This is a genomic window from Infirmifilum sp. (assembly GCF_049970975.1).
In the GTDB taxonomy this organism is placed as follows: Archaea; Thermoproteota; Thermoprotei; order Thermofilales; family Thermofilaceae; genus Thermofilum; species Thermofilum uzonense.
The window spans coordinates 1-45,464 of record NZ_JBMFLX010000005.1 but is presented as its reverse complement, the minus strand read 5'-3'; the positions used below and the strand labels follow the sequence as shown (position 1 = coordinate 45,464).

Sequence of the window (45,464 nt, the reverse complement as noted above, 5' to 3'; positions counted from 1 at the left end):
AAACTCACTTATAGAGCTTTCTCGAGCATTAAGAGGTATTTCTTCGTTTCTCTTCCAAGTACGTAGCCGCCAATGTCTCCTGTGGAAGATATTACCCTGTGGCAAGGTATAAGTAGCAATACATGATTACTTCTGAGAACGCTAGCAACAACCCTGGGAGTCGTTGAAGCTTTTTCAGCAATAGCCTTGTACGTGGTTAACCTTCCATAGGGAATTCTCATTACTTCTTGCAGCACTCTAATCCTGACCGTGGACCCCGTAACAACTGGTTTGAAACTGAACGATCTTCTTATACCCTGGAAGTATTCGTGGAGCTCCTCTTCGAGGAGTGAGGCATGTATGCCTGCTTCAGCGTTCTTCGGGGGATTAACTACTCCACTCTTGTGAAGAGCATGAACCATGTGGCCTTTTAACAAGAAGCAGAGCTCGCCAATGGGGGTCTGCATGCACTTATACTCGAACATTGCTGTCTCTGGAGAAATACACCTTTATTAACTCTCCTATAACGACGATTTTATACTGAGACTTGAGCTTGGTTATAGCTGCGGTTATTTCTTCACGTGTATATCCTTGATCGAGGAGATCTTTTATGAAGACGCGTCCAACATTATTGTATATATCCCTTCTAGCTAACTCTAGGATTAACCTGGAAAGTATTTCTAGATTAAAGGGGTTAGTCATCGGGGATGCATGCCCAGATTGTAGTGATAGTCGTCTTAAATAACTAACATCATAAGTAGGGTGTGCTATCGATCATTGCTCAAGAGCCACATAAAAAAGGATTTATTGAGGGTAAGTTTGGATTGGATGTGTCTGCTAGGGAGGTCGTGGTCGAGGAGTCTGTTTTTAAGGAGATTCTTCCCGTAAGTGTAATAATACCTTCGTTTCGGGGAAGCGATAGGCTCGTAAAACTTGTTAGGGACTTGCTTAGCAATAATTATCCCAGACTCGAGGTAGTTGTTGCGATAGATGAACCTTCAGAGAGTATAGTTAAAGAAGTGTCTCGGTTAAAGAGTTCAAATGTTAAATTTATTTTAAACTCAGAAAGAGTGGGAAAGGTTAACGCATTAAACAAGGCTATCAAAGTGTCTGCTGGCGAAATTCTCATATTTTTAGACGATGATGTTGAGATCGCCGACCCCTTCTTTGTTGAGAGAGTCGTGGAAGAGATGAGGAACTATGATATCGCTGATATAAGGAAGGTAATTGTTGCAGAGAACCTACTAGGTAAGATGATTTACATCGAGTATACCGCAGTGAATTTTGCTAGTAAGCTTATGGCACGTCTTGCTCAGAGAACAGTTGCTGTTAATGGGGCTGCCTTTGCCATCAAACGCAAAGCGCTTGAGGAGTTAGGTCTTTTTAGACCCATTATCTCGGAAGATTTTGACCTTGCCATTAGGAGCTTTCTTAGGGGGCATAGATACGGATACATCGAGACAACATATGTTTTAAATTACCCTCCGGAATCTCTTAGGAAATGGTTCAAACAGCGGAAGAGGTGGGCTGTGGGCGTAGCGGATTGGCTAGAGAAATACTATAAGGTGGGTTTTGAGGCGTTAGTTAAAATGCCTCACGTGATAATTCCTGGACTCATACTTTCCCTGCCATCGATCGTCTCTAGTGTACTTCCCTTCTTCCTTTATAATTATACCATCCTGAAGGGGTTCTACCTTCTCCTGCTCTACATGTCATCACTTGTTAGCCAAGTAATACCCTTTGCAACCCTGATTTCGGTGAACTTACAGGTCGTGTATCTTATTCCTCTCATGGTAACACTAGGCTTCTTCATGCTGTGGCATTACATAGCATCCAAATACGTCGGCATGAAGTCCTATGTATACCTTTATCCAGTCTACTTTCTTGTTTACCAACCTCTATGGTTTACCATTCTTCTAGCAGGCCTTATAAGGGTCGTTGTCCTGGGCCGAAAAGACCTGCAGGACTGGGTAGTCTAAAAAGGAAACTTCGTCGATTGTTGAATGCCTAATCGGCAAAGCTTAAATACCGTACAATATGTAGCAAAGACCAAGCGGTGTGAGATTGTATGATGATCGTAGTACAGAGAGCCCTGGGTGCATTCATTTCACCGAATCCCTTGGCTTCCCATGACAAATTTGCACATGCGGTTTCCAATGCACTTGCCCTTAACAGTTTAACGGGACCCGCCTTCGAGGTAAAAACTGGGGAGCTTGAACTAGAGTTTGACTCTAAAACGCTCGTCGCTTTCGCGGGGGATTCAGAGGTATATGTCGACGGTAGGAGAGTCGAGCCCTGGGCAGCCTACTTTGCTAAAGAGAGGGTAACTTTGAAAACTACGGGAAGGGCATATATCTCGGTTCGCGGGTTAAGGGGAAGCATTAGAAGAAAACAGGTTTTGAAAAGCGGAGAAGCTTACCCCCTAGAACAGTTGAACGGCATTAATGAAAGCGATCTAAGAGCGCTAAGGGTTCCATCCACGCTTCGCTTTGCTAATGGAGACTGGCTCGAGGCAGTCGCTAGGATTCAAAGACACCTGGGAATGGTTTTGGAGGCGGTTAGGAAGGGCGCTGAACAAGTAAAGGTTCGCGTTGGTGGCGGAGAGTTTGAGGTGTGGGTCTTAGAGCTTTCCTAGAGCCTTCCAGGTGTTTTCATGCCAAGTAGAATAGAGGATCTTCTTAGAAGAAGAAGTGAGACTCAACGCGTGAGCGAGGAGCGAGCGAGGACGTTGCACGAGCAGGGAAAGCTTACAGTTATAGAAAGGCTAAACTTGCTACTCGATCCTGACTCACTCATCCCTATCGGGAGGTATGTTCTCCATAGAGCAACTGGTTTCGGAATGGAGTTAAGGAAAGCTTATGGCGACGGTGTAATTGCTGGGCTGGGATCCGTTAATGGTAGACGTGTGGCAGTGTATGCTCAGGACTTCACCTTTATGGGTGGAAGCGTAGGAGAGATGCATGCCTACAAGATAGCCAGAACAATTGAGACAGCCGTGAAGCTGGGCATCCCGGTAATAGGACTTAACGATTCGGGCGGCGCGCGCATACAGGAGGGTGTTGATTCCCTTAAAGGCTACGGAGATATCTTCTATAGGAACGTTATGGCCAGCGGTGTTGTTCCGCAGATAGTCGCAATACTGGGTCCTTGTGCTGGAGGAGCAGTTTACAGTCCAGCTTTAGCGGATTTCATCATCATGACGAGGAAAAGCTACATGTTCATAACGGGACCGAAAGTTGTGAAAGCCTCGATTGGTGAGGATATCTCGACGGAAGAGCTTGGGGGAGCTGAGGTTCATGCTTCAAAGAGTGGGGTTGCACACTTCGTAGTTGAAGACGACAGAGAGGCTGTAAATCTAATCAAGAAACTCATCAGCTACCTTCCAAGTAATAACGCTGAAGATCCTCCTTTTCTCGAGACTAAAGACTCTCCTTACAGGGAGGATCCTACGCTCGATTCAATTGTTCCAGAGGACCCAGCAAAGCCCTATGATGTTAGAGAGATTATCGGTAGAGTTTTCGATTATGAAAGCTTCCTGGAGGTGCACGCGAACTTTGCTCAAAACGCTGTTGTGGGCTTCGCCCGGCTTGGAGGGCATGGTGTGTGCGTCGTAGCGAACCAGCCTGCAGTTATGGCCGGCAGCCTTGATATAGACTCCTCCGATAAGATCAGCAGATTCGTTACATTTTGCGACTCTTTTAATTTCCCGATCATCACCTTTGTTGATGTTCCTGGGTTTTTGCCCGGAAGCTTTCAGGAACATCACGGCGTGATAAGGCATGGTGCAAAAATCATCTATGCATATGCGGATGCTACGGTACCTAAAATAACAGTTATACTCAGGAAGGCTTACGGAGGAGCATACATTGCTATGGGAAGCAAGCATCTAGGTGCGGACTTCGTTTTAGCTTGGCCAACAGCCGAGATAGCAGTGATGGGCCCTGAGGGCGCCATAGAGATAATATACAAGAAAGAGCTAGAGAGCGCCGAGAACCCCGAGGAGCTCGCAAAAACATTCGTTGAAAAATACCGTAACGAGATCGCTAATCCATATGTGCCCGCCAGCAGAGGATATGTTGACGACGTTATTGTCCCTCGAGAAACGCGTGCCTACCTTTACAAGCTTCTAACATTCCTTATGGATAAAAGGGAAAAACAGCCGAGGCCGCCGCGCAAGCATGGAGTCCCGCCGGTGTAGCGCATGGAGTCCTCTAAGCGTGCTGTGATCTTAGCCGCGGTACTGGCGTTTCTGCGAATTAAAGAAAAATCAAAAGAGAAGACAATAATTATTGAGGAGAGCCGTCCAATCAGCGCGTGGAGACTTTCCAGGAAGTTAGACTTGTTTGAAAACGATGTTACTTGTTTCGGGTGACCACTATGAAGAAAAAATTTCTAGTAATACTTGACGGCGAAGCCTTTGAGGTTGAAGTTGAGGTTGAGGAGGGTAAAGGCTCTTTGGAAACACTCCTCTCAGTGCTCCAGACAGGAGTAGTCAAGAAAGTCGAGTCACCACCCCTAGGTAAGGGCGTTATCTCGTCTCCCATTACTGGAAAAGTTGCGCGAATAACGGTGAGTAAAGGTGATCATGTGGGTCCAGGAGATGTCCTCGCCGTGATTGAGGCCATGAAGACACTCGTAGAAGTAAAGTCAAATAACGAGGGCATGGTTGTAGAGATATATGCCAGGGAAGGAGACGTCGTTAAGCAGGGAGAACCCCTTTTCAAGGTCGAGTAACAAGCTTAGGCCTAATCCTCAATAGATTCTTTGATGCTACGCTAGTTTTTTCAAAGCAACCTGAAACCCAACTAATGAAGATAACTGCTAAGGGTCAGGAGACATTACGAGGTTTACTGGGAAACTTCTAGCTAGGCCCGCGGATACCAGATAACAAGTCCTTGAGAGAACAAGCTTAAAATAACCTTGCAAAGTATTAGAATTATATGGGCCAACTGGAATTTCAAGGTGTTCTTATAGAGCATCTATCCCATGCGGCGTTTAAGATCTCGGGAAGTGGAATTACAATATATGTTGACCCATTCGAGATAGAAAAGGAATTCAGAGATGGTGATATTATCATCTGTACTCATGACCACTATGATCATTGTAGCCCCGAAGACGTGCATAAGGTCTCTAAACGGGAAGGAGTTATAGTCGCGAGCGTTAACTGCAAATCAAAAATAGAGAAGCTTGGCTTTACTCATCACCTGCTGGAACCTGGAAATAAGATCGAGGTTAAAGGTGTCACTATTGAAGCTGTCCCTGCCTATAATATCGGGAAACGCTTTCATCCTAGGGACTACAAAGGTATAGGAGTCATTATAGGCATTGGTGGCATTCGCATATACCATGCAGGAGACACAGATTATATTCCGGAGATGAAGGATCTGAAGGGAAAGGTTGACATCGCATTGCTTCCGGTGAGCGGTACCTATGTCATGACAGCTGAGGAAGCAGTAAAAGCTGCGCTGGACATTGAGCCGAAGATTGCAGTACCAATGCACTATGGCGTAATAGTTGGCTCTACTGCGGACGCAGAGATGTTTAAGAAAAAGCTTGAAGGAAAGGTAAGAGTAGAAATAATTTAGCTATTTTTCTATTTTCAACAGTTTTTATGACTTTAACTTTAAGAAAGCCGTAGACAGGTTTTTGTGCAAAGTGCCATGATTTTTTAAGAGCAAATCATGATGGAGGCCTACCCGGTTTTTCAGGGTTTACGCAGGACTCATTACATTAGAACCTTTGGAGACTATGTAGAGCTTCTTTGGGACAATAAGGTAACTCATTACCTGTGGAGTGGCGAGCTAGGATTCAGAACCTTAGGTAACAGCAATTTCCTTAAAGCGGTTTATGAAGACCCCATGCCACTGCACTTAGAGTTACGAGAAAATTTCCTAGAAAAACGTCTAGTTGAGGCACAAGAGCAACTCGGAAGAGTATTGGAGGGAAAAACAGTTATGGCCGACCTGAGCGGAGGTAAGGACAGCACCGCCCAACTCATTCTTCTAGACAGACTAAGAGAAAAGATAAGGTTCAATTTAATTGCCGTTTACGTTCATATGCCTTATCTAGAGCCCCTGGAAAACATATCCTTCGCGGAGAGAGTAGCCGAGAGGATCGGGGTGCCTTTCTATTACAAGGAAGCGGATCGAGGAATGATCAGGTACTTTCTACAACGTGATAGTCTTCCAAAGAGGGGAGACCGGTGGTGTACCTACTTGAAGTCAAAAGCGCTCCGAGAGGCCCGTAAAGAGCTTAAAGCTGACTTCGAGGCTAAGGGTGATCGAATGCTTGAATCGGGTAAGAGAATGAAAAAATTGAAAAACATGGCCATTAAAACGAGTTTCATAAATGGAAAGACATTGAATCTCATTTATGATTTCTCAGCTGCCGAGACGGCAAAGATAGTGAAGGAGCATCATCTTGTACATCCTCACTATCTACAAGGAATACCCCGCGTCTCGTGCAGGTTTTGCCCGTATAGAGGGCTGTACGAGATCCAAGCATCTAAGAATCAAGAGGTTGAAGACGAAGGATTCCTCGAGGACTCTGCCAGAACCCATTTCAGAAGATACTACTCTATGATTGTTCCATGGGACATTTTTTGGGAGCTATCCTTATGGAGGTTCCAACCAAGTCTCGCACGTTTAAGGCTTCAAGAAATGAGAAACGTTGATTATGGTGAGTTTGTGTCCATCACGGATGTTAGGAGGATGTTAGCTAGTATGTGGGAGGTTCTATGAGTTCGAGGAGAGGATTCTGGACGGAGTTGCTCGCGTTTCACATACTGGAAAGTTTGGGCTTCGAGATACAAGAATATAGACACAGAATAACCCGTTCGGGTGTAGAAGTTGCGGAAATAGACGCTTTAGCAAGGAAAAACAACGATTTGTATGCAGTTGAGGTCAAATCGGGAAGAATATCAACCACCGATATAAGACAGGCCTTTGCTAATGCACAGCTTATAGGCGCTAAGCCCTTGGTAGTTGCTCGGGGCTTCGCGGATAAGAGCGCGGAGGCATACGCGAACGAGTTAAAGGTAGAAGTCATTCTTATCCCGGATTATTTACACTTTATCTCAACCGAGGAGTTAATGGCTGTAATGGAGGAAGCTATACTTAACTCACTCGATAAACTTCTAGACGTCAACTTTAAGGATTTGAGTGAAAAGGAATTAGGGGTTATACGTTCACTTGCCACAAGCAAGAATCCGGAGGAGGCTTGCCGAGCTCTGGGGATGAGCCTAGAAGAATTCTCAACAGTACTTGGCCGTCTAAGGGAGAAAGGAGTACTGGTAAGTGACTCCTCCTTTACACGTCTAAGGGTACAAGCCAGGCTTGTCTTACTCTTGAGGAAAGCTTTCGAGCATTGAAGAGGCGGCTACTTTACCCTGTCGAGGACTATAGCAGGACATACCTTCTTGACCCCCTCCATTTTTCCAATGTCTTCAATGATATTCATCAATTCTTCTGCGGATTTGGCCCAGATCTCCACCATAATCATGTGGTCCCCAGTAGTGATGAAGACTGACGTTGTGTATTCCTTCTTTGAAAGCTCATTAGCTGTCGAGAGAACCTTGTCCGGCTCGGTGTCTACGCCTACAAGAGCAACACCGTTGTAGCCCACCTTCTTTGGCTCGACTACTATCGTGTATTTTTTGATTATTCCGTCTTTTTCAAGCTTCTTTATTCTCTTTTTCACCGCTACATCTGTTATGCCTACTTTCTCGGCTATCTTGGTTAAAGGCAATCTCGCATTCTCGATTAGCAGGCGTAATATTGTGATGTCCTTTTCGTCCATTTTAAACCTCTTACCTCCTACAAGAAATAGAATAAAAGCATTGCTTTATAAAGATGCTTTAGAATTCAACTTGTAAAATTTAAGGTAAACTTTTTAAGAAAATTTTCTATGGTACGGCCTTTTCAATTTCTAAAATCAAACCCATTGTTATGTCTTCAAATACTGAACCTTTAGCCTCCTCTATTGCCTTGCTACGCATTGATTGTGCTATTTCCTCGACACGTGGATAACTGTTACGCATGTATCTAAGAGCTTGAAGATAAGTGGCAACCGCGTCTGCCACATGTGCGATTCTAGACTCGATTGATCTCTTACTCAACCACTCCTCAATCATCTCTTTAACTTCTAAATCCACCTGTAGTTCCCTGAGCGCCTTCCTCTCGAGATCGTTTTTGACTTCTCCTAGAAGGCTTCCTACGTATCTTGGTATATCCCCTATAATACCTTCAAGGAGGTCATGAAAAAGTGCTATGGTGGCAGCTCTGTAAGGGTTTACTTCCACTCCTCTACTTTTCGTCCTAGAGGCTATGAGGAATGCGATAACAGCAGCCTCCCACGAGTGTTGTGAGACTGTTTCAGCGTCTGAGCCGGGAATACCGCGCATCATCCAACCTGTACGCGTTAACCATTTAGCAGCCTCCAGTGTATCCCACAAGCTCACGGGGTAAAAGGACTCATATGGATATTTAAGCATGAGGCTGTATAAAAGAAAAAACATATAGTTTTCTATATCATTCTTTCCGTGTGCCTGTCCTGGTTAGCTTTTGGGGGAAGGGGGGCGTAGGGAAAACAACCCTCTCGTCGGCTTTCGCATTAAGACTGGCACAAAAGGGCTTCAGAGTTTATCTCATTTCGACAGACTTTGTACCCTCGTTATCAGATGTACTGGACGTGGATCTCTCAGATGGCCCAAAGGAGGTTTCCAGGGGACTTATAGTTGAACAGCTAACAGAGGAAAAAATTGTTGAACTATGGAAGGAAAGGTTCGGAGAAGAGGTATACAGGGTTGCCTCCAGCATATTCCCTGTGGATCGCGAAATAATTGATTACGTTGCTAGGGCGCCAGGAATAGTTGAAGAGTTCACCCTGTACTATGTATGGCATAGATTCTCAACGATGAACGTCGATGTTGTAGTCTGGGATACGATGGCAACAGGGGGTGGTATCAGAATGCTCAGAATCGAGAAAGAATTCTATGACCATCTTGGCGAGGCTGCTAAGCTATACCTGAAAGTAAAGGGTGTATTAGACAAGATAAGGAGGGGGGAAAGCGAGCCTCTCGTACTCATTGAGTCCTGGAGGAGGCTTGCCGAAGACGTTTTTAGCTTCCTTCGCAGCAAGGAACATAGGGCTGTCCTCGTCTCAAGACCCTTACGTATAGATTTAAACGTAGCAAGGAAGATATATGCTGAGCTTAAAGACACAGGAATTCCTTTAAAGGCGCTCATAGTAAACATGGTGAGCAATCAAAACAAGGACATCCTTCTAAGCTTTGAGGAAGAGTTCAAAAGTAAATTGGGCTTGATCACAATACCTCAAAGGGATTCCTCACCTCTAGGGCTAGACGCATTGAGCCAACTATTCTCTCCCGAAGTCTGGAATATGCTCCAAGAGTTGGTCCTATTTTCTTGAATAGTTTTTAACCCCTAGAATAGCCGCTACTCCACCCAGATAGTCGAACAGAATCCTAACCTTTACTAGGGATATCCGTTGCGCGTACAAAATTGAAACTGTTAGGCTTAGAGTCACCCTTATATCTATACCCTTCACCTTCTTGTCGTACCCCAATGTCCAGTGAAAAAAATTGGCACTCGATGCCAGTTGAAGAAGTCTTCAAGATGCTAGATACTTCTCCTAGTGGACTTTCACAGGAAGAGGCCCGCAGAAGGCTGGAAGTTTACGGTTATAACAGGCTCGAGGAGGAGAAAAAGGTAAGCCCTTTAAAGCTATTCATTGAGCAATTTAAGAATCCTCTCACGGCTCTATTACTTTTTGCTACAATTCTATCCCTCCTTATAGGGGAGACGCTTGACGCCGTGGTCATAATTGTCCTAGTGCTTGCCGGGGCGCTATTAGGGTTTTACCAGGAATATAGGGCGGAAAGAGCCCTGGAAGCGTTGAAAAAGATGTCTTCCCCCCAGGCAACAGTAATAAGAGATGGCGTGATCAAGGTGGTTAGCTCCGAGGAAGTTGTCCCCGGAGACATCATAGTTTTAAGCGCTGGAGACAAGATAGCAGCGGATGCAAGGCTAATAGAAACTGTGGATCTACGCGTGGATGAGGCAATTCTGACCGGCGAGTCTGCTCCTGTCGACAAGGAAACTGGGATCTTGGAGGTTGATACTCCTCTAGCTGAAAGGACTAACATGGTTTTCGCAGGGACGGCTGTCGTCTACGGGAAGGGGAAGGGCGTTGTTGTAGCAACAGGCACAAACACTGAGCTAGGGAAGATAGCTGAGTCTCTTCAAGAAGTAAAAACTGAGAAAACCCCTCTAGAAAAACAGCTTGACATGCTTGGTAAAGTCCTCCTGATATTAATGGTGATCGTCGCAACCATAGTATCACTCGTGGGGATGTTTTACTGGAAAATGAGACTCATAGACTTAATTCTCTGGGCTGTAAGCCTAGCTGTGGCCGCTGTCCCAGAGGCCTTACCCGTAATCGTGACAGGTTCTCTAGCCATTGGAGTTTACAAGATGGCTAAGAGGAAAGCCATAGTACGCAAGCTCCCGGCAGTCGAAACACTAGGCTCAACAACCTACATTTGCAGCGACAAAACCGGCACAATGACGAAGGGAGAAATGACCGTTGTTAAAGCCTGGATATTCGATCAGGAAATCGAGGTTACCGGTACGGGATACCAGCCTGTTGGCAAACTCTTGAGCAACAAAGAGCCCGTTAACATTTCAGAAAACAAGGCTTTGGAGCTTCTCCTACTTAATGCATTTAACAATAATGATGCACAGCTAGTCCAGGAAGACTCCAAGTGGACCGTAAGGGGGGATACTACGGAAGGCGCTCTGAAGGTTTTTGCTCTTAAGGCTGGCATTAACCAGAGCCTTGAACGTATAGGCGAGATCCCCTTCTCGTCTGAGAGAAAGAGAATGAGCACCCTCCATCCATGGAGAGAGTTCAACGTGATGTTTGTCAAGGGTGCGACTGAAATTATACTTCAGCTCTCATCAAAAATAATGTTGCCAAGTGGTAAGCTCTTTGACATCAATGAGGATATTCGTGAGAGGATAATGAAGGTAAACGATGATTTTGCAAGGCAAGGATTAAGAAACATTGCTTTTGCCGTGAAGTTCTTCCCATCCGAGAAGAATGTGATAAAGGAGGAGGATGAAGGGGATCTCATATTTTTAGGTATTGCCGCCCTTATTGATCCTCCACGCCCCGAAGTCTATCCGGCTCTTGAAACGTGCCGAAGAGCCGGTATCAAAGTAGCTATGATAACCGGTGATCATAAGCTCACAGCCGTCACCGTCGCGAAGCAGCTTGGTTTGCTCGATGAGGGCGATGTGGTGATTACTGGAACTGAACTCGAGAAACTCAACGACAATGATCTTGAGAACATGGTTGAGAAGATAAGGGTGTTTGCCCGAGTTTCCCCCGAGCATAAATTAAGGATAGTTAGAGCACTGAAGAAAAAGAATCACGTCGTAGCCATGACGGGTGACGGTGTGAACGACGCCCCCGCTTTAAAGGCTGCCGATGTAGGAATCGCTATGGGTATCACAGGCAGTGAGGTTGCGAAGGAGGCAGCAGCTATGGTCTTAGCCGATGATAATTTTGCAACAATTGTAGAGGCTATTAAGCTAGGACGCGAGATATTCGAGAACATAAGAAAATATCTAATATACTTATTATCCGCTAACATAGCCGAGTTGCTGACACCATTATTTGCAACTTTCCTAGGTCTCCCCATACCCTTCACAGCGACACAACTGCTCTGGATTAATTTGATTACAGATGGCGCACCCGCAATAGCGTTAAGCCTCGAGCCGGGCGAGCCCGACTTATTAGAGAGAAAGCCCCGTAAGCCCAACTCTCCTATCTTTACGCGAGAAGAAATCATCGGTTTTCTGGTAACCACACCGTTGATTCTAACCATCAGTCTGACATTGTTGTTCAAGAACCTCATAGATCTTGGTATCCCCGAAGTAGAGGCCCGCACAACGCTCTTCACAACCATGATCCTAACAGAGTTATTGCTAGCTTATCTCTTAAGATCCCTGCGTAGACCAATATATGAGCTCTCGCCGCTCCGCAATAAGACTCTAATCTTAGTCTTGATACTGTCCTTCGTTATACAACTCGGGATGCTCAGCATTCCTATTGTACAAGCAGCCTTAAACATCTCGAAGATCTCAATTGATGACTTTGAAAAAGCCCTAATTGTCTTAGCTTTAATATTTGTCACCGTGGAGACTTCCAAGGCAATTATTAGGATTTTGGAAAAAAGACAATATCCGTGAAATTTATCGGCTTCGCCTAAAACAAATCTCGCAATCTATTCTGAGAATTTTGAAGAAAATATATTAGAATAGTTTCTTTCTTGAAGTTTATTGTAAGGAATTTTTATAAGTATCCTATTCAGTAATAATACTAAGTATGAAAATTACTGTATCCCTTATAAAGGCGGATATCGGCGGCATGGCAGGACACATAACTGTACATCCTGGACACGAAGAACTAGCAAAGAAGAAGCTCGCCGAAGCAAAAGAAACCGGGTTAATACGGGATTTCTATGTCTTTCACGTAGGAGACGACCTTCAGCTTTTAATGACTCATACTAGGGGTGAGAATAATCCTGAGATACACAAGCTTGCTTGGGACGTTTTTGTAGAAGCTACTGAGAAAATTAGCAAGCCACTTAAGCTCTACGGGGCTGGACAGGATCTTCTCAGTGATACGTTCTCGGGCAACGTGCGTGGGCTTGGACCCGGCGTCGCTGAGATGGAATTTGAGGAAAGGAGAAGCGAGCCGTTACTAGTGTTTGCGGCTGACAAGACGGAGCCGGGGGCCTGGAACCTCAAGCTGTATAAAATCTTTGCTGATCCCTTCAATACGGCGGGTTTGGTTATCGACCCAACGATGCATGAAGGTTTCATCTTTGAAGTCCTGGATCTTATTGAACACAAAGCCGTCAAGCTGAAAGCCCCAGAGGAACTCTATGATCTCTTGGCACTCATCGGTACACCAGGTAGGTATGTTATTAGGAGGATATGGCGGAAAAGCGATAACGAGGTGGCTGCCACAGCTAGTGTTACTAGATTATCGCTAATTGCTGGAAGATATGTGGGAAAGGATGACCCCGTCCTGGTAGTAAGGGCACAGCATGGGTTCCCAGCTACAGGCGAGGTCCTCGAGGCTTTTGCTTTTCCTCATCTCGTATCAGGGTGGATGAGGGGATCGCATACAGGACCCTTGATGCCTGTGAGTCTTCGCGATGCCAAGTGTACACGCTTCGACGGTCCTCCCAGGTTGGTTGGGTTAGGTTTTCAGCTTCATGATGGTTACCTAGAGGGCCCTGTTGATTTATTCGATGATCCAGCCTTTGAGCACACAAGGAGGTTGGCCACTGAAATTGCAGAGTATATGAGAAGACATGGTCCATTCATGCCACACAGGCTTGGGCCAGAGGAAATGGAATACACAACCCTTCCACAAGTATTGAAAAAACTGCAAGATAGATTCGTGCCAGCGGAGTAGAAGGTCTTGAAGAATACCTATCGCTGCATAAAGTAACTTATAAGCTCCACTTTTCGAGCCCAGCCTCCTCCTCAAAGGACAATGGGTTCACTTTCTGGCTGCCTATTAGCCACAGTTTGTTATCGATTCTCTCTACTGGTGTTAAGACACTGACTCGCTTTTCCCGCGCGTTGAACCCTGTTATTATTCCTATGCCTTCACAGTACCGCTCTTTACTCATGAAACCCACGACGCTGTGTAACAGCTCATATCCCTGAAGGAGCCTAAAATGCCTTACAGAGAATGCGTTTTTTGCAAAGTCAAGGGCCTGTGGTATCGGAGAAGACCCTACAATGGCGCCTAGGTAGTCATCCGCTTTTTCAGCATATAGTACTTCTACGCCCAAAATACTCTGGAGCTTGAAGGTTTCCTCAGAATCTAGAGGCCTCCCGCTAAGGAAATATGAATAAGCGGTCCTTATATTGTTCAAGCTGATACTTTTAACACTGGCACCTGTAAAATAGCGGCTATACATGTATCGTCGGTACTCCTTCCTATCCTGTTTATCCCTGCTAGCTATAAAGGCAGGCTTAGGTACTCTAACAATCTCGACTAGAGCCTCCAGCTCACGTTCTATCTGTACGAGTTGAGAGGGGGCTCCTACAAGAACTACGAGATCGGGTTCCGTTATAAGGGTCTTGAAGAACTTGAGCTCTCGACCTTCTCCTTCAGTCACCCACCCCGTAGAGTCTATTATTAGCCTGTCCACCAACTTTTCAGCTTTTCTAGCGAGAAGAGCGGCTCCAACTATACTCCTGTGAATAACCGATGCTGGAGAGTTGGAGCCGGTAAAGAATGCGTCGTAAAGCGGGATACTAGAGAGAGAGTACACGCTTTTCTCGGTGACACCAAGACCAATTGTTCCTGGAGGACCTATGCTTTTTTGGCCAACATCCGCGTCGATGACTGCGACTTTATTCCCCCTGTTTGCAAGCACGTTCACTAGTAGGGTCACAAGGGACGTTTTCCCGCTATCGACGTCTCCAATTACGAGAACACGCCTTATATTGCTGCTGGCAAGCTTCTCGGCGAGCTCGTACCACTCCCCAGGAGTGGTATCTCCAATATGAAAGGTGAAGCTACCATACTCAACGTTGATAACAGCATTTTGATGCGCGTAGAGGGGAAGGGCTCTGGTGGGTTCCACGTTAAACTCTTGTCCATCGCTAAACTCTGCCCCGAAAACCCTTAGTACTCCTTCGAGCACCTTAAGTTTGGCAGGACCATAGACTATCAGGGTGTAACCCTCAGGTATTTTAATCTCTGGCAAGCCCAACCCCATGTTTTTAACCTCTAAAAATTAAATAATACTGTATGCCGCAAAGGGTCTTCCATATTAACGGAATCACGGTAGAATTATGTGAGGGCGACCTTACTGAGGTCGTGGCTGACGCCATCGTAAACGCCGCTAATAGCTTCTTGAAGCATGGAGGCGGCGTGGCACTCGCAATAGTGAGAAAAGGGGGTGAGGAGATACAACGTGAGAGTGACGAGTACGTGAAAAGACATGGTCCAGTGCCGACAGGTCAGGTTGCAGTCACGGGGGCCGGAAAGCTAAAGGCTAGATTCGTAATACACGCTGTGGGCCCGAGGTTCGGAGAGGAAAATGGGGACGCAAAGCTAGCATCCGCATTTAGAAATGCCTTGCTCAAAGCCGAAGAACTCCGGCTGCAAAGTATAGCTTTCCCTGCAATTTCAACTGGTATTTACGGGTATCCCTATGAGAGGTGTGCCATGATAGCTGTTAAGACACTCAAGGAAATGTATACCTCGCTTAAGAACGTGAAGAGAATAATCTTTTGTCTGTATGGTTCCGAGGCCTATACAACTTTTCAAGAGGTATTCCAAAAGGAGTTAGGGCATTAAACTTCATCTCCTTGAGTCGAAGCCTGCACTCTCCGCGCAATGACCCATGCCGCGAACAATGAGGCAAAGACTGCTATATAGAGTATAAGCCTGATATCCGAGACCATTTTTAGCTCCATCGTAATTATCTCTCTAATAATGAATATTAGGGCCGCCTCAAGTACGACAATCACAGAGATTTTCTTCTCGATGATGCCTCCAACCAGTGTACGCATTAGATCTACCGCTACTATCATTAGCAGGGATTCATCGAGAAAAGTCACGAAGTGCTGTCTATCGAAGACTGCCTCGGTGGCCAGCTTGGCGGCCTCGCCGATAAGCTTTGTCAGCGATAAAATAACGGCTAAGGCTAAGAGAAGCGCAATAAAGACCTCCAGGATAACTATAAGGCCTCCAGCTGCCTTCTCTACGTATCGCTCCACACTTTTTGTCGGTATTGTGATATTTTAAATATAACTGTTTATTTGTCATGCAGAAAGGTGCCTTGGGTGGAGGTTGCTCTACTTGCAGGCGGCTTCGCGAAAAGACTGGGAGGCATGTATAAGCCATTGATACGAATTTGCGATAAACCTGTTCTCGCAGCATTAGCCATGCGTCTCAGCTCAGCCTTCGAGAAAATCATCGTCGTTGTACACACAAAGGAGCAGGAAGAACTTGTTTCCTCGGCGTTGGCAAATATCCCGGGGGAGATTATTATAGCAGTGGATGAAATAAGGGAGACCGCCCCCATTGTGGGCTTGTACACTGCTGCGAGAAACTCCACTACCAGCGCGTTTGCCGTTCTCCCCGCGGATGTTCCGTTCTTAAAAGCAGAAACAATTTTAAATATTCTAAAACATCTCGAGACATTTTATGATGCTGTCGTACCTAAATGGCCTAACGGATACCTGGAACCTCTAATAGCGTCTTACAGGCGTGAAGCTCTAATACGAGCGTTGAACGGGCTTGACAATTATGGGAAGAGCGTCACCTGGCTCCTAGCCAAACTCAGGACAAAATATGTGGATATCAACGCTTTAACTCCACACCCTAATTTGGAGTTCTTTAACCTTAATACTCCTGAGGATCTCGCCAAGGCAGAAGAAATTTGTAGAAGACTAGACTATTACTAGGTCTATTTCCCGCAGCTGCGAGTCATAAGTCCACGCCCTGATGCCTTTTGGGGAAACTATGATCCAGACCTCTCCGGGACACTCAGACATCCTCAAGGTGTCTAGTGGCGAGGGTATGGGACGACCATAGCTATGACTATGCAGAATTCCAATGTATTTCAATCCTCTAATCTTGAAGCTTTGTACAGCTTCATACCATTCCCGAAAATCTATTCGAAAAGTACCAGCTGAATAGATTCCCTTAATCTCTTTAACCTCATTAACTAGCGTCTCTTCATCCTTGATATCTCCTCCTAGAACAGCAAGCCTCTCTTCCTCTATTACCTGGAAACTCTTGAGTATATGGGAGGAAATCACAACCCTACGTATCGGGGACTCTGGACCTATAATGCTGGAGGATGTATGCATCGTTTCACACAGGGAAAGGATCACTAATAATCTCTTTTAAAGCCTGAACCGTGAAATCTATATCGGATTTAAGGGCCATAGAGACGGGGGCATGTATGTATCTAACTGGAACAGAAACAGCAGTTACCTCTGCCCCCCAAAGGAGGAAACTACCGCTGTCCGTGGCACTGTAGGGTGAAAGTTGTAGTTGGAAAGGAATATCCTTCTTTGCTAAAAGCTTCTTGATGTGATTGAGAAGCCTTTGGGAACCTATGATGCTTCTGTCCATGACCCTTATAGCAGGGCCTGCTCCCAGTCTTGTCACCACCTTGTCTGGGGAGGATAACGGCACGTCATTGGCAATCGTTCCCTCAACGGCTATTGCGAAGTTTGGCTCAAGATTTTTTGCCAGGACAGATGCCCCACGCAACCCAACTTCCTCCTGTACTGTAAACGCCACTACTACTGAACCATGGTCTGGCGGTGAGACATCTTCGACAGCTTTAAGCAGGGCATAGCAACCCACTCTATCATCAAGCGCTTTACCAAAGACGTGTTTCTTTGTTTCTTTGAAGTTCCCGGGGAATGTTCCGGGTGTACCGGGTGATATCCCGTAGTCCAAAACCTCTTGACGCGAGGACGCTCCGATATCGATGAACAGATCCTCTATTGTGGGAGCCGTAGGAGCCTGCTGCCCCTGTATATGCGGTGGGTTGGATCCTATCACTCCTGGAATCATGTCTTCTCCAGCCAGGAGGATCACTTCATGGCCTATTATTGAAAGCGGGTTTAGGCCTCCGAGAGCTGTGAATCTGATGAAACCATTATCGTCTATGTAGCGTACCATGACACCTACTTCGTCCATGTGGGCTGCCAGGATTAGGGAGGGTTTGTCTTCACCAAGAATAACATATACGTTCCCGATATTGTCAATCAGGGGTTCTAGCCCTAGTGAGCGTAGACGCTTCACAATCAACGAGCGTACCCTCTCTTCAAAGCCTGAGGGTGAGGGCGCGTTCACAAGCTCTGCGAGAAGTCCTGAGTCAAGCATATGCGATCCGTTTAGAATACTATACCAGGGTTAAGTATTTTGTGGAAACTATGCCTTTAGAAATATATAATTTTTATTCGATATTTTTATTTAAAAATATCGTAAAGTATTTATTGTACATTTGTAAAAATAGTAATGACCAAGATGAAAGGAGGATACATAGGCAAAATTCTTTTTGTAAACTTAACGGATAAAACAATTCGAACAGAACCCATCGACCCCCAGGTGGCTGAGAAATACATAGGAGGTAAGGGATACGCGCTCTATCTTCTCTACTACAGGTACCTGAAGGAATACATGGCAAAAGGCATGTCCCCAAAGGACGTTAATCCCTTAGGGCCAGAAAACGTACTTATCTTCGCCACGGGACCTATCACCGGGGTTGCCGGAGTACCTTCACCTGGAAGATACCACGTCATGGCTCTCAGATCCCCACTAACCGGATCTGTAGGAAGTGCTAATAGTGGAGGCGAGTTCGGACCCTACATGAAGTTCGCAGGTTACGACATGATAGTGGTCGAGGGAGCCTCAGAGAAACCAGTATACTTAGAGGTCGTCAACGGACATGCAGAGATCAAAGATGCCTCAGATATCTGGGGTAGAAATGTCTTTGATACGACACGTGTCTTGAAGAACAGGGTGAAAGCTAAGAATGTCAGCGTTGCTTGCATAGGTCCCGCTGGAGAAAACCTCGTTTTGATGGCTAATATAATGAACGATGATCATAGGGCGGCCGGTAGAACGGGTCTTGGAGCTGTTATGGGGAGCAAGAAATTAAAGGCAATCGTCGTCGCTGGTGAGGAGAAACCCCAGGTTGCTAAGCCGGATGAGTTTAGAGAGCTATCAAGGAATCTGATAGAACGAATGAAAAAGAACCCCGTGACGGGTGAGGGACTACCCACTTATGGTACAGCCGTGCTGGTGAATATCATAAACCAGGCTGGAATGCTCCCGTATAAGAACTGGCAGTTCGGCTACAACCCTGAGGCAGACAAGATAAGCGGTGAAACACTTGCGAAAACCTTTCTCATAAAAAGGCGTCCATGCTGGGGATGCCAGATAGGATGCGGCCGAGTGGTTAAGGTCGAGAGCGGCCCCTACCAGATTCTCTACAGTGAAGGACCTGAATACGAATCCATCTGGGCTCTCGGCAACACTACAGGTGTAATGGACTTGGCTGCTGTCATCAAGGCGAACCACCTCTGCGACGAGCTGGGAATGGATCCTATATCGCTTGGCTCAACGATAGCCTGTGCAATGGAGTTACGTGAGAAGGGCTATATCCCTGAAGAAGACCTGCAAGGCATTGATCTAAGGTTCGGGAATGCTGCAGCCTTAGTGGAATCTATATGGAGAACGGCTTATAAGTCCGGCTTCGGGGCGAAGCTAGCACTCGGAAGCAAGAGGCTAGCCGAGATGTATGGTGCTCCCGAGCTATCAATGAGCGTAAAGGGACTTGAAATGCCTGCCTATGATCCTCGTGGTGCTAAGGGTATAGGTCTGAATTATGCAACTGCCAACAGGGGTGGCTGCCACGTCACGGGATACACGATATCCCCCGAGATACTCGGCTTGCCGCAGAAAATCGACCCATTAACTCCGGAGGGTAAGGCGCAATGGGTAAAGATATTCCAGGATCTTACAGACGTTGTTAACAGCGCCGTCAACTGTTTGTTTGTAACATTCGCTCTGGGGGCTCAAGACTACGCCGACCTCTTCAACACGGTGGCTGGCTTCAACTTTACAACAGATGATGTTATGACTATTGGGGAAAGGATATACAACCTAGAGCGTTACATAATGTCCTATTACGGGTTCTCAGCCAAAGATGATACTCTGCCTAAACGCCTGACTCATGAGCCGATGCCCGAGGGTCCGGTGAAAGGACAAGTCGTTGAGCTAGACAAGATGCTCGCCGAGTACTACAAGCTACGCGGATGGGTTGACGGCGTCCCCACCAAGGAGAAATTAAAACAGCTTGGTATCGAACCTTAAAAGAAAAATTATAACTTTTTTACCCAGTAGTTTATCTTGATGTTTTATGCCACGGGTTAAGATTTTACTTTTCGCCTCTCTACGCGATAAGTACGGCGTAAAAGAGATTGAAGTCGACACAGATGGCAGTCTACGCAACGCGGTGGAAAACGCTTCAAAACAGCTTGGACGTGAATTTATAGACGAGTTCTTCGAAAACAGTAGTTACAGATCAGATAGGCTAATACTTGTTAATGGAAGGCATATTCAATTCCTAGGAGAAGTGCAGTTGAAGGACGGGGACATTATAGCAATATTTCCACCAATAGCGGGCGGGTAAGGATTCAATAGTAACATTGCGGGGGGTCGAGGACAACTGTCTTAAAAAAGTTTGATTATAGATCGAATATTTTAAATGAAACCATGATATACCGTTTTTTATTCCTTGGTATTCTTTTTATGCTGTGTGTATTTTCCCGATTATTATTTATAGTCTCTATATAAATAATGGCTTCAAAAGGAATATATGTGGAAAAAGTCATAGTTATAGCTTTAGGTGGTAACGCTCTCATAAGAAAAGGGCAGCGCGGAACTTTCCAAGAGCAGGTTGAAAACCTTATACGTATTACTCCTGAAATAGCGCGAGCATCGCGTAGCTACAGGATTGTACTTACTCACGGCAACGGTCCCCAGGTGGGAAACCTTTACCTTCAACAGGAACATACCAGAGACGTGCCACCAATGCCTTTACATGCATGTGTCGCCATGACGCAGAGCCTCATCGGTTACATGATACAGACGGCTTTTAGCAAATGCTGCCCCGAGCTCAGAGTCAATGTTGTACCGACCCGAGTGATTGTCGCTTCAGACGACCCCGCTTTTTCGAACCCTACGAAACCTATTGGTCCTTACTATGATGGGGCACAGGTGGAAGACTTGAAAAAGAAGGGATGGAGCCTTGTTATGGTTCCCGGAAGAGGGTGGAGGCGCGTAGTGCCTTCTCCCAAACCCCGGGAGATCGTAGAACTTGAGCAGATACGGACGTCGGTCGAGAGGTTTGAAGTTACGGTGGCCGTGGGCGGTGGTGGGGTACCGGTTGTAAAACAAAATGGCTCCTTGGTGGGAGTGGACGCGGTTATCGATAAGGATCTTGCATCTTCAGTGCTAGCGGTCTCCCTTAATGCGGAGTCCTTCCTGATTCTAACAGATGTTGAAGGCGTCTATCTGGACTATGGTTCGGAGAAGCAGCAGCTCATCCGGGAGATCAGATTGCGGGAGGCACAGGAGCTGCTAGAAAAAGGATACTTTCCTCCGGGAAGCATGGGGCCCAAGGTGGAGGCTGTAATCGAGTTTGTCAGGGCTACGGGGAGAAAAGCGATTATAGGCCACCTTGACAAGTTGGAAGAGATTATACGTGGCGTGTCAGGAACTATATTTAAACCCTAGGAGGCTATTACTTATCACGTATATTGAAAAGCTGCGGGAATCCTTTACTCTGATGCTCATATAGAGGGACTTGAAGCTAAAACTCGGGGCGCGAAAGCATTAATATTAACCCCCGCAGTTTTGTTCCCAGGTGCGTGTTTTGTTCAGGAAAGTTTGCTTGCTGATACTTCTATTAGTACTAGTAATACCTAGGCTTGAAGTTGGGATCAGTGAAGCTGGATTAAAGGAGTCTTCTAAGGTAACTTATACTATCAGGGGACGATTCCTACTCGTGAACAATAACAATGTATCCGTTAACGATTATGTTTACATCTCCCTACCACAGAATACCACGTTTCAGAGAAGCTTTGTAATGAGCATTGAACCCAAGCCCATCAGATTCCAGGTAGATGAGGATGGGAACGTTTTCGCTGTAACCTATATAGTAGCCAAGCCAGGGGAAAAAATATGGATAAACGTGACGTACAGGGTCACAGTCACTGGTTACTCAATAGACCCCTCAGCAAGCAGGGGTGTATGGCCGAACTTTAATATTCTTAAAAGGTATACAAGGTCCACCAGATACTGGGACATCTACAACACGACAATTGTAAAGTTAGCTTACGACGCGGCTTATAGTGACACCCCCCTAAAAACAGTCCAGAGGCTTGCAAGCTGGGTTGTGAGTAGAGTTAACTATCAGGTGAACCTTGGGAGGAGTGGCAGCGACCACGCATTAATTTACACGCCGAGAGGTTACAGGATTCAGGGCGACTGTGTAGAGGTTGCCGACGTCTTTATTACCATGGCTAGATCACTGGGAATTCCCGCTAGGGGCGCCTACGGCTTCCTGCTAACAAGCTACAAGGAGCACATGTGGCTCAACATGAGTACAGTTGCTGAGGAGGGAGACGCTATTCTAAACCATTGGGGTGGTCACATGTGGCCCGAGGTCTACGTGGAACCTTATGGATGGATAGATGTGGATATGCTTGACGGAATGACTACAAACGTGGGGTTGTTCAGTGCAAGACACGTAATCTTCGGCTTCGAGGAAACTAAATACTATGGCGCTACGCTGACGAGTAGCTGTATACCGAGCTATATGAGCTTGGAGTATATCGATTATGTATTCGATGGTGAGCTAGGATGAGGAATACATTTGCGTTTATATTATTGATACTTGTATCGTTGCTAGCCCTGCACGGAAACTATAGCAATGGACAGCCATCCTACTGGATAGCCCTCAACTTCAAAGTGACTTTTAATGGAGATGGCACTGTAGTCGTTGAGGCAAAGCTACACCCATTTACTGTCGAAGGTAAAAGCCTCCTCGGAGACAAGAGTGTTGAGAGCAGGATAAAAAACGAGTCGGCGCAGACTCTAGGATACATACTCTTAATGTTCTCGGATAACCCTCGCCTTCTCAGTTTCAGGGTTCTCGCAGATATGGAGAAGAGATATGGAGAAAGCGTTTTGTGCGACGTGGCTGGCACGGGTAAGATGACAAAATTTGACGGGGCTTATGTTTACTCTGTTTTGGTTTACCTTAACACTAGCAATTATGTCAGCCTTATCAATGACTCTGTTTACCTAGTTAAGGTTAGGGACAGTTTTACAAGTACAGATCCTAGAAGCTGGATAGACGTCATAGAGTTCACTTTTAATGGGAGTGATCTCTTGGGGCTAGACTGGGAGCCAAAGTTTGCTCAGGGACCTACGTCGAGAAGTCTAAAAAGCCTTTTATGGATCAACTATAACGAGCAGGAAGCACCGGACATGTATATTTTCGAGGTTAAAATGCCCGGCCTCAAGCTTGTTGGTGAACCCCCAGAGGTCAAAGCTACAATAAAAGAGGTTGTTCTTGAGGGAACCCAGCTACGCGTCACAGTCCAAAACCTTGAATCTCCCAGCGGTTACGTGTACATTGTGGTTAAAGGTACTAATACTCAGGCAAGAAAGGTCTATCTCTTTAGTCGAGAGGTAAAGGAGGTTGTATTCCCATATGTGACGGATAGAAACGTTACGGTACTCCTTTATTCGGGAGATAAACTACTTGAAAATAGGATCGTTGAGGCTGCAGCTGAGCCCTCTCTTCCAGCGTTACGCAAGTATCCTAATGTGAATGGAGTGTTCATAACGATAATAGCTATTGTTATTTTCACAGTTTTCGCGATATGGCTTGCGAGAAGAGGCATCAAGAAATAAAAAATTTAAAGGAAAAGATTTACGCTGTATGCTTGCTTGTCCCGAGATCCTTTACAAGGATATAGGGAGTTCTAGTTGGGGTATCGACCTCCCACCAGTACATGTCGTACTGGGTGTCCCCGAGAGCAATAATGTTTTGAAGTAACCGCGGGAACGAGTCAGCTATCCTCATCTTCTTGGCTGCTCCCACTATTTCTCCATTTTTGACTATGAATATGGCGTCCCGGGTTATGGTAGAAAAGATTCCTTCAACATAATTCTGTAATCGCGTATACCAGTTGTTCGTAACTATTAGACCGTTCTTCATCTCACTGAGAAGCTCCTCGAACTTGTAATCGCCCCTGTGAACTGTAAGCGACCATAGACGCGGGAATATTAAACCAGCGTTCCCAGTGGTCTGAGACCCGAACTTCGCGGCAGTCTTCGTATTATGTAAGAGTGTCTTCAGAACACCCTTCTCGATTATTGGCTTATCATAGGTGGGTATACCCTCATCGTCAAACGAGGTAGACCCAGGAAGCTCGGCATTCCGTGGAGTATCCTCGATGGTCAGTTTCTCAGCTGCTACTTTGTCTCCAGGCTTGGAGTTCATGAAGATAGAACTTCCCATCAACACACTGTGAGCTAGAGCCATGTCAGCTATGTAGTTGAAGAAATTTCCAGCCACCATGGGCGAAAGGAGGATGTTATATCTTCCTGGTGGGACCTCCTCCTGAACTCGTGACCGGAACGCAAAGTCTGCAGCGGTTTCTGCGACGTGCTCGACTTCCTTTATCTTCAGCTTCCGCGAGCCGAGAGACCATTGACCTGAGCCCTCACCCGCAAATGCCCGGATGTACATTTTCATGAATGTTCCCTCCTCGAAGAGCTCTGCGCCCTTGCTATTCACAAGTGCCCTCCTTTCGTGGGTAGCCTGAAACATGCCTGCAAAGCTGTCGATCTTGTATCTATTTACGGCCTCCACAATAGCTTCTGAGACATTTGAAGGCTCATTTATGGCGTCTATCAAGTGCTTATCTACAAGACCTGGAAGAGGATCAGGCTTCTTGGGCTCGGGTAGAGGTGCATACAGCATGCTTTGCGGCAACTGTGTATGCATAGTGTAAAGATTCGAGAGTATCTTGTATGCGTCGTCGAGGGAGCTTACGGGTGCACTCGTCCCGAGGATTCTCTGATTCTTTGTTACATAAACCCCTATCTCCGTGGAGCCCCAATTCTGGATTACACTCGGCTCACTATTAGCGAATTTAACCATTAGGCTGTCTGTAGACCTTACGTCAACGGCTGCTTCATCAAATCCCATTGACAAAGCTTTCTCAACAACTTTTTTCCCTATCTCTAACAACTGTTCTTTCATCAGGCTATCACCCTTAACAAGACATTCCTAATTCTAACATTCGGTCCTCCAAACCAAACTGGTACGCCCTGCATGGGCTCTCCCTTCCCACATGTGCCGGCGTAGAACTCTAGGTTCTTGTCCGCAGCGTCTACACTGCTGTAAAAGGTTTTTGTCGTCAACTCGAGAACAGGATTCTTAACTAGGTGCCTCAACTCACCGTTCTCGATGAGGTAGGCTTCAAGGCCGCCATACCTTTGGCTCCACCTCTCGTCATCGATGTTCCACTCCATGTAGCTCTTTATGTAAACGCCAAACTTCACCCCCTCCACGAGCTCCTCAAACGTGTGGTCTCCCGGCTTAAAGTAAGTATTGGCCATTCTTATGATGGGTTCGCTCTCATAGTTCATCGCCCTTGCGGCGGCATTACTACTAACTCCGAAAACCTTGGCTGTCCACCTGTTGTGGAGAAATTCGTTTATCTTTCCCTCCTTGTAAAGATAACGTGGTCTGGCGGGAACACCTTCATCGTCGTACAGGTAGAATCCATTGCTACCCGGTATTGTAGGGTCGTCTATCACAGTAGCATACTCGCTCCCTATTCTCTCACCTATCATGTTCGGCTTTATGAAGCTCTTACCCGCCTGTGCAGCCTCCCTACCCAGGATCCTGTCAGCCTCGCTTGGGTGCCCGGAGCTCTCGTGGACCATGAGGCCTACGATCTCGCTCCCCACCACCACGTCGACAGGTTTATCTGTTGGAGGAGACTTAGCCTCCAAGATTATCTGCTCAAACTTCCTTGTATCTTCTGGTAGATATCCTATCACGTTCCACTTCTTGAGAAGCTCGTATCCCCCTGAGCCAGCATGGGAGAAAAACCTTTGAATAGTGCCCTTCGAGGGTAGAGTGACAACAATATTGTAACCGAGTGACAGTCGGGGAATCCTGCTCCTTATAAAAGCACCGTCGCTATTTGCTATAACTTTCTCCTCCACGCTTTCGCCAATCCATGTAGTTAGAGTTGCAACACGCGCAGTAGAGATAGATGAGCTCACTTGTTTCCATAGGTCTTTAATATAGGATACTTTTTCTTCGACAGAGGTGTTCTCGAAGGGCACAAGCTCATTTACCTCATAAGTGGCTCGTCCAAGCCTCTCGTGAGAATACTCAACAGGGTTCTTCATAAGCTTGGAGTGTGCCTGGGCCTTCCGTACAGCTTTTTGCACGGCATCTTGAACCCCCTCCCTGGTAAGCACGTTTGTAGAGGCAAAGCCCAGCGCGCCCCCCGCAATTACACGTACGGCTACTCCCTCGCTGACCGAGGATTCCGCGCCTATTATCTCTCCGTTTCTCGCGGCAAGGCTGCTTCGTGAATGCTTGTGATACCGCGCCTCAACGTATTGAGCGCCTAGAGAAGAGCCTTTTTCAACAGCCAAGAGAACGAGATCCTCGTACTTCCACGTCATTCGTGTCGCGTTAATAAGCCCTTCTTCAATAAATTTTTAACTCTTTAAAGCTCTTTAATCGACAACGTGGTCTAGATGAAGCTCGTATTCATAGGGCCTCCGGGTGTCGGCAAAGGAACATATGCAAATGCTGTTCGAGAGAAGTATGGAATACCACATATTTCAACCGGCGATATATTTCGAGAGGAGGTGAAGAAGGGCTCTGAGCTGGGTCTTAAAGTCAAGGAATATCTCGATAAGGGTCTCCTTGTTCCGGATGACCTGGTGATCGAGGTTGTGAAGAAGAGGCTTCAAGAGGAAGATTGTAGGAAGGGTTTTATATTGGACGGCTTTCCAAGAACGGTAGTCCAGGCAGTGGCACTTGAAAAGTTCGCGCCGCCGGACTTGGTAATTAATTTTGTAGCGAAGCCTGAGGTAATTATAGAGAGAGTAAGCGGTAGACGAGTCTGCTCCGTTTGCGGCGCTATATACCACGTAAAGTATATGCCACCAAAGGTACCAGGTGTATGCGACAAGTGCGGTGGACCACTAATACAGCGCAGGGACGATAAACCAGAGGTTGTTAGGGAGAGGTTAAAGATATTTGAGGAGCAGTTCACGCCCATCATACGCTTCTACTCTGAGAAAGGGAGGCTTGTCACAATCGAGGCGAATGAGCAGGCCGATGTCGTGATCCCGAGGATCCTCGAAATCCTCAAGAAGTATTTCTAGACGAGAGGTTGAGAAAGCGTGTAACCACGTAGAGGATGCCTGCTATAGTTACAGTTATCAAAGTTGCCGGTAGAAGATCCGACACATAGTTAGACAGAGCTCGTTGCATGTAGAGTCCCAGAAAAGATATCAATAGAGAAGCTACATATAACGGTATATACCAGTTCATCACGTACCATGTTCCTGAAAGCTTGCCGTCCTTGAGTACGTGCAGTGCGTCACGCGTCACTAGGAGGTACGCGTTTAATAGTAGAATAGTTGGCAGCAGGTCACGGTCAGACACGACGAGAACTGCAGATAAAAAGTAGATTGCCACGAAGGCCGACTCAATCAAAACATCTCGCAGATAAAGAAAACCCATGGCCATGACAAGGTTAAGTAATAGAATAACAGCCTTTGAAAAAATGGGTATGCTGGCTGCCAGATAAGAGACGCAGTTGAAAAGTATAAGAGTTATTCCCATGATTCTCTCATTTATCACGTGGACTCCACCAGGACGAGTTTCCTCCTCCTATCAGATAGCAGCTTCAAGACTCCCTTCTTCCAGGACTCCGTTAACAGTTGGTGAAGCTGTTGGTCTCGTGTCCATCTTATTGAAAAAGGATTCACCGCGACACAGGTTACCGGGTACCCCATGCTCTCAGCGAAGGACACAGTATCGTAGATTTCCTTCTCGGCGAAGGGAGATATGATTACAACAGAGGATCCAAGGGGACTAATAAGGAGAGAGATTCTCTTGAAGACCTCCTCGTATTCTATTATCTGTTTCGTGGATAGATATCTTACATCCGCCAGAGATGTCAACAGTCTAAACAACTGTTTTTTACCTGCACCCGGCCTAATCCAGTCTCTGTAGTTGCCAACTACGAGTAAGGCCACGTTATTGCCCGCACTTATAAAGGAGTATACTATCGAGGCGGCTACTCGCACAAGCTCATCTATAAAATCATCTATAACTTCTCCCAAAAGCCTTTTACCACTTACATCGAGAATAACCAGTATACTGGTTAGCCTTTCACCCTCGAAGGCGTTGATCATCCAGTGTCGGGTTCTCGCAGTTGCTTTCCAATTTACGCGTCGAAGTATGTACTCCTGGGCCTCCCTAACTTCAAGGAAGTCTCCACCATCGCCCGCTTGTTTTGAAGCTATTTCTCCCGGACGGGGCATCGTAAAGCGAGAAGTCACAGCTATACGATATTTTCTCAGGATGCGTGGAAGAACAGCTATCTCGTCTGGCTCCAGGGCGAATATCTCTTCTCGACGGAGTAGAAAAGGGTCGTAGGCTTCGACTCTCGTAGGGCCTAAATTAAAGTGACCTCTCCTCTTGGCCGACACCTTATAGGAGAGTTTTCCTTCTTCTCCTTGTTTAAGCACGAAAAAGCCTCTTAAGCTTCCATCTATGACTTCTAAAGGAGGTTCGATTTCTTCCAGAATCCTTAAAAACAAAAGCCTCCCACTATCGTTCTTGATCAATAGAGTAACCGTAACGGTATCCCCTTCAACGACCCTTTTCCTCGAGACTTCTCTCCTAACCTTAACCCCGTCTACTCTCAACAGTGGAAAAGCCATGCTTAACAGCAACGGGTAGAGCAAGGGCAGCTCTAACAAAAGCAAAATCCACGTCTGCGTTAACACAGCTATAAGTGACAGAACAAGAACTGTTAGACCAGTGACCAATCCCTTCATTGTAAGCACTCTTAACCCCTAAAACCACGCGGCACTTCTACCTTCTCTAATACATGTCTTATGATTTCTTCAGCCGTAGAGCCCCGCACAACACTCTCAACCCGTAGAACAAGCCGGTGCGCCAAGACTGGAATAGCGAGCTCTTTCACATCGTCAGGTATGACGTAGTCTCGGCCGCGTATCAATGCAAGTGCGCGTGAAGCCTTTAGTAACGCCTCTGAGCCTCTCGGGCTTACCCCTACTTCCGCCTCCTTTGCCTCTCTAGTCATCGAGGCTATCCTCACGATATAATCGAGAATAGCGTCGTCAACGTACACATCTTCAACCTTCCTTTGCATTGCAAGAATCTGGTCCCGACCCAGAACCTTGTTTATCTTGGGCTTATCGGATCTCCTTTCAATCCTTTTTCTAAGGATCAGCCTCTCTTCGGCAGGATCCGGGTAGCCCATCCGCGTCTTGATGATGAAGCGGTCGAGCTGTGCCTCGGGCAGGGGATAAGTTCCCTCGTATTCGATAGGGTTGAGGGTCGCTATAACCATGAAAGGCTCATTCAAGGGTATCGTGTTTCCCTCGATCGTAACTTGCCGCTCCTGCATAGCCTCGAGGAGCGCGCTCTGAGTCTTCGGGGGCGCCCTATTTATCTCGTCAGCCAGCAGTATGTTGGTAAATATTGGCCCCTTTCTAAGCTTAAACTCGCCGCTCTTCACGTCCCAATAGTATCCCCCAGTGATGTCTTGAGGGAGCAAGTCCGGCGTGAACTGTATCCTCTTGAATTCGAGATCAAGAGCTGCCGCAAATGAAGAAGCTAATAGAGTCTTAGCCATGCCAGGGTAGTCCTCGATAAGAAGGTGCCCCTGCGCTAGAAACGAGACCAGGACCTTCTCGATCACGTCTTTTTTCCCGACTATGGCTTTTGCCAGCTCCTCGAATAGCCCATCAAAGGGAGATCCCTCGCTCATATCCGTTTAGCAAACAACCCGAGGCTAATATTTATTTGGTGGCAAAGTAGAAAATCCTCCGCTCTAATTCCTCGCTCTTCACGGTTTCCCCTCTACGTAGACGTCTACGAGTCTCCTCAAGTAAGCCCTCATAAGATTCCTCGGGCGCCTCTTCTGCGGGAGCCCTCCCTTTCCCTATCACGTTAGAGACTGCTTCCAGTAGAGTCATGGACACCAGTATCACGAGAAAAATTAATGATAGAGACCAGAGAAAGTAAACGTTGAACGTGTCATGAAACAGCGCTGATAAGCCTGCCAAGGCCAGGAGGCCTAAACGCAGGAGTTTATTTTTCTCAATTCGCACCATACCGCGCACCGCTCTCAAGTGAGCTAATGATCTGAAGGAGAGACCTCTCAGCCCTCACCTTGTCCTCGTCAAACATCTCATGATTGCTGTAGAGGGCTTTCTCAAAAAGATATGTTAACTCTACAAGAGGCTCGACTGGAACATGGGGGGCCAGGTTCATCGTTTTCCTCATTATTTCCCTTGCAGTCATCTCGCCGCTTATAGGAATCTTGCTTTTTTCCAGCTCTCGACAAAGAGAGTTGTACAACTCCACTATTATTTCCCTTAAATTCCTATTAGACTTCAAGCTTAGAAGCGCGTTCCTGCTCTCACGAAGCATATGAGCTTGAAAAGCACGAACCTCTTCCTTACCATTTTCCACGTCTTTCTCGCGGAACGCGAGGAGCACTGTGATCACTGTTATAGCCAGTATGGCAGCTAGTATTGCCGGTGTAAACTTGTAGAGGGTACCTTGCGTGGATGATATGTGACCCGCAGTCTGCTCGACCGAGACAGACGTAATGGAAGTATTAAGGAGCACTGGAGACTGATTCATAGTGGATCCTTCGCGTAGCATAATCCTTGAATTCTCGCCACTGGAGCCACGGTTGAAAATAAGGAAAACAATCAACAATAGGATAAGGTTGAATAGTATTGAGGATAGGAAGTTCCTGCTACGACCTTGAAGTTTTCTCTCATCTCTCCTTAGAAGTTCCCTAATCAACTCTACTATCTCGTGTCTCATAATGATGATATTGAAGGCCAGAAAGGACACAAGCAAGAGGAAAATTACTGCAAAAAAATCATCCCCAGTAAACGCAGGGAGAACGAGCTCTCTAGGAGAGGAAGACGCCGATAATAAGATGGCCAGTGTTAGTATTGGTATCAAGGGGATTTCAGGCCTAAGACGCAATTGACTTCACTAATTCACGTCTGCTTGTACGGGCAAAAATACTTTTCCTGTAGATTTAGATTGCGAGGCAACGCTTTTAACGCGAGTGACCATCAATATAAAACGTGTACTGCAAAACGTTCCGTTATAAGCTCAAACCCGACAAGCTCTCGTCTGTCATAGAGATCTCGAAAAGAATAGACTCCCAGATGAGGAGCTTCTCAGAGGACTTTCAAAAATACACTCTGATCCGTGAAATCCAGGATCACTTAGAAATACTGGAACTGTACTTCTTCGAGGACTGGGACAGCTGGCGCCGCCTAATGGAGAAAACCTCAAGCGATTCAAGGCTCGAGGAGCTATGGGAAAACTTTGAAAGGCTTATAGAGGGCGAGGTCTCCGAGGAGGACTGGGAGCTCTTAGAGTAAAGCCTTAAACATACCAGCTCGGCAGGCCCTCGCTCTTCTCCCTCACTTTCTCCTCAACGCCGCTAAGCTCTCTCTCAAGTTCACGTCTCTTTGCCCGCTCCTCCTCTATCATCTTGTCTAGGCTTTCAAGGCTGATCTCTATCCCAAGAAGCTTTGAGACTATCCTTATTACTTCTCTTGAAGACTCAAAGTTAGGCTCGGGTGTAGTAGTACTCCCCATTATGACGATGCCCTCAAGCCCGTTGAGAGATGCCAGCGTTGGGAGGAGACCGCAAGCCCCGGTTATTGTACCCCCAATGCTCCTCCTCAGCCCGAGCGACTCAAGCTCGCCCAGTCTCATGGACTTGGCTACAGCATAGACCACCTCTATCTCAGGGGTCTCCGAGCTAGTGCCACATAAGCTGATCACGGACGAGCCTCCCACTGACCTAAAGAACTCTAGAACCACCTCCGCGACCTCATACTGGGCCCAGACTGCTGGCTGAACCTCGCTCGTCAGGAAGACTATGTCTCTAGAGGCTCCCTGGAACAAGTAAAACTTATAGGATGGAAGCTGCATTTGACCTGTCTGGTCTACGAATACCCCTGCGTTACCGACAGGTAGAAGTAGTCCCGGACCTATAAGCTCGGCGACCTTCTCAAGCTTAAGGGTACTCACGAGGTAGTCCACCGCTATCTTCCCCACGAGCCCTATGCCTGGTAGCCCCTGGACGAGGATACCCTCACGTGTCTTAAACTCCTTGTAAAGGAAGAGCTTATAACTCCCGTACTCTAACGTTTTCACAAGTCTTGTAATCCAGCGCGGGTTAAATTTCTTGCCAGCCTCAACACCCACCGCTACCCTAACAGAAAGAGATATAGTACCAGCATCAGACTCTCATACAGAGTTGATGAGCATCTGCGACTCTGAAAAGTGATGAGTACCAAACCGGCTGAAAATTCAGCAGGGTAAGTTTTCCTCACCCCTCAGGGCCGGGAGCACTCATCAACGCTCATGCAAGACGACCCCCTAATATAACCTTAACGCTCCCGTCTTCACATCGCATGAGAACCTCTAGCCGGAAAAACTTCAATAGTTAAACTAGAACAGCATATAACCGTTACCCGTTATTATTATAATGCCTTGAAAACCAGGAATGAAGTTAGGCTTGGGAAGTTTGCCTGTTTAAAGGAATGATGGGGGCTGGCTGTGTGTTGACGAAAAGGGTTTAGTGTTTCTGGAATAGAGTTGTGATATTCTTGTGGATTTCCTGTGTGAGTTTTCCTTCCTCTATTCTCTTGAGGTTTGAGATGAGTTTTACTAGTCCTGGTATTAGGAGTGGTGATAGGTTGAGTCCTCTGTATGCGTATGGACCGTCGCTTTCCGTGAGGAGTAAGTGTAGTGGTGTGTTGCGGGCTATGTTTTTAGACTTTTCTTGGATGCTTGCAGAGGCATTGATGCTTATGTAAAAGCCCTTCTCGGTTATCTCCTGTAGTAAGCTTATCGGCCCCGTGTACCAGTGAAATATTGCCTTCTTGGCCCCTCTCTGGACGAGCATCTCGAAGACTTGGCTCCAAGCGCCGGCGGCGTGCAGGTTTAGTGGTAGGGAGTGGCTTACAGCCATGTCGAGTATGGCTTGGAATACCTGCTTTTGAAGGTTGAATGTGGTTGGGGTGAACTTTAAGTCTAGCCCTACCTCGCCTACGCAGTCAGCTTCTTTGAGAAGCCCGTTGATCTGTTCTAGTTGTCTGAGAGCGTCGGCTTCCTGTTTCACATTCCAGGGATGTAGGCCGACGCACGCCCTTACGTTCTCGGGGAATTCATCGCGTAGCTCGAGGTTTCGTATAGAGGAGTCGTAGTCCTCGGCGACTGCGACTAGTAGCATGTTTGAGCTTATGAAATCCTCTATTTCCTTGCGGTTGAACTCGTAGAGATGCACGTGTGCGTCTACGAGTGACGTCAAGGCTGCTTCACCAAGAGTATCTCTTCGGGGTTAAAGCCGAAGGTTTCCTTGAAGAGCCCATGGAGTTCGGCTCCGAGTTGATGTGTGGAGGAGGCTAGTATTAGGAGTCTTTCTCGGAGGGATAGGGCTACCTTCTCGTTTTTGAACCCTCTTGTCTTTACCCAGGCGCCGGCTTCTCTTGCGATAAGGTATGCTGCGGCTATGTCTATGACCCTCATTGTGCCCCAGTAGTCTATGTACGCGTCTGCCCCGCCGGAGGCGACAAAGGACAGCTCTAGACTCGCGCTACCCAGGCTTCTAACGATGGCTCCCCTTGAGACAAGGTTTAGGGTGTATGTGTGGGGTAGGAAGACGGCCTTTGGGGAGGAGCCCACGAATACTATGCCGTCCTTTAGCGTGGTGTGCGTGGTCACGTGTATGAGGTTGCCGTTGAGGAATGCTCCTTTGCCTTTAAGGGCTGTGAACTCTAGGTTTAGGAGGGGCGCGTATATGGCTGCCGCAACGACGTCCTCTAGGGTTTCTCCCCTTGCTATGGCCACCGAGACCGCAAAGAATGGAAGACCCCGTTTATAGTTTCGGCTCCCATCTATAGGGTCTATTATGGCTGTGAACTCGGCTTCACCGTTATGCCGTCTTTCACCCATTTCCTCGCTGACTATCCTTATGGTTCCTAGATCCTCTAAGAGAGAATCCAGTATCATTTTCTCGGACTCGACGTCGCCTCTGAGAGAGTAGTCGCCTCCCTCTCCTCTACCAACGACGCTGGAACCCACTCCTTCCCTTATCGCCTTGACGGCTGCCTCTCCTCCGCGCCTGGCGGCCTTCCGTGCGGCTTCGAGAAGTAGGCTAGGATCCAATCAAGCTACACCTCTACAAGATCCACGCTGAGCCGCTCCAGGTCTATGAGGGCAAACGTTCTCGTGCCTGCGAGGTAGCCTGAAAGTGTGCCGGGGTTTACTACGAGTGTGTTTCCGATCTTCCTGACGTCGGCTTTATGTGTATGCCCGTAGACTACTATGTCGAAGTCTCCGCTCTTGGCGAGGGCTTGGACTAAACGCTCGGTCTTCTCGGGCGTGGAAGCCCCGTGAATGACTGCTAATCGCTTATTACTGATCGTCGTGAACAGTGGTGGCTCCTCTAGTACTATACCGATGTCGTCGGCGACCTTCTTTAGTAAAAGTTTTTCACCGTCGTTGTTTCCGTAGACAGCATATACCTTGTAGCCGTTGAGGGCTCTAAGAGTGAATGGGGAGACTATGTCGCCCGCATGTATTATAGTGTCTACCCTCCCCCTTATTTTTCCGATAAACGCTTGAAGAGCTTCCAGGTTGTCATGCGTGTCGGAGATTATTGCTACATGCATATAGCATCAAGATTAATAAACGAGAGTACATTAAAATTTAGCGTAATGTCAGGGAGTAATGCTTCGAAAATCGATGGTGTAGTGCGACAGAAAGAGATACCAATGGACAGTATTATAGCCAGGGCAGCATGGCTTCTAGCCGAGGGGCGCGTGGTAAAGGTGAGTCCCTACCTTTACTACGTCATGGGTCGCGTTGGGAAGCACCTGGTAAGGGTTGAGGGTGGAAAGCTTACGTGTACGTGTAAAGGCTTCCAGGAGAAGGGTATATGTTCTCACGTTGTTGCTGTGTCGACTTTACTGGAGTTGAAAGACGTTGACGCCTTTCTAGATGAACGAGTGAGGGAGAGGGTTAGGAGAGAGTTAAGGGAGAGGTTTAACAAGACATAGAAAAATCGTATTGGCTAGGAGAATAGCGGCAGTGAGAAACCATACTGTTTCACGATACTCCTTATGGTTTCTTTCAGTTCCTCAAAGTTCTTTTTTGAAAACAGTTTCTTCCCGTAGTAAAGACCTATCGGGTAAATCATGGACAAGGTTACTAGTATTGTTATACCTCGTCCTAGGAATGCTGCTGCGACAGCCTTCTCCTTTGGAACCCCGAGTAGTAAGTATAGAGTTATCAGTGCTACGTCTACGCTGCCAACCATGAATGGGACGCCTATAGATGCTAGCGAGAAAATCGTGAGAATAGTGTATCCAGGCGCTATGAGAATGGGGTTTATGTTTACGCCTATGCTTCTCAGCGAGTAATACGGTGTAAGCACACCACTTATCCACTGGCCCATTATGGAAAGGACCGCCGCCCAGAGGTTCGGGCTGTACGGTGAGAAGTCCCGCGCGGTATCAGAGACATATTGGAGAAACTTTTCTGTCTCTCTCTCAAGGGCTTCTTTCCTCTTAATTGGTAGCTTCTCTATGAGCCACCGCGCGAAGCGCAGCGTCCTATTAGCGTCGAATATAAAAACAGCTATCAGGGCTGCGCTGAGAAATGCGAGTAGAACAGTTATGCCGTATATGAGGAGATAGTTCATAATGGACGTGCTGAGGTTCACGGCCAAGACTGCGGTTATCATTATAAATAAGGCTAGTGTAGTGTTGAGTAGAAACCTGAAAAATAGGTTATAGCTTATAGCCGAGGCCCAGTCTCCGTACTGCCTCAGGAAAACGATTCTAACTATGTCTCCCTCGATGAATGCAGATGGTAGAATCAGGTCTACTAGCCATGCAAGCATTGTTCCTCCTATCGCTTCTCTCAGCTTTAGCCTGAACCTCTTGTACGTGAGGAACCAATAGGATAGGGCGTGTAAGAAGTAGTATAGGATCTCGAAGATGACCAGGTATAATATGAACTGTTTATCTATCTGAGTTAAAGTTTGGATAAACTCGCCTAGCTTAAAGTCTTGGATAATGTATAGCCCAAGTGCGATTATGAAAATCGCCTGGACAACATATATGACGTGTTTTCTGATCCATCGTTTTGCGACATCATTCATAATCAAGACACAAGGGGATTGAGAGCCTCTGTATTTTATGTTTTCCCAAGCGTTAAGCCTGAAGAAACGGAAATGTGAAAAAATATTAGTGGCTTTAAAGGTCTTTGGGTGTGTCTCTTGACGGGAGTTACCCCAAGGTAAGCGTAATCGTTGTAAACTATAAATCCTATGACTTGCTCCGAGAATGTCTGAGCAGTTTGCTGGAGAGTGATTATCCCTCATTCGAAGTAATCGTCGTCGATAGTTTAACCCCACATATTCGCGAAAACATAGAGAAGGACTTCAAGGACAACAGAATAAAGGTCATTCACTTCGATTCGAACATTGGCGCCGCGGCGTCCCATAACATAGGCGCTATCGCGAGCGACCCTTCGTCGAAATACCTGGTTTTTATGGATAACGACGTACTCGTTACCAAAGACTCCTTGCGAGCACTGGTAGATTCTATGGAGCGAGATCCACAGATGGGCGTTATCCAAGCCAAGGTAGTCTCGCTAAGCAATAAGGGCAGGATGGATCATATGGGACTAGGACTCGACCTAGCTGGAACCTGGCTCACAACGTATGGCCAGAGGGCTGAGATTCTAAACACTTCCATGGAGATCTTTGCCGCCTCCTCATCGATGATGATTACGAGAAGGGATCTGTATTTTGAGGCCTTAGGCTTCGACGACACTTATTTCATTTATGACGATGACACGGATTATAGTTGGAGGGTAAGACTTTTAGGCTATAGTATAGGATTTGAGCCCAGAGCGGTTGTTTACCATGGGGATAAGTTTTCCGTCAGGCTTAGACACGACAAACTTTACTTCGGGTTTCGGAACCGCTTACTAAACATTTTCAAGAACATGGAGGCCGAAAACCTGGCTCTAAGCATGATTATTACCCTTTACCTTGGATACCTTAACGTTGTTCTGCTAGCACTTGCGTTTAAAGGCAGGGAGGTTCTCGCATACGCTAAGGCCAGCATCAACGTGGTTAAGACACTTCCTCTGCGAAGCATTCATAGAAAAATTATTCAAAGACGAAGAAAAGTCAAGGACAGCTTCTTCTACCGTAGAGGGTTCCTTCGAAGAGATCTACTGGGAACAATAGTTATGATGCGGGAACTCCTAATTAGATATTATCACAGTCTCCGGGAAAAATAGAGGAAAACCAACACATATATAACTGGGCGTAACCTTCTGGCATTGCGCCTAAAAAGGCGACTCGAGAGAGACAAATGTATAATGTAGGAGAAACAAGAGAAGTAAAAATTGCAGACATAACTCCTAGTACTAGAAGGTTCTCCGTGACCTTCAAGGTTCTTAACGTTGGAGAGGAAAAACAGATTACCTCGAGACGTGATGGTTCCGAGCACCGAGTGGCTGATGTACTGGTCGGCGACGAGACAGGCGTAGCAGTATTGACTGCGTGGGACAACGAGATCGACCAGTTTAAAGGGATGGTTGGCGAAACAGTGACGCTTAACAACGGTTATGTCTCGCTGTATCAGGGTAAGCTAAGACTAGGGCTCGGGCGCTTTGGATCTATAAAACCTTCTGAGGAAAAAATCGAGGAAGTAAATTCTGAGATGAATATTTCTGAAAAAGAGTTTGAAGATACTGGATTCAGAGGAAGAAGGGGCGGTAGACGCCGCTTCTAAGCCATCTATTACTATCTTTTTACTCTAAATTTTTTCTCTTAATTTGTTCTGAGAAAAAGTATTGATAGTGACTAGTCTACTTGATTTATGACTGCTATCACGAAGTCGTTGACATTTGTCCCTGTGTAGCCTGTTTTAACATGACCTCCCAACGCTTTGAAGAAGTTGTAACTATCATTGTTCGTGAGGAAGTCTTCCGGCTTCAGGCCTTGCCGGAGAGCCAGCTCGTATGTGTTTCCGTCGACAACCGCCCCGGCGGCATCTGTTGGTCCGTCTCTCCCGTCGCTGCCTATACATGCTACGGCTACGCCCTTTAACCCCCTTATTCCTATCGCTATGCTTAATGCCATTTCTTGATTCCTGCCGCCTATTCCGTTGCCCCTAACTGTGACCGTTGTCTCGCCTCCGAGAAGAAGTACAGCTGGTGGTTTGACGGGAATCCCTGACCTTTTAACCTCTTTTATTAACGAGACTATGACTCTTCCAACTTCGCGCGCTTCGCCTTCAAGCATAGACGTGAGGATTAATGGGTTGTAGCCCAGCTCTCCAGCTTTCCTCGCCATCGCTTCCAGCGATATCATGTTACTGGCTATGATCACGTTTTTCACCTTCGAGAAAAGAGGATCCCCCGGCTTTGGAGTTTCAGGAACCTCGCCTTTTAAGCCCCTCTCAATGTGATCCTTTATAGATTCGGGGACCTCTTCCCATAGCCTGTATTTGACCAGGATGTCGCGTGCATCCTTGAATGTTGTGGGGTCGGGTACTGTTGGACCAGAGGCTATAGTGTCCATTCGGTCACCAATAACGTCTGATATCATTAGAGCTACTAGACGCGCAGGCTGGGCGTGGCGTGCAAGCCAGCCGCCCTTGATCATGGAAAGATGTTTTCTAACAGTATTAAGCTCGAAGATGTCTGCTCCGCGCCTCATAAGCTTTAAGCTGATATCGCTTATCTCCTCGATACTGACTCCCTGGACAGGATATTCGAGTAATGCGGAGCCTCCCCCAGAAAACAAAGCCACGACAAGATCTTCGGGTTTAAGATTAGATATAGTCTCAAGCACTAGACGGCCAGCGTTAACGCTCTTATCAGAGGCTTTAGGATGAGTAGCACCCACCAGTTTTATTCTTTTAAGCTTGTAACGGTCAACTATCTCTTCGGGAACCGAGACTACTCCCTCCTTTATTTTCTCACCTAGAACGGACTCTAATCCTAGCGCCATTCCACCAGAGGCTTTCCCAGCACCGACGACATACACATTTCCTGCTACATTAATGGCATGCCCATCCTTTAGAAGGAGGGTGTCCCCTTCGAGGGAAATCCATTGCTTTACAGCTTTTTCAGGGTCAGCGGCATTGATTCCCTCTAGTGCTATCGTCAGTGCATCTATTCTAGGTTTTTCGTTCTCGTTTTCCATAATCTCATGTAGTATGAAATTGGATAGGATTAAATCTATTCCTGTAATAAGGCCTAGGTAAGGGTTGCTATAGTTATTGATCCGATCTTCACTTCTAATCGAGTAGAATCTCCGTGCGGAGTGTATACAGGTATCTTTCTGAGTGTTTTAGGCTTAAGAGTGATTCTCGACTCGTTCCTGTAGTTCCTTGCTTCCACAGTCAAGGTAATATTCAGAGGGAGGGATCCGTGATTCTCCAACTGTATTATGACGTGACTCTTCCCACGCTCAACAACCACAACCTTGAGGTTGTTACTCAGGAACGTGTCGACTATCCTCATGGCCTCGTCGGCCCATGTCTCCACGAACCTAGCTTCTCTTTCGATCTCGCCGTACCAGTAGAAATCACTGTCGAAGGCTATTGAAACTGCTCTCATGGCCTTGTAGAGTTCAGAGCTGGGGTCGTGGGATATTTTCCAGGCGTCCTCCCCGATCGAAAAGTATAATGATAGAACTTTTGCGAGAGCTGTGAAAGCCTTTTCCCACAACTTGTCCTTAACAGGACCCGTCCATTGGCGATCACTAAGGTTTATCCAGGAGCCGTATGGAATATATGTGAGGATTCTCGTGGGGGTATGTGACTCTAGATAGTCCTTCAATGTAGTCATTTTTATCACGGTACTGTTCTCGATGTATTTTACTATCTGGGAGAGGAAATAGGGTGCATAGGTTCGATAAGAGGGCATAATCATCCAGTTTTCACCGTCGAGTGCAATAACTACTACTCCTCCGGGAGCATTTTCCCGCCTCTTTGCTAGTTCAACGACAAATCTCCTGGCTGCCTGGTCTGCATCCTGCTCGTCCTTAAAGTCCACATTAAAGCTTATCCAGTTGCTAAGTGTGAGGTCTCGGAAAAAGACAATGAGTTGGCTGGATGAGACTGGATCTACTACGAGGTAAGGGTCGTATATGGAGTTTTTATCCCCACCGGACCTTGAGAAGTGTTGCTCGCAAAGGACGGTGTACTTGATGCCCATCTGGCTGTATATGTTTACGAGCTCCATGCTCCAGAACATCTCGGGGGTCCAGAAGCCTATAGGACGAATGCCCGTGACACGCTCAACTATTTCCAGGCCCCGAGCGATCTCCCATTTTATTAGAGTCTTGGCCTCCTCTACGAGTCCCTTCTCGTATGCCTTTCGCAGTATAAAACCTAGGATTGTATGCGCATATACGCTTCCAAGGATCTCAATCACACCCTTCTGGGCTAGAGACCGAATTTGCGCAAGCAGGTTCTCGAACTCATTTTTTCTTGTGTTCACCTCGCCTGGGAGGTTTTCCCCTCGGGTAATTGCGTACTCCCATTGCTCGAGGAGTGAAGGGGAGAAATGATCCACGTCTTTAAAGGTGGGGTGTCGTTCGTGAATGTTCATGTGAATCGCATAAGGACCTCCCTTGAAAGAATAGAAGCTGCCTTCCAGTACGTGTTTGTAGGCCCAGAGATCCTTGAATGTTCCGTCAGGGTAAAACTGTGGGGCTTGATGATGATGCCACACGAAGGCAACGTATATAGCGTCTCCCTTTCTAGCAACGTAGATGGGGTACTCCAGGGATGAGATTACTTTTCCCTCTACTTCGAAATATACACCTAAAATTCCCTCTCCCCAGGACGTGGGGACTTTTATTTCCGCTTTAAACTCGTTCGTCTGTCCTGGTTGGAGCTTTAAGCTGTCGAAGACAATGTATATCTCCTCCTTTCCCTTCACTCTGAGTAGAATGTACGGCTTACCTGTAATTTCACTTGAAGCCTCATTTGTTAAATTAAAAGTTATTTGAAGATTTTCACCTTCAAGAAGGACAACTTTGTCTATGTTCGCTTTTATTCGAATCATGTCAAACACTTTTTAAATATAGAGTTAGAGAAAGAAAAACTTGGATGCCCAGCGTTTTAAGCGGTTTTCACAATCTCAATCTCTATAGTTGACACGGTGCGCTCCTTGCCGGGCTCTCCGACTTTCTCGCTGCCAATCTTTATGTTTCCATAGCTGACGTTGCCGCCTAGAAAGCGCTTTACAAGCTCGGCAGCGTCTACAGCCCTGGAGATTGCTCGGCCTCTCGCCTTTAGGACTACGCGCTTGCTTCCACTGCTGAACTGTGTAACTGCTGCTAGGACGTAGCTGCTTACTGGCTTGTTGCCTACAAAGATAACTCCTGCCTCAGCCATACTCATCGCCTTAGGGTTTTTACGCAGAATGAACAATTACTGGATAGTTTATAAATCTTTTCTTTCTTTTCTACTGCTTTCTTGATTACAAAAAAGTGATACTCTTCGTTGATGTTTCATTTTTCTTGGGAGTTCTCAGATTCCTTCTCCTGCATTACAACGTAATAGTACTCTTTGAGAACTTCTTTTTGGTATCTATCCATCCAAGAGCCCGGCTTATTTATCCTGGGCCTCTTCGTGTCAGGATCACGCCTGAATGTTAATGACATATCTTTAAGGAATAGGTTCATGCCTTTCCTCATATCCATTGGAGACGACGCCTCTCCTTGTTTGCCTGGAATGCCTCGGAACACCATAAGCGTCATTGCAAGGAAATCTATCGCTACGATGTCGTGCTCGACAACTATGGTTGAAACACCCTTCTCTGCAGTGAGCCTCTTGATAACTTTCGCTACAGCGTATCTCTGCTCCACGTCCAGGTAAGCCATAGGCTCGTCGAGGAGATAGATGTCAGCCTCCCTTCCCAGGGCAGCCACGATAAGGACTCTTTGTAGTTCACCACCACTCAGGTCTTGCATGTAATGGTCTAGCAGAGAGTGAACCCGGAGAGGCTTCATGAGCTCGGCCTGAATCGTAGGAGAAGATGTATCGACCTCGGATGACCGTAAAAACTCTCTTACCGTTCCCTCAAACTTGACCTCGCCGAGAAACTGGGGCTTGTAGCTTAACCGGACATTCTGTACCCTCTCAACCCAGCCCTCGTCGGGCTCGATCTCCCCCGCTAGAATCCTAACAAAGGTTGTCTTACCTATTCCATTCGGACCGAGAACCCCTACGACTTCCCCGCGGTGAACCCTTCCCTCTTCAACTCGCAGAGTGAATTCACCAAGGCTTTTATGAATTGTGCCCCATTTGACCAGAACGCTTTCGCTCGGCCACTCTACAGGTGGGGGCCTCTCGTGAAACTCTATCGGGTACTCTCGGAATCGTATGTTTTCCTCCCTGATGTACCCTTGGATGTAGGAGTTTATGCCTGCCCTTACACCCTTAACTATGCCTACAATTCCATACACGCCTGGCTCGCCGTAGATAATGGAGACCAGGTCGCTTACGTAGTCTAGAACCGCAAGGTCGTGCTCAACTATTATTACGTATTTTCCCGGCCTTACCTGTTCTTTTATTAGGTTTGCAACGCGAAGCCTTTCCCTTATGTCCAGGTAGCTTGAAGGCTCGTCGAGGAGATAGACGTCGGCGTCCTTGGAGAGAGCAGCCGCAATAGCTACTTTCTGAAGCTCGCCCCCGCTTAATTGTTTGAGCAGTCTATCTTTGAGGCTTGATAAATTAAGGTAATCAGCAAGCTCTCTTGAAACATTTCTCTCGTCAGCTCTTTGCAGTGCTTCCCCAACCCTTAGATCGTATTTTCGAAGAGAGTCGACGGCTTGAGGCTTATAGGAAACCCTGAGCCTTCCATTAGCCATTTTTTCGAAATATGGTTGTAGCTCTGAACCCTTGAAGAAGTCTATTATTTCGTCCCAGTCGGGTGGACTCTCAAATCTTCCCAGGTTGGGCTTGAGAACCCCAGCAAGGATTTTTAAAGATGTTGACTTGCCTACACCGTTGCTTCCAAGTATGCCTAGCGAGCGCCCCTCCTTGGGGGTTGGGAGGCGGAAGAGTTCGAAGGCGTTTGGACCATACCTGTGTACCAGGCTTTTAGACAGTTTTTCTGGAAGATTAATGATCGATATAGCGGAGTAGGGACACTTTTTAATACATATGCCGCAGCCGACACAGAGCTCCTCCGATATTCTAGCCTTCTTCTCCGTTTCATCTATCCATACACACTTCGATCCCGACCTGTTTACCGGGCAGAACCGGACGCACTCGAGGCTGCACTTGCTTGGCCTGCAAAGAGCCTTGTCTACGACGGCTACCCTCATCCAAGCCAGCCTTGAACGGTCTACTCTTCACCAGTCTCTTCTTCCTCTGCTAGCGTCTCGAGAAATACCTCATATATCTCTCGAAGCTGGCTACGCTCCTCCTCATCCGCTCTGGCCCCCTTCACATCGAAGACTGAAACCTTTGTCTTCTTTTCCTCCGAGACACTTTCACGCGTAGAATAGCCCTTTGTGTCCTTTGCTTTCACTTCGTAACCGCAATTAGGGCAGACTAGGTAGACGCCATCTTTTTTCTTCTTTGGGACCATGAGGGTACCGCATTTAGGGCAAAACTCCATTATATTCACCGATTCAAGCTAAACGCTAACCCCCCACAACATGTATATATAGATTGTCCCCTTTCGGATTACACGCTTTGGTTAGAGGTAGCTGAAAATGCTCGAGGACTTCAATCTTATAGTTTCAACCTACCGAGCACGTGAAAACGATTGTATCTCTGAGCTGTGGTTTTTCGCTAGCGAGCTAGGCGATAGGGGCTTGGATGCTAGTAAGACGGGACTACCATCCCTGATTGTAGCAAAGACACAGAAAGATCCTGAAGAGTTTGTAAGTAAGATGCGTGAAAAAATATTAGAGAATCCCTACTATTTCCGATACATTCTAAAAGTCGTCCCCATTCAGGTTGTTGTCCCTGCCTCCTTACAGGACATAAAAGACACGGCACTAAAGCTAGCTAATGCTGGTCTGGAGCCCAATGAGAGTTTCAAGGTTGAAGTACGCGTACGCTTATCCGATCTAAAACGCGAGGACATAATTGAGGCTATTGCAGGGAACATAAAGAATAAGGTAAACCTTGAGACCCCTGACAAGGTGATCGTGGTCGAAATTATAGGTGATAAAGCTGGTATCAGCATCCTGAAGCCCTCGAGTATAATATCTGTCGAAAAACTTAGGCGAGAGGCTAGAGCGATGAGGAGAAGGCCTTCCTCAGGCGGAGAGCTCGAGAAGAGCGGCTCTGGCCCTCAAGATCTTGGTTAAGACATCCTTATCAGCGGGTGCCTTGAGAAAAGCAGAATATACTGGAACCCAGCAGTCCTCGTCGTATGATGCCTCCTCGAGCTGGTGAGCTTCTCTAAATCTCTTGAAGGTATCATAGAGCACTGTTTCACCTTTCAACGAGATTCCTATTAGTCCTATTTGTTTACTGTTTCCTTCGAAGAAGAAGCCTTGAAGATTTTTTATGTTTCTATCCCCTATCAGGTAAAGTAACAGTTCAAGCACAAGGGTTCTTGAAATCATTTTATTCTCCAGGTAGTTTTTAATGGAGTATAGCAGACCTGTTTTTAGGACTTTCCATGACGGGAGCTTACAGCAATCATTGGTTAATATGAGCCATAAGCCTTCACTTGTATTTTCCTTAACCCATCTAATTAGTTCTTGGAGGCCAGACCCCTGACTCCGTTCTAGGCACGCTAGGATTATTTCAGCTTTAGAGCCTGAGACCTGTAGCTGCTCTCTTATCATGTTTATATGGCTTCAAAGACGCTCTTTTATAAAGGGTTTTTCCAAGATCCTAAAGAAAGAGGCCTCCTATTCATCGAGGAGACTTTCAAGCATGTTCCTATGCTCCCCCTGCTCCCCAAGTGTCGCATCGATGCTGTCAAGCACTACCCTGCAGTCTGGAGGATGTCAGCGTAGATCCTGAGGGAGGCGATGCGTGTGCGTCGAAGGTTTATCTCCTCGATCGCCTCCGTCAGGGCGTGATACGCCCTCCCTGCATGGTCAACCTGAAAGGCCTGCATAGCCCTGGACCCCCCGGGTTAATGTTGAGGCCCCCGGCAAGGGACAACGCCCGGCTGTAAGCGTCCAACGCCCCCCCGGTGCGGCCCGCCCTCGAGTATCCTGGCGAGCCTCCCGTCGCCGACCCGTTGAAGGACTCGTAGCAGGTCCTCCGCGTCCCTGACAGCCCTCCAATCACCCCTTGCAAGCCTCTCAAGGACTACACGCAGATCCCCATACTGCCCCCCTCCAGCCCGTGTTGCCTGCTAAGCAGGACGAATTGCATAGCACTGGCACGCTTCACGGCGGGGAAAAGCACGCCTGAGGACAGGGCACTCCTAGCACAGCTCAAGGCAAGGGAGGGGG

52 protein-coding genes are annotated in these 45,464 nt (G+C 46.9%); 25 read left to right on the top strand and 27 right to left on the bottom strand.

Going from position 1 to position 45,464, the window contains the following annotated elements:
• Positions 1-8 precede the first annotated feature (8 nt).
• Complete coding sequence (locus tag ACP5KC_RS02140; protein ID WP_428286782.1) at positions 9-464, bottom strand: methylated-DNA--[protein]-cysteine S-methyltransferase; 456 nt, start codon at positions 462-464, stop codon at positions 9-11.
• Positions 451-681, bottom strand: a complete 231-nt coding sequence (locus ACP5KC_RS02135; RefSeq protein ID WP_273433889.1) for a hypothetical protein — start codon at positions 679-681, stop codon at positions 451-453. The genes ACP5KC_RS02140 and ACP5KC_RS02135 overlap by 14 nt, the downstream gene beginning before the upstream one ends.
• 128 nt (positions 682-809) lie before the next feature.
• On the opposite strand from ACP5KC_RS02135, the gene ACP5KC_RS02130 reads away from it, so the two are divergent.
• The 8 genes from ACP5KC_RS02130 to ACP5KC_RS02095 all read left to right on the top strand — a co-directional run bounded on the left by ACP5KC_RS02130 (position 810) and on the right by ACP5KC_RS02095 (position 7,348).
• A complete protein-coding gene (locus tag ACP5KC_RS02130; RefSeq protein ID WP_424740290.1) occupies positions 810-1,958 on the top strand; it encodes a glycosyltransferase in 1,149 nt (382 codons plus the stop codon).
• 89 nt (positions 1,959-2,047) lie between these two features.
• Positions 2,048-2,614 carry a hypothetical protein gene (locus ACP5KC_RS02125; RefSeq protein WP_191118610.1) on the top strand — a complete coding sequence of 189 codons (567 nt, stop codon included), beginning with the start codon at positions 2,048-2,050 and terminating at the stop codon, positions 2,612-2,614.
• A gap of 18 nt (positions 2,615-2,632) precedes the next feature.
• The gene (locus ACP5KC_RS02120; RefSeq protein ID WP_428286781.1) at positions 2,633-4,177 is read left to right on the top strand and encodes an acyl-CoA carboxylase subunit beta; all 1,545 of its coding nucleotides are present in this window, start codon (positions 2,633-2,635) and stop codon (positions 4,175-4,177) included.
• Positions 4,178-4,180: 3 nt separating this feature from the next.
• Complete coding sequence (locus ACP5KC_RS02115; protein WP_191118609.1) at positions 4,181-4,351, top strand: hypothetical protein; 171 nt, start codon at positions 4,181-4,183, stop codon at positions 4,349-4,351.
• Between the two features lie 5 nt (positions 4,352-4,356).
• A complete protein-coding gene (locus ACP5KC_RS02110; RefSeq protein ID WP_191118608.1) occupies positions 4,357-4,713 on the top strand; it encodes a biotin/lipoyl-containing protein in 357 nt (118 codons plus the stop codon).
• Between the two features lie 206 nt (positions 4,714-4,919).
• Entirely contained in the window at positions 4,920-5,564 is a 645-nt protein-coding gene (locus ACP5KC_RS02105; protein ID WP_273433896.1) for an MBL fold metallo-hydrolase, read from the top strand.
• Between the two features lie 96 nt (positions 5,565-5,660).
• Positions 5,661-6,719, top strand: coding sequence for a phosphoadenosine phosphosulfate reductase family protein (locus ACP5KC_RS02100; protein ID WP_273433898.1), 1,059 nt, complete (start codon positions 5,661-5,663; stop codon positions 6,717-6,719).
• A complete protein-coding gene (locus ACP5KC_RS02095) occupies positions 6,716-7,348 on the top strand; it encodes a hypothetical protein (protein WP_052883423.1) in 633 nt (210 codons plus the stop codon). Before ACP5KC_RS02100 ends, ACP5KC_RS02095 begins: the two co-directional genes overlap by 4 nt.
• Before the next feature lie 8 nt (positions 7,349-7,356).
• Here ACP5KC_RS02095 and ACP5KC_RS02090 read toward each other — a convergent pair whose 3' ends face one another.
• Both ACP5KC_RS02090 and ACP5KC_RS02085 read right to left on the bottom strand, forming a co-directional pair.
• Positions 7,357-7,776: an Lrp/AsnC family transcriptional regulator gene (locus ACP5KC_RS02090; RefSeq protein ID WP_052883422.1), complete on the bottom strand. Its 420-nt coding sequence runs from the start codon at positions 7,774-7,776 to the stop codon at positions 7,357-7,359.
• 106 nt (positions 7,777-7,882) lie between these two features.
• Entirely contained in the window at positions 7,883-8,437 is a 555-nt protein-coding gene (locus ACP5KC_RS02085; RefSeq protein WP_273433901.1) for an HD domain-containing protein, read from the bottom strand.
• An 83-nt stretch (positions 8,438-8,520) separates the two neighbouring features.
• Here ACP5KC_RS02085 and ACP5KC_RS02080 point away from each other — a divergent pair, with 83 nt between their 5' ends.
• Positions 8,521-9,408 (top strand): ArsA-related P-loop ATPase, encoded by an 888-nt coding sequence (locus ACP5KC_RS02080; RefSeq protein WP_273433903.1) that lies wholly within the window; start codon positions 8,521-8,523, stop codon positions 9,406-9,408.
• On the opposite strand, the gene ACP5KC_RS02075 is transcribed toward ACP5KC_RS02080, so the two are convergent.
• Complete coding sequence (locus ACP5KC_RS02075) at positions 9,397-9,564, bottom strand: hypothetical protein (RefSeq protein WP_273433905.1); 168 nt, start codon at positions 9,562-9,564, stop codon at positions 9,397-9,399. The two genes, ACP5KC_RS02080 and ACP5KC_RS02075, sit on opposite strands and share 12 nt — an antisense overlap.
• Here ACP5KC_RS02075 and ACP5KC_RS02070 point away from each other — a divergent pair.
• Positions 9,564-12,254, top strand: coding sequence for a cation-translocating P-type ATPase (locus tag ACP5KC_RS02070; protein WP_273433907.1), 2,691 nt, complete (start codon positions 9,564-9,566; stop codon positions 12,252-12,254). The genes ACP5KC_RS02075 and ACP5KC_RS02070 overlap by 1 nt on opposite strands.
• Before the next feature lie 136 nt (positions 12,255-12,390).
• On the top strand, positions 12,391-13,491 hold the full coding sequence (gene fbp, locus ACP5KC_RS02065) for a fructose-1,6-bisphosphate aldolase/phosphatase (protein WP_052883418.1): 1,101 nt from the start codon (positions 12,391-12,393) through the stop codon (positions 13,489-13,491).
• Between the two features lie 37 nt (positions 13,492-13,528).
• Here the strand turns inward: fbp and ACP5KC_RS02060 are convergent, their stop codons facing one another.
• Positions 13,529-14,812, bottom strand: coding sequence for a Clp1/GlmU family protein (locus ACP5KC_RS02060; protein WP_273433911.1), 1,284 nt, complete (start codon positions 14,810-14,812; stop codon positions 13,529-13,531).
• 32 nt (positions 14,813-14,844) lie between these two features.
• On the opposite strand from ACP5KC_RS02060, the gene ACP5KC_RS02055 reads away from it, so the two are divergent.
• Positions 14,845-15,396, top strand: a complete 552-nt coding sequence (locus tag ACP5KC_RS02055; protein WP_428286780.1) for an ADP-ribose-binding protein — start codon at positions 14,845-14,847, stop codon at positions 15,394-15,396.
• Here ACP5KC_RS02055 and ACP5KC_RS02050 read toward each other — a convergent pair.
• Positions 15,393-15,818, bottom strand: a complete 426-nt coding sequence (locus tag ACP5KC_RS02050; protein WP_052883415.1) for a phosphate-starvation-inducible PsiE family protein — start codon at positions 15,816-15,818, stop codon at positions 15,393-15,395. The genes ACP5KC_RS02055 and ACP5KC_RS02050 overlap by 4 nt on opposite strands.
• 66 nt (positions 15,819-15,884) lie before the next feature.
• Here ACP5KC_RS02050 and mobA point away from each other — a divergent pair, with 66 nt between their 5' ends.
• Positions 15,885-16,508, top strand: a complete 624-nt coding sequence (gene mobA / locus ACP5KC_RS02045; protein ID WP_273433913.1) for a molybdenum cofactor guanylyltransferase — start codon at positions 15,885-15,887, stop codon at positions 16,506-16,508.
• On the opposite strand, the gene ACP5KC_RS02040 is transcribed toward mobA, so the two are convergent.
• Both ACP5KC_RS02040 and ACP5KC_RS02035 read right to left on the bottom strand, forming a co-directional pair.
• Positions 16,494-16,916 (bottom strand): Mov34/MPN/PAD-1 family protein, encoded by a 423-nt coding sequence (locus ACP5KC_RS02040; protein WP_273433915.1) that lies wholly within the window; start codon positions 16,914-16,916, stop codon positions 16,494-16,496. The genes mobA and ACP5KC_RS02040 overlap by 15 nt on opposite strands.
• A gap of 4 nt (positions 16,917-16,920) precedes the next feature.
• Positions 16,921-17,946, bottom strand: coding sequence for a hypothetical protein (locus ACP5KC_RS02035; protein ID WP_273433917.1), 1,026 nt, complete (start codon positions 17,944-17,946; stop codon positions 16,921-16,923).
• A gap of 144 nt (positions 17,947-18,090) precedes the next feature.
• Here ACP5KC_RS02035 and ACP5KC_RS02030 point away from each other — a divergent pair, with 144 nt between their 5' ends.
• From ACP5KC_RS02030 to ACP5KC_RS02010, 5 genes are all read left to right on the top strand, one after another.
• A complete protein-coding gene (locus ACP5KC_RS02030; protein ID WP_052884840.1) occupies positions 18,091-19,941 on the top strand; it encodes an aldehyde ferredoxin oxidoreductase family protein in 1,851 nt (616 codons plus the stop codon).
• A 46-nt stretch (positions 19,942-19,987) separates the two neighbouring features.
• Entirely contained in the window at positions 19,988-20,260 is a 273-nt protein-coding gene (locus ACP5KC_RS02025) for a MoaD/ThiS family protein (RefSeq protein ID WP_052883411.1), read from the top strand.
• A gap of 167 nt (positions 20,261-20,427) precedes the next feature.
• On the top strand, positions 20,428-21,366 hold the full coding sequence (gene arcC, locus ACP5KC_RS02020; protein WP_273433920.1) for a carbamate kinase: 939 nt from the start codon (positions 20,428-20,430) through the stop codon (positions 21,364-21,366).
• Between the two features lie 139 nt (positions 21,367-21,505).
• Positions 21,506-22,498 (top strand): transglutaminase-like domain-containing protein, encoded by a 993-nt coding sequence (locus ACP5KC_RS02015; protein ID WP_273433922.1) that lies wholly within the window; start codon positions 21,506-21,508, stop codon positions 22,496-22,498.
• Positions 22,495-23,553, top strand: a complete 1,059-nt coding sequence (locus ACP5KC_RS02010) for a hypothetical protein (RefSeq protein WP_428286779.1) — start codon at positions 22,495-22,497, stop codon at positions 23,551-23,553. Before ACP5KC_RS02015 ends, ACP5KC_RS02010 begins: the two co-directional genes overlap by 4 nt.
• A 19-nt stretch (positions 23,554-23,572) precedes the next feature.
• Here ACP5KC_RS02010 and ACP5KC_RS02005 read toward each other — a convergent pair whose 3' ends face one another.
• Entirely contained in the window at positions 23,573-24,910 is a 1,338-nt protein-coding gene (locus tag ACP5KC_RS02005; protein ID WP_052883408.1) for a TldD/PmbA family protein, read from the bottom strand.
• Entirely contained in the window at positions 24,910-26,355 is a 1,446-nt protein-coding gene (locus ACP5KC_RS02000; RefSeq protein ID WP_273433926.1) for a TldD/PmbA family protein, read from the bottom strand. The genes ACP5KC_RS02005 and ACP5KC_RS02000 overlap by 1 nt, the downstream gene beginning before the upstream one ends.
• A gap of 75 nt (positions 26,356-26,430) precedes the next feature.
• Between ACP5KC_RS02000 and ACP5KC_RS01995 the strand changes: the two genes are divergently transcribed.
• Positions 26,431-27,066, top strand: coding sequence for an adenylate kinase (locus ACP5KC_RS01995; RefSeq protein WP_052883406.1), 636 nt, complete (start codon positions 26,431-26,433; stop codon positions 27,064-27,066).
• Here ACP5KC_RS01995 and ACP5KC_RS01990 read toward each other — a convergent pair.
• The 5 genes from ACP5KC_RS01990 to ACP5KC_RS01970 are packed head-to-tail and all read right to left on the bottom strand — an operon-like array spanning position 27,050 to position 30,949.
• A complete protein-coding gene (locus ACP5KC_RS01990; protein WP_052883405.1) occupies positions 27,050-27,547 on the bottom strand; it encodes a hypothetical protein in 498 nt (165 codons plus the stop codon). The two genes, ACP5KC_RS01995 and ACP5KC_RS01990, sit on opposite strands and share 17 nt — an antisense overlap.
• On the bottom strand, positions 27,544-28,752 hold the full coding sequence (locus tag ACP5KC_RS01985; RefSeq protein WP_273433929.1) for a DUF58 domain-containing protein: 1,209 nt from the start codon (positions 28,750-28,752) through the stop codon (positions 27,544-27,546). Before ACP5KC_RS01985 ends, ACP5KC_RS01990 begins: the two co-directional genes overlap by 4 nt.
• A gap of 11 nt (positions 28,753-28,763) precedes the next feature.
• Positions 28,764-29,711: an AAA family ATPase gene (locus ACP5KC_RS01980; protein ID WP_052883403.1), complete on the bottom strand. Its 948-nt coding sequence runs from the start codon at positions 29,709-29,711 to the stop codon at positions 28,764-28,766.
• 31 nt (positions 29,712-29,742) lie between these two features.
• Positions 29,743-30,057, bottom strand: a complete 315-nt coding sequence (locus tag ACP5KC_RS01975) for a hypothetical protein (protein WP_428286778.1) — start codon at positions 30,055-30,057, stop codon at positions 29,743-29,745.
• On the bottom strand, positions 30,044-30,949 hold the full coding sequence (locus ACP5KC_RS01970; protein WP_424738033.1) for a DUF4129 domain-containing protein: 906 nt from the start codon (positions 30,947-30,949) through the stop codon (positions 30,044-30,046). The genes ACP5KC_RS01975 and ACP5KC_RS01970 overlap by 14 nt, the downstream gene beginning before the upstream one ends.
• A gap of 104 nt (positions 30,950-31,053) precedes the next feature.
• On the opposite strand from ACP5KC_RS01970, the gene ACP5KC_RS01965 reads away from it, so the two are divergent.
• On the top strand, positions 31,054-31,356 hold the full coding sequence (locus ACP5KC_RS01965) for a hypothetical protein (RefSeq protein WP_052883400.1): 303 nt from the start codon (positions 31,054-31,056) through the stop codon (positions 31,354-31,356).
• A 4-nt stretch (positions 31,357-31,360) separates the two neighbouring features.
• Here ACP5KC_RS01965 and ACP5KC_RS01960 read toward each other — a convergent pair whose 3' ends face one another.
• The 4 genes from ACP5KC_RS01960 to ACP5KC_RS01945 all read right to left on the bottom strand — a co-directional run bounded on the left by ACP5KC_RS01960 (position 31,361) and on the right by ACP5KC_RS01945 (position 34,662).
• Positions 31,361-32,191 (bottom strand): PAC2 family protein, encoded by an 831-nt coding sequence (locus ACP5KC_RS01960; RefSeq protein ID WP_052883399.1) that lies wholly within the window; start codon positions 32,189-32,191, stop codon positions 31,361-31,363.
• Between the two features lie 373 nt (positions 32,192-32,564).
• Positions 32,565-33,299, bottom strand: a complete 735-nt coding sequence (locus tag ACP5KC_RS01955) for a TatD family hydrolase (protein ID WP_273433934.1) — start codon at positions 33,297-33,299, stop codon at positions 32,565-32,567.
• Complete coding sequence (locus tag ACP5KC_RS01950; protein WP_424740277.1) at positions 33,296-34,156, bottom strand: inositol monophosphatase family protein; 861 nt, start codon at positions 34,154-34,156, stop codon at positions 33,296-33,298. The genes ACP5KC_RS01955 and ACP5KC_RS01950 overlap by 4 nt, the downstream gene beginning before the upstream one ends.
• A 5-nt stretch (positions 34,157-34,161) precedes the next feature.
• A complete protein-coding gene (locus ACP5KC_RS01945) occupies positions 34,162-34,662 on the bottom strand; it encodes a metallophosphoesterase (RefSeq protein WP_273433938.1) in 501 nt (166 codons plus the stop codon).
• A gap of 45 nt (positions 34,663-34,707) precedes the next feature.
• On the opposite strand from ACP5KC_RS01945, the gene ACP5KC_RS01940 reads away from it, so the two are divergent.
• Complete coding sequence (locus tag ACP5KC_RS01940) at positions 34,708-35,049, top strand: SWIM zinc finger family protein (RefSeq protein ID WP_052883395.1); 342 nt, start codon at positions 34,708-34,710, stop codon at positions 35,047-35,049.
• Positions 35,050-35,063: 14 nt separating this feature from the next.
• Here ACP5KC_RS01940 and ACP5KC_RS01935 read toward each other — a convergent pair whose 3' ends face one another.
• Positions 35,064-36,155 carry a lysylphosphatidylglycerol synthase transmembrane domain-containing protein gene (locus ACP5KC_RS01935; RefSeq protein WP_428286777.1) on the bottom strand — a complete coding sequence of 364 codons (1,092 nt, stop codon included), beginning with the start codon at positions 36,153-36,155 and terminating at the stop codon, positions 35,064-35,066.
• 110 nt (positions 36,156-36,265) lie between these two features.
• Between ACP5KC_RS01935 and ACP5KC_RS01930 the strand changes: the two genes are divergently transcribed.
• Both ACP5KC_RS01930 and ACP5KC_RS01925 read left to right on the top strand, forming a co-directional pair.
• The gene (locus tag ACP5KC_RS01930; protein ID WP_052883393.1) at positions 36,266-37,306 is read left to right on the top strand and encodes a glycosyltransferase family 2 protein; all 1,041 of its coding nucleotides are present in this window, start codon (positions 36,266-36,268) and stop codon (positions 37,304-37,306) included.
• A gap of 74 nt (positions 37,307-37,380) precedes the next feature.
• Positions 37,381-37,803, top strand: a complete 423-nt coding sequence (locus ACP5KC_RS01925; protein WP_052883392.1) for a hypothetical protein — start codon at positions 37,381-37,383, stop codon at positions 37,801-37,803.
• A gap of 71 nt (positions 37,804-37,874) precedes the next feature.
• Here the strand turns inward: ACP5KC_RS01925 and ACP5KC_RS01920 are convergent, their stop codons facing one another.
• The 5 genes from ACP5KC_RS01920 to ACP5KC_RS01900 form a co-directional block, all read right to left on the bottom strand.
• Positions 37,875-39,221 carry a glycerate kinase type-2 family protein gene (locus ACP5KC_RS01920; RefSeq protein WP_273433944.1) on the bottom strand — a complete coding sequence of 449 codons (1,347 nt, stop codon included), beginning with the start codon at positions 39,219-39,221 and terminating at the stop codon, positions 37,875-37,877.
• Between the two features lie 53 nt (positions 39,222-39,274).
• Positions 39,275-41,092, bottom strand: a complete 1,818-nt coding sequence (locus ACP5KC_RS01915; protein WP_273433945.1) for a hypothetical protein — start codon at positions 41,090-41,092, stop codon at positions 39,275-39,277.
• Between the two features lie 56 nt (positions 41,093-41,148).
• The gene (gene albA, locus ACP5KC_RS01910) at positions 41,149-41,424 is read right to left on the bottom strand and encodes a DNA-binding protein Alba (RefSeq protein ID WP_052883389.1); all 276 of its coding nucleotides are present in this window, start codon (positions 41,422-41,424) and stop codon (positions 41,149-41,151) included.
• A 116-nt stretch (positions 41,425-41,540) separates the two neighbouring features.
• Entirely contained in the window at positions 41,541-43,361 is a 1,821-nt protein-coding gene (locus ACP5KC_RS01905; protein ID WP_052883388.1) for a ribosome biogenesis/translation initiation ATPase RLI, read from the bottom strand.
• Between the two features lie 20 nt (positions 43,362-43,381).
• Positions 43,382-43,657 (bottom strand): hypothetical protein, encoded by a 276-nt coding sequence (locus ACP5KC_RS01900; RefSeq protein WP_236944887.1) that lies wholly within the window; start codon positions 43,655-43,657, stop codon positions 43,382-43,384.
• Positions 43,658-43,754: 97 nt separating this feature from the next.
• Here ACP5KC_RS01900 and ACP5KC_RS01895 point away from each other — a divergent pair, with 97 nt between their 5' ends.
• Positions 43,755-44,357 carry a THUMP domain-containing protein gene (locus ACP5KC_RS01895; protein ID WP_273433948.1) on the top strand — a complete coding sequence of 201 codons (603 nt, stop codon included), beginning with the start codon at positions 43,755-43,757 and terminating at the stop codon, positions 44,355-44,357.
• On the opposite strand, the gene ACP5KC_RS01890 is transcribed toward ACP5KC_RS01895, so the two are convergent.
• The gene (locus ACP5KC_RS01890; protein ID WP_273433950.1) at positions 44,307-44,843 is read right to left on the bottom strand and encodes a hypothetical protein; all 537 of its coding nucleotides are present in this window, start codon (positions 44,841-44,843) and stop codon (positions 44,307-44,309) included. The genes ACP5KC_RS01895 and ACP5KC_RS01890 overlap by 51 nt on opposite strands.
• Positions 44,844-44,849: 6 nt before the next feature.
• Between ACP5KC_RS01890 and ACP5KC_RS01885 the strand changes: the two genes are divergently transcribed.
• A complete protein-coding gene (locus ACP5KC_RS01885; RefSeq protein WP_424738017.1) occupies positions 44,850-45,017 on the top strand; it encodes a hypothetical protein in 168 nt (55 codons plus the stop codon).
• Positions 45,018-45,464: the final 447 nt, after the last annotated feature.

Coding starts and splice junctions, on each gene's coding strand:
- ACP5KC_RS02100 (WP_273433898.1), top strand. CDS start 5,661: ATGATGGAGGCCTACCCGGTTTTTCAGGGTTTACGCAGGACTCATTAC.
- ACP5KC_RS02005 (WP_052883408.1), bottom strand. CDS start 24,910: ATGAAAGAACAGTTGTTAGAGATAGGGAAAAAAGTTGTTGAGAAAGCT.
- ACP5KC_RS02030 (WP_052884840.1), top strand. CDS start 18,091: ATGAAAGGAGGATACATAGGCAAAATTCTTTTTGTAAACTTAACGGAT.
- ACP5KC_RS02010 (WP_428286779.1), top strand. CDS start 22,495: ATGAGGAATACATTTGCGTTTATATTATTGATACTTGTATCGTTGCTA.
- arcC (WP_273433920.1), top strand. CDS start 20,428: ATGGCTTCAAAAGGAATATATGTGGAAAAAGTCATAGTTATAGCTTTA.
- ACP5KC_RS01905 (WP_052883388.1), bottom strand. CDS start 43,361: ATGAGGGTAGCCGTCGTAGACAAGGCTCTTTGCAGGCCAAGCAAGTGC.
- fbp (WP_052883418.1), top strand. CDS start 12,391: ATGAAAATTACTGTATCCCTTATAAAGGCGGATATCGGCGGCATGGCA.
- ACP5KC_RS02115 (WP_191118609.1), top strand. CDS start 4,181: ATGGAGTCCTCTAAGCGTGCTGTGATCTTAGCCGCGGTACTGGCGTTT.
- ACP5KC_RS02125 (WP_191118610.1), top strand. CDS start 2,048: ATGATGATCGTAGTACAGAGAGCCCTGGGTGCATTCATTTCACCGAAT.
- ACP5KC_RS01885 (WP_424738017.1), top strand. CDS start 44,850: ATGGCTTCAAAGACGCTCTTTTATAAAGGGTTTTTCCAAGATCCTAAA.
- ACP5KC_RS01920 (WP_273433944.1), bottom strand. CDS start 39,221: ATGGAAAACGAGAACGAAAAACCTAGAATAGATGCACTGACGATAGCA.
- ACP5KC_RS01900 (WP_236944887.1), bottom strand. CDS start 43,657: ATGGAGTTTTGCCCTAAATGCGGTACCCTCATGGTCCCAAAGAAGAAA.
- ACP5KC_RS02105 (WP_273433896.1), top strand. CDS start 4,920: ATGGGCCAACTGGAATTTCAAGGTGTTCTTATAGAGCATCTATCCCAT.
- ACP5KC_RS01980 (WP_052883403.1), bottom strand. CDS start 29,711: ATGAGCGAGGGATCTCCCTTTGATGGGCTATTCGAGGAGCTGGCAAAA.
- ACP5KC_RS01975 (WP_428286778.1), bottom strand. CDS start 30,057: ATGGTGCGAATTGAGAAAAATAAACTCCTGCGTTTAGGCCTCCTGGCC.
- albA (WP_052883389.1), bottom strand. CDS start 41,424: ATGGCTGAGGCAGGAGTTATCTTTGTAGGCAACAAGCCAGTAAGCAGC.
- ACP5KC_RS01935 (WP_428286777.1), bottom strand. CDS start 36,155: ATGAATGATGTCGCAAAACGATGGATCAGAAAACACGTCATATATGTT.
- ACP5KC_RS01985 (WP_273433929.1), bottom strand. CDS start 28,752: ATGAAGGGATTGGTCACTGGTCTAACAGTTCTTGTTCTGTCACTTATA.
- ACP5KC_RS01940 (WP_052883395.1), top strand. CDS start 34,708: ATGTCAGGGAGTAATGCTTCGAAAATCGATGGTGTAGTGCGACAGAAA.
- ACP5KC_RS02000 (WP_273433926.1), bottom strand. CDS start 26,355: ATGACGTGGAAGTACGAGGATCTCGTTCTCTTGGCTGTTGAAAAAGGC.
- ACP5KC_RS02140 (WP_428286782.1), bottom strand. CDS start 464: ATGTTCGAGTATAAGTGCATGCAGACCCCCATTGGCGAGCTCTGCTTC.
- ACP5KC_RS01915 (WP_273433945.1), bottom strand. CDS start 41,092: ATGATTCGAATAAAAGCGAACATAGACAAAGTTGTCCTTCTTGAAGGT.
- ACP5KC_RS01890 (WP_273433950.1), bottom strand. CDS start 44,843: ATGATAAGAGAGCAGCTACAGGTCTCAGGCTCTAAAGCTGAAATAATC.
- ACP5KC_RS02060 (WP_273433911.1), bottom strand. CDS start 14,812: ATGGGGTTGGGCTTGCCAGAGATTAAAATACCTGAGGGTTACACCCTG.
- ACP5KC_RS02035 (WP_273433917.1), bottom strand. CDS start 17,946: ATGCTTGACTCAGGACTTCTCGCAGAGCTTGTGAACGCGCCCTCACCC.
- ACP5KC_RS01925 (WP_052883392.1), top strand. CDS start 37,381: ATGTATAATGTAGGAGAAACAAGAGAAGTAAAAATTGCAGACATAACT.
- ACP5KC_RS02055 (WP_428286780.1), top strand. CDS start 14,845: ATGCCGCAAAGGGTCTTCCATATTAACGGAATCACGGTAGAATTATGT.
- ACP5KC_RS02070 (WP_273433907.1), top strand. CDS start 9,564: ATGTCCAGTGAAAAAAATTGGCACTCGATGCCAGTTGAAGAAGTCTTC.
- ACP5KC_RS02135 (WP_273433889.1), bottom strand. CDS start 681: ATGACTAACCCCTTTAATCTAGAAATACTTTCCAGGTTAATCCTAGAG.
- ACP5KC_RS02110 (WP_191118608.1), top strand. CDS start 4,357: ATGAAGAAAAAATTTCTAGTAATACTTGACGGCGAAGCCTTTGAGGTT.
- ACP5KC_RS02090 (WP_052883422.1), bottom strand. CDS start 7,776: ATGGACGAAAAGGACATCACAATATTACGCCTGCTAATCGAGAATGCG.
- ACP5KC_RS02095 (WP_052883423.1), top strand. CDS start 6,716: ATGAGTTCGAGGAGAGGATTCTGGACGGAGTTGCTCGCGTTTCACATA.
- ACP5KC_RS01995 (WP_052883406.1), top strand. CDS start 26,431: ATGAAGCTCGTATTCATAGGGCCTCCGGGTGTCGGCAAAGGAACATAT.
- ACP5KC_RS01945 (WP_273433938.1), bottom strand. CDS start 34,662: ATGCATGTAGCAATAATCTCCGACACGCATGACAACCTGGAAGCTCTT.
- ACP5KC_RS01895 (WP_273433948.1), top strand. CDS start 43,755: ATGCTCGAGGACTTCAATCTTATAGTTTCAACCTACCGAGCACGTGAA.
- ACP5KC_RS02120 (WP_428286781.1), top strand. CDS start 2,633: ATGCCAAGTAGAATAGAGGATCTTCTTAGAAGAAGAAGTGAGACTCAA.
- ACP5KC_RS02040 (WP_273433915.1), bottom strand. CDS start 16,916: ATGCATACATCCTCCAGCATTATAGGTCCAGAGTCCCCGATACGTAGG.
- ACP5KC_RS02025 (WP_052883411.1), top strand. CDS start 19,988: ATGCCACGGGTTAAGATTTTACTTTTCGCCTCTCTACGCGATAAGTAC.